This is a genomic window from Janthinobacterium sp. KBS0711 (genome assembly GCF_000988085.1).
Classification (GTDB): domain Bacteria; phylum Pseudomonadota; class Gammaproteobacteria; order Burkholderiales; family Burkholderiaceae_D; genus Janthinobacterium; species Janthinobacterium lividum_E.
In genome coordinates, this window is record NZ_LBCO01000033.1 from 157,202 (window position 1) to 214,872 (window position 57,671).

Below are 57,671 nucleotides of genomic sequence, written 5' to 3' on the forward strand. Positions count from 1 at the left end.
CGCGGGCAGCATGCTGGTGGCGCAAGCCGGTTCGACCATGAACGACATCGTCGACAGCGTGCAGCGCGTGAGCGACATCATCACGGAAATCACGGCGGCCAGCAGCGAGCAAAGCGTGGGCATCGACGAGATCAACCGCGCCATCGGCCAGATGGATGCCGTGACACAGCAAAATGCCGCCTTGGTGGAAGAGTCGGCGGCGGCCGCCGAATCGATGCAGCACCAGGCGCACAACCTGGCGCAGGTCGTCAGCGTCTTTAAATTGAACGGCCAGCTGGCGCCCAAACGCCCGGCGGCGCCGCAAACCGCCTTGCGCATCGGCACACGCTGATGGCAGCCGCGGCTGCCCCGAGCAGCCGCAACCCCTTTTATATAGTCTGGTTCCGCTTTTTTAGGATATTCACATGAATTTGTTAAGAAACGTCAGTATTGGTGTGCGCCTCGGCCTGGGTTTTGCCGTGATTTTGCTGTTTTCCATGCTCATCACGGGCATCAGCGTGTGGCGCTTGCATGACGTGGCCATGGCCACGCGCACCATGATGGAATTGCCGCTGGCGAAGGAACGCTATATTTCCGACTGGTACGCCAAGATCGACAGCGGCGTGCGCCGCACCACGGCCATCGCGCGCAGCAGCGACACGACCTTGGGCGCGTATTTTGCGGAAGAAGCCAAGCAATCGTCGGTGGTCTCGGGCGAATTGCAAAAGAAAATCGAAGCCTTGATTTCCAGCCCGGAAGAAAAGGAACTGTTCCGCCTCGTGAGCGAACAGCGCAAGGTCTACCTCGATTCGCGCGCGCAAGTGTCGAAGCTGAAGGCGGATGGGCAGGAGGCGGAAGCGGAGCAAGCTTTCAAGGGCGTCTTCGTGCCCGGCTCGACGAAATACTTGAAAGTGGTCAACGACATGCTGCAGCACCAGCGCGCCAGCATCGATAAAACCGCGCGCGAGATCGACGAGGTCGCCAAGACGAGCCGCAACCTGCTGCTGACCCTGGCCGTGCTGGCGCTGGGCTTTGGCGTGGTGTGCGCCTGGTTGTTGACGATGGGCATCGTGCGTCCCCTGCGCACGGCCGTGGACATTGCCCGCAAGGTGGCCGATGGCGACTTGACGGCGCAGATCGACGCCAGCGCCAAGGATGAAACCGGGCAATTGCTGCAAGCGTTGAAGGACATGAACACGAGCCTGCTCAACATCGTCAGCGAAGTGCGTACGGGCACGGACAGCATCGCCACCTCGTCGACGCAAATTGCCGCCGGCAACCAGGATCTGTCTTCCCGCACGGAAGAGCAGGCAGGTTCTCTGGAAGAAACGGCGTCGTCGATGGAAGAACTGACCAGCACCGTGAAACAGAATGCGGACAATGCGCGCCAGGCGAACCAGTTGGCGGCGTCGGCGGCGCAAGTGGCCGTCAAGGGTGGCGAAGTCGTGGCGCAAGTGGTGGGCACGATGGAATCGATCAACGCCTCGTCGAACAAGATCGTCGACATCATTAGTGTCATCGATGGCATCGCCTTCCAGACGAATATCCTCGCCCTGAACGCGGCCGTGGAAGCGGCGCGCGCGGGCGAGCAGGGCCGCGGCTTTGCCGTCGTGGCCTCCGAAGTGCGCAACCTGGCCCAGCGTTCCGCTTCGGCCGCGAAGGAAATCAAGACCCTGATCGGCGCGTCGGTCGAGCAAGTCAATGCGGGCAGCATGCTGGTGGCGCAAGCCGGTTCGACCATGACCGATATCGTCGACAGCGTGCAGCGCGTGAGCGACATCATCACGGAAATCACGGCGGCGAGCAGCGAGCAAAGCGTGGGCATCGACGAGATCAACCGTGCCATCGGCCAGATGGATGCCGTGACACAGCAAAATGCGGCCCTGGTGGAAGAGTCGGCGGCGGCCGCCGAATCGATGCAGCACCAGGCGCATAACCTGGCGCAAGTGGTGAGCGTATTCAAGCTGAATGGGCAGCAGGCCAGTGTCAGCGGTTTGAAGGGGGCCAAGCGCCCGGCAGCCAAGGCGCCGCAAGAGGCATTGCGGATCGGCCGCGTTGCTTAATCTTTCTCGACCCAGCCGGTAATCGCCAACTGCGACAGCCGGTCCGCCTCGCCATTCCTGTGGCGAGGAATCCAGCGCAAGCTCACGTCAGTGAATTGTTCCAGCAGGGCCACTACGGTGGCTCTTTGCGTTTCCAGTCCCTTGGCGCCCACCGGCGTCGTTCCCAGCACGTCATTGATCACCACCTGGCTGTCGCCATACAGCAGCAGTTGCACGGGCGGCGGGCGCACCTTGAGTGCCGCTTGCAGCACGGCCGTCAGGGCCGCATATTCCGCGTCGCTGCTGCTGCCATAACCGGCCGCCTCGCTCACTTCGATGCGTTCGCCATTCGGCCCCAGCAGCAGGGCGCCTATGCCCAGCTTGCCCGGGTTCGGATGGGCGGAACCGTCGAACCAGCCGCGCCAGGCCAGCGGGCCGCCGTGGTCCTGGCGGCTGAGCGCCAGCTGCGCGCGGCGCGCCTGCATCTTGGCTTCCTTGCGCAGTTTTCGCGCCGCTGCTTCTTCCGTCATGGCTTGATCAGGAAGGTGTCGATGAGGCTGGCTATCCAGCACGCCACCAGGACACCCACGGCCACCGTCATGGCGGGCCCGTCATTGGTGGACAGCGCATCGACTTTTTCCACGATCAGCTGCACGTCGAGTGGCAGGGCGCCATTGTCGATCTGTGCCATTACCTGGTCCAAACGTGCCATGATCTGGCGCAATACGATCACGAGCGCGATCAGGGCCGGCACGAGGAAGAGGCAGCCGCGCGCCTTGCGTTTCAATACAAAATGCCCGCTGCCGGGAAACACGAGACCCGACAACAGCAGGGCGAGCTTACGTTTGGAAAGGGGGGAGCCGCTCATGCGTGCCTTTGTGAGGAGAAAGAGCGGCTCATCATACTATTGCCAGCCGAATTTGCGCAGATACACGCGTTTCATGAACGTCGTCAGCACCGTGTAACAGACGAGGATGCCCAGCAGCCAGGGGAAATAGCCCAGCGGCAAGGCTTGCAGCTTGAAGTAAGTCGCCAGCGGGCCCATCGGCAGGAAGACGCCCACGGCCATGATGGCGGTGGTCGCCACCAGCAGGGGCACGGACGCGATGCTGTCGATGAAGGGCAGCTTGGGCGTGCGGATCAGGTGCACGATCAGGGTTTGCGTCAGCAGCCCCACGACGAACCAGCCGGACTGGAACAGCGTCTGCTGCTCGGGCGTATTGGCGCCGAACACATGCCACATCAGGATAAACGTGCTGATGTCGAAAATCGAGCTGATGGGGCCGAAGAACACCATGAAGCGGCCGATGTCGCGCGGGTTCCAGCTCAGCGGCTGCTGGATCAGTTCGGCGTCGACATTGTCGAACGGGATGGCGATCTGCGACACGTCGTACAGCAGGTTTTGCACCAGCAAGTGCAGCGGCAGCATGGGCAAAAACGGTAAGAAGGCGCTGGCCACCAGCACGGAAAACACATTGCCGAAGTTCGAGCTGGCCGTCATGCGGATGTATTTGAGCATGTTGCTGAAGGTGCGCCGGCCTTCCAGCACGCCTTCTTCCAGCACCATCAGGCTTTTTTCCAGCAAGATGATGTCGGCCGCTTCCTTGGCGATATCGACGGCCGAATCGACGGAAATGCCGATGTCGGCCGCGCGCAGGGCGGGCGCGTCGTTGATGCCGTCGCCCATGAAGCCGACGATATGGCCATTGCCGCGCAGGGCGCGCACGAGGCGTTCCTTGTGCAGCGGGCTGAGCTTGGCAAACACGGTATTGTCTTCGGCTGCCTTGGCCAGGGTGGCATCGTCCATGTCGTCCAGTTGCGGGCCTTGCAGCACGCCATGCACGGCCAGGCCCACTTCGCGGCAAATCTTCGCCGTCACGAGGTGGTTGTCGCCCGTCAACACTTTCACGGTGACGCCGTGTTCTGCCAGTGCGCGCAGGGCGGGCGCCGTCGATTCCTTCGGCGGATCGAGGAAGGCCACGTAGCCGATCAGGGTCAGCGCCGTTTCATCGGCCACGCCATACGCGGTTTTATGCGGCGGCACTTCCTTGACGGCCACGGCCACGACGCGCAAGCCTTCCGCGTTGAGGCCATGCGTGGTTTCCAGCACCTTTTCCAGCAGCGCAGGATCGAGCGGAATGCTGACGCCACCGAGGCGCAGATGGCTGCAGGCGGCGAGGATTTCCTCGACGGCGCCCTTGCAGATCAGTTCATGGTGATCGTTGCGTTCGGAGACGACGACAGACATGCGGCGGCGCACGAAATCGAACGGGATTTCATCGACTTTCACGTAATCGCGTGCCAGCTGCATTTCCGTCTGCAATTCCACATGGTCGAGCACGGCGCGGTCGAGCAGGTTTTTGAGGCCCGTCTGGTAGTGGCTGTTCAAATAGGCAAATTGCAACACTTCATCGGATGGCTGGCCGAAGACGTCCGTATGACGCTCAAGCACGATCTTGTCCTGCGTCAAGGTGCCTGTCTTGTCCGTGCACAGCACATCCATGGCGCCGAAGTTCTGGATCGCGTCCAGGCGTTTCACGACGACTTTCTTTTTCGACAGTTTCACGGCGCCCTTGGCCAGGGTGCTGGTGACGATCATGGGCAGCATTTCCGGCGTCAGGCCGACAGCGACAGATAGGGCAAACAGGAACGCTTCCATCCAGTCGCCCTTGGTCCAGCCATTGATGAGGAACACGAGCGGCGCCATCACGAGGGCGAAGCGGATCAAGAGCCAGCTGACGCTGTTCACGCCCGCTTCAAACGCCGTCGGCGTGCGCTCGGTGGCCGTCACTCGCGTGGCGATGGTGCCGAAATAGGTGCGGTTGCCCGTGGCCAGGACCAGCGCCGTGGCGGCGCCCGAAATCACGTTCGTGCCCATGAACAGCAAATTGGCCAGGTCCATCGGATCTTTGCCATTGCTGTCGGCCAGTTCGGCCATCTTTTCCACCGGCAAGGATTCGCCCGTCATGGCGGCCTGGCTGACGAACAGGTCCTTTGCTGAAAGCAGACGGCAATCGGCGGGGATCATGTCGCCGGCCGACAGCACGATGATGTCGCCCTGCACCAGCTGGCGGATCGGCAGTTCGATCTGCTGGCCATTGCGCAGCACGGTGGCCGTATTGCTGACCATGGCTTTCAGGCGCTCGGCGGCCCGGTTCGAGCGGCCTTCCTGCACGAAGCGCAGCAGGGTCGAGAGAATCACCATGGTGCCGATGACGATGGTCGCCTTCGGGTCTTCCGTCAGGTAGGAAACGATGGCCAGCACGGTGAGCAGCAGGTTGAACGGATTCTTGTAGCACAGCCACAGATGCTGGTACCAGGCCAGCGGCTTTTCATGCTCGACTTCGTTCGGCCCCGTTTGCGCGCCGATGACTTGCGCCTCGGCATCGCGCAAGCCTTCCAGGCGCGTGTGCAGGCGGTTCAGCGCGCTGTCGAGGTCTTCATGGGCGGCCGCCAGCAGCTGGCGCGCCAGGTGGTCGGGCACGGGACGGGCCGTGCTGTTTTCCAGCGGCATGGCACGGCGGCGGAAATGGCCGGCCGTATGGCGCTTGCGCAGGAACGATTCGAATAAGCGGGTGAAGAGATTCATGGCTCTTCCTTTCACGGCGAGGTGTTGACGGGCGGCGCAGCCGCAGGCAAGACTTGCGTGCCGCCGACGCAACATGGCGAACCATGACGCAGGCGGGCAATCCGGGTCAGTAGCCGGTCGCGATCGGAAAGAGGGAGGAGGCGCGCAGCCGGACTGGCCGCGCGAGACACCGCACCTTGCTCAGCAAGGCACGGAGGAAAGAGAGTTCCGCGTTGCTTGCTGTTTAGCTGCCGAGGCAATCACCGATACAAGATCGGCTACTGTCACTAGAACAAGTACCCACGTGGGACTCCGTAAATGAATAATGAGGGCATATTATGGATGGGCTGACCAGGTGTCAACTGAAGAAATCTTAGGTTTCCAAAGTGTAATGTTGGTGGTGGAAATGCACTCGAAATGTGTAATTGAATTTACTTGCTTAGCCATTGTCAGGGCGTAGCACTGGACTATGTCAAGGAGGCGCGCAAGTGCATGCGCGCTGTTGTTTGGGGTTTCGTTGGCTATGTCGTGCCTCGCAAACGGAGGGTATTCTCTTACTCTCGTCTAATTTTTCTCAGCCAAGTGTCCCAAGACTCCACTCGTATAGGTGGATGAGTACTTCGCTCCACATCATGGCGCTTTCTGCTTTCCTCGAGATCGTCTCGAGTTCTCCCTCCTATGACGACAAATCGTATGTTGATGTCCTTATCTGGATCAACTTCAAGCGACCCGGCAGGTCCCAGCAGAGAGTTGTGAAGTAGCTTTCCATCTTCAACACTTTGACGGGTTTGATGAGTGTGCACCCTGAATTCCTGTATGTTATCAATGATATGTCTTGACCGTTTCCTGATCTGGTCAATAGCAATGTCAATTTTGGCGGAGAATTTGTCGTAGTGCCCTTTATTTACCAAATCGAACTCTGCTCCCTTTATCTCAAACAGTGTGACGTCCATTCGAGACCGGCCTGAAAAAATGGCAAAATCAACCGCTCCCTCCGCTACTGGGAATTCGGAAAAACAAATGTACTCGTCCTTTGGTTGCGCGTAGACCTCGGCGAAGATTGAGAGGTCTTGCTTAAGGATACTTTGAAGTTCTTGTTCACCTGATCCCCGCGCCACGAGATCAACGATCATTTTTTTGCTGATCATGCGTGATTCGATGTCATTACGTCTTTTAGTGACTGCTGGCGACTCAAGCCATGGGGAATCAAGAAAAGGATCGATTTCATTTCGTAAGCGATCAATTTCATTGAGTAGGCGTGGTTCGTCTCGAGTTTTCGTATCTAGTTCTCTTTTGTCGCAGGCGATTAGAGTCTCAAGGTTGGCCCGCGTAATGGACTTCCACTTTGGGACTCCAGACTCAGTAAACGTGACTAAATCAAATTTGTCGCTCCCCAAGCTATCGGCTTCATAGTGCTCTACGAAACGGCATTGATTTGGCACAATTCCTTTTGTGACGAGTGAGCCGCATACTGTCTCGATAGCATTTGTTATTGATGCGGCGGTATTCTTATCATCAAGGTCTGTTAGCAGCGCGGACAGATTTAATTGTTCATCGACAAAAGTTCTGACGCGACAAATTCCATCTGTTCTGAGGCCAAGTTCAGTAGGGTAGCGATGAATAAAATCACTAATTTTCATAGGTAACCTCGTCCTGTCGTTAGTGTTGTCATGGTAGAGCTGCTTGCAAAGCAATATGCTTTTAGCGCTACCTGAAAAACTGGCACCCTGTCGCTATATAGCCAGCACATTAGAGCAACAAAATACCTTAGACAAGTGGAAGTCGATAGGAGTTTTCTAAATCATCGTCTATTTAATTTATTTGCACTAAATTTTCTCCGTACAACTTATATCTTGGTTTGCGCCATCGCCAGCGAATCGGACAATATTTGCCATAACGCCGCGTGACGCTGCTGCAGCGCGGCGCCGCCCGCGTAGATCAGTTCCACGTGCAGGCTGTCGACGATGCCCAGGTAGGCTTGCGCATACAGGTCGATGCGTTGCTGCGGCAGGGCGGGGGCCAGCCGGCCCAGGCTGGCCACGTAATGCTGCTGCAATTGCGCCAGCAAGGCTTCGTAGCCCGTGCCGACTTCGATGCGCAGGGTTGCAGGCGGCAAATATGCCGTGCGCAGCAAGAAGCGCAGATGGGCCGACTCCGCGTAGCGCTGCGCCATGCGGTCGCAATACAGGGCGCCGGCCAGCTGGCCGCCGGGCGCGGCCAGCGCCGCCTCGTCGGCGAAGCAGCCATCCATGAACGCTTGTTCCTCGGCCAGCGCGTCGGCAAACACGTCGAGAAACAGGGCGTCCTTGCCGGCGAAGTGCGAATACAGCGAAGCCTTGCGCATGCCCGCCTGTTCGGCGATGTCGCTGAGGGACGAAGCGTCGTAGCCGTGCTCGGAAAAGTGCACGACGGCGACGGCGCAGATGTTATCGGCCGAGGCCGAGCGTTTTTTCATCATTGGGGTGAGTGTGAGTGAGGCGTCAGTGCGCTCCCAGGCTGCTGGCATGGACCGGATGGATGCGCGCAGTGGCCAGGGTCAGCCATGATACCAGCAGGCCGGCCACGGTCAAGAACAGCAGCCAGGGCAGCGGCCCCCATTCGGACAGGCTGGCCGCCAGCGGCGTGGCCAGGGACGACAAGCTCATCTGGATGGCGCCCAGGAGGGCGGCCGTGGAGCCGAGCGCTTTGCGTTGCGAGCCCATGGTCATGGCCATCAGTGCCGCTTCCGTGATGCCCAGGCCGAACAGGGCCACGAACATGCCCGGCACGACGGCCGCGATGCCCGCTCCTGCCCAGGCACCGAGCATGGCCAGTCCCGCGCCGCCCAGCATGGCGACGCTGCCCGCCACGCTCAGGCGCGCCACGCCGTGCCTTTCCACCAGGCGGGCGCTGGCCATGGCCCCCAGCAGCACGGCCACGCCCGTCGCGCCAAAGACGAGGCCGAAACTGCCGGCGGACAGGCCGAAGTCGCGCTGGTACACGAGCGATGCGCCGCCGATATACGCGAACAGGAAAAAGAAAGTGGCGGACAGGGCCAGCGCGGGCAGCAGGAAGGCGCGGTCCAGCGCGATGCGCGCATAGGTGCGGTGCATGCCGCGTGGCGAAACGCGGCGGGCAGGCGGCAAGGTTTCCGGCAGGAACAGCGCGCTGTTGAGCAGGGTCAAGGCGCCCAGCGCGGCCAGGGCCAGCATCACGGCGCGCCAGCCGTAGTGCGCGTCGAGCAAGCCGCCCACGGCCGGCGCCAGCACGGGCGCCAGGCCAACGATGGTCATCAGGAGGGCAAACAGCTGCGCCGCTTTGACCCCGTCGGCCACGTCGCGCACCATGCTCATCACCACGACCAGGGTCAGCGCCGCACCCAGGCCCTGCAAGGTGCGCGCCAGCAGCAGGGTGCTCAACTGATCCGCCTGCGACGCCCACACGGCCGCCACGATGTAGACGGCGATGCCGGCCAGGAGCGGCCGGCGCCGGCCCAGCATGTCGGTGAGCGGCCCGCACAGCAGCTGTCCGCCACCCAGGGCCAGCAGGAAAACGGTCAGGCTCAGTTGCACATTCGGATACGAGGTGTGCAGTTCGCGCGCCATGGCCGGCATCGAGGCCAGGTACATGTCGATGCCGGCCGGGCCGAGCACGGCCACGAGGGCCAGGGAAGCCGCCAGCCCGAGACTGGCGGCGGGGATTGTGGTTTGCTGCTGCATTGCGCTTCCTTCATATCGTGAAAAAAACGGGGCATGGACGCCGCCGTGTTTTTTATTGTACACTTACTGCCTACCGGTAGGTAGCTTGTTCAATCAATAAAAAGGACGGGAACGATGAAGAAAGAAACGATGACGGGAGGGCTGGCATGACGGAAGTGGGAATTTCGCTCAGCGGCGTGGCTGTCGCGCTGCTGTTTGCCGCCTGGAGTTCGCACCGCGCCCGCTGCGAGCGGCGCGATGTCGTGTGTCTGACGGTCCTGGGCACCGTGCTGGGGCTGCCGGGCGCGGTCTTGCTGGCGTTGTAGGTCGCGTAGGTCGGATTAGGCCCGAAGGGCCGTAATCCGACAACATGGTTGGCGTATATGGTGATGTCGGATTCCGCTCCGCTAATCCGACCTACGATGAAAAAAGGCAGGCCACGTGGCCTGCCTTCCTGTCGCTGGCACGCCCGCCGAAGCGGACGCGTGGCGCTTACTCTTCTTCGTACGAACTGATCGGTGCGCAGCCGCAGAACAGGTTGCGGTCGCCGTACACGTTGTCGGCGCGGCCGACCGGCGGCCAGTATTTGCGCTGGCGCAGGGAAGCAACCGGGTAGGCAGCGATCTCACGGCTGTACTTGCGGTCCCAGCTGTCCGACATCAAGACTTGTGCCGTGTGCGGCGCGTTCCTCAAAGGGTTGTCGTCGTGGTCGAATTCACCGCTGGCGACCTTGGCGATTTCCGCGCGGATGGCGATCATGGCGTCGATGAAGCGGTCGATCTCCACTTTCGATTCGCTTTCCGTCGGCTCGATCATCAAGGTGCCCGGCACGGGGAAGCTCATGGTCGGCGCATGGAAACCGAAGTCCATCAAACGCTTGGCCACGTCTTCGTTGCTGATGCCGGTGGCGTCCGTGATCGGGCGCAGGTCCAGGATGCACTCGTGCGCGACCAGGCCGTCGTGGCCCGAATACAGCACGGGGTAGTGCGGTGCCAGGCGGCGCGCGATGTAGTTCGCCGCCAGGATTGCCGTCTCGGTGGCAGCCGTCAAGCCTTCCGCGCCCATCATGGCGATGTACATCCACGAAATCGGCAGGATGCTGGCCGAGCCGAATGGCGCGGCGCTGACGGCGCCAATGCCGGCAGCGTCGCGCTGGTAGCCCGACGAACGCTGGTTCGGCAGGAATTTCGCCAGGTGGGTGCCGACGCCGATCGGGCCGACGCCTGGTCCGCCACCGCCGTGCGGGATGCAGAAGGTCTTGTGCAGGTTCAGGTGCGATACGTCGCCGCCGAACGAGCCGGGAGCGGCCACGCCGACCAGCGCGTTCATGTTGGCGCCGTCGATGTAGACCTGGCCGCCGTGCGCGTGGATGATTTCGCACAGTTCCTGGATGCCTTCTTCAAACACGCCGTGGGTGGACGGGTAGGTGACCATTACGCAAGCCAGGTTGGCACTGTGCTTTTCCGCTTTCGCTTTCAGGTCGGCCAGATCCACGTTGCCGTTGGCGTCGCAGCTGGTGACGACGACCTGCATGCCGACCATGTTGGCCGATGCGGGGTTGGTGCCGTGCGCCGACGACGGAATCAGGCAAATGTTGCGGTGGCCTTCGCCGCGCGATTCGTGATACGCCTTGATCACCAGCAGACCCGCGTATTCTCCTTGCGAGCCGGCGTTCGGCTGCAGCGAGACGGCCGCGTAGCCGGTCAGTGCGCACAGCATCTCTTCCAGCTGCGCGATCATTTCGCGGTAGCCGACCGTTTGCGCGTCCGGTGCGAACGGGTGGATGTTCGAGAACTCGGGCCAGGTGACGGGAATCATTTCCGACGTGGCGTTCAGCTTCATCGTGCACGAACCGAGCGGGATCATGGTGCGGTCCAGCGCCAGGTCCTTGTCGGCCAGGCTGCGCAGGTAGCGCAGCATTTCGTGTTCCGAATGGTAGCTGTTGAAGACGGGGTGGGTCAGGTAGGCGCTTTCGCGCGCCAGGTTGGCCGGCAGCGCGCTGGTCACAGTTGCTTCAACGGCGTCCAGGTCCGGCGCGGCAGGCGCGTTGGCCAGGCCGTGTGCGAACACTTTCCACAGCAGCGCGATATCGTCGCGCGTGGTGGTTTCGTCGAGCGACACGCCGACGTGGGTGTTGTCGATCTTGCGCAGGTTGACGCCGTGGTGCATGGCCGTCGCGTGCAGCTGCGCCGCATCGGCCACGTTGATGGTCAGGGTGTCGAAGTAGCTCGCGTTGACGACGCCATAGCCGAGGGTCTTCAGGTTGGCGGCCAGCACGCCCGTAAAGCGGTGCACGCGCTGGGCGATCTGCAGCAGACCGGCGGGGCCGTGGTAGACGGCGTACATCGAGGCCATCACGGCCAGCAGCACTTGCGCCGTGCAGATGTTCGAGGTGGCTTTTTCGCGGCGGATATGCTGTTCGCGCGTTTGCAGGGCCAGACGATAGGCCTTGTTGCCTTGCGCATCGACGGTCACGCCCACCAGGCGGCCCGACATATTGCGCTTGAATTCATCGCGCGTGGACAGGTACCCTGCGTGCGGGCCGCCGAAACCGAGCGGCACGCCGAAGCGCTGGCTGTTGCCGACGACGACGTCGGCGCCCCATTCGCCCGGTGGCGTGAGCATGGTCAGGGCCAGCAGGTCGGCCGCGACGATGACCATGGCGCCATTCGCATGCAGTTTTTCCACGCCGGCGCGGTAGTCGCGCACGACACCGTTCACGCCAGGGTATTGCAGCAGCACGCCGAAGCAGGCGTCCAGCGACTCGATTTCAGCCGGGTCGAACGTACGCACCTCGATGCCGATCGGCTGGGCGCGCGTCTGCACCACTTCCAGGGTTTGCGGCAGCACGTCGTTGGCGACGTACAGCACGTTCGATTTCGACTTGCCCACGCGCTGGATCAGGGTCATCGCTTCGGCGGCGGCCGTGCCTTCGTCCAGCATCGAGGCGTTCGAGATGCCCATGCCGGTCAGGTCCGTGATCACTTGCTGGAAGTTCAAAATCGCTTCCAGGCGGCCTTGCGAAATCTCTGGCTGGTAAGGCGTGTACGCCGTGTACCAGGCCGGGTTTTCAAAGATGTTGCGCAGCACGACGCCAGGGGTGAACGTGTTGTAGTAGCCCTGGCCGATCAGGGATTTCAGTACCTGGTTCTTGCCGGCGATGGCTTTCAGGCGCGACAGCGCTTCCTGTTCCGGCATCGGCTGCGAGTACGCGCCCAGGGGCAGGGCGCCCTTGTTGCGGATGTTGGCAGGCACCAAGGCGTCGATCAGCGCGGCGCGCGATGGATAGCCGAGGGTCGCCAGCATGGCTTGCTGTTCGGTGGCGGAAGGGCCGATGTGGCGGGCGATGAAGGCATCGCGTGCTTCGAGTTGGGTCAGGCTGGTGCGGGTCATGATATAGAGGCCAAAAAAGACTGAAAAACCGGGATGCGGCGCGCGGGCGCGGCGCCGGGGCATAGCTACAAAATTAAATGCAAACGGGCCGCAAACGCGGCCCGTGAGTCAAACGCGATTACGCGCTGGTGGTGGCGCCATAGGCGGCAGCGTCGAGCAAGCCGTCCAGGGCCGACACGTCGGCTGGCTTGATCTTGAACAGCCAGTTGGCGTAGGCGTCGGCGTTGATCGATTCAGGCGAGTTGACGACGTCGTCGTTGATGGCCACGACTTCGCCCGACAGCGGCGCATAGATGTCGCTTGCTGCCTTGACCGATTCCACCACGGCGGCGTCGTCGCCGGCGGTGAAGGTGGCGCCGACGTCAGGCAGTTCGACGAAGACGATGTCGCCCAGTGCATCCTGCGCGTATTCGGTGATGCCGACGGTGATCGTGCCGTCGGCTTCCAGGCGTACCCATTCGTGGGAAGCGGTGTACTTCAGGTCTGCAGGAATGTTCATGTGTGGCTCCAGATGGTAAGTGTTCGTTATTGATTATGATTGTTCGGTCTTGCGGGCGGCTCTATAAATACGCTTACGCAGCCAGGATTTTACCGTTACGCACGAAAGGCAGCTTGACAACAGAAGCGGCCAATTGCTTGCCGCGGATTTCCACGTGCACAGTGTCGCCCACGTTGACGCCGTTGGGCACGCGCGCCAGGGCAATCGCTTCCTGCATGGTCGGGCTGAAGGTGCCGCTCGTGATTTCGCCCGTGGCGTCGCTGCCGGCGATGATGACTTTCTGGTGGGCGCGCAGCACGCCGCCTTTTTCACGCAGGATCAGACCGACGAATTGCGCGTTCTGGCCTTTGGCCAGCAGGGCGGCCTTGCCGATGAAGTCGCGCTCGCTGACCAGGTCGATGGTCCACGCCAGGCCCGCGTCGAGCGGGTTGACGGTTTCGTCCATGTCCTGGCCGTACAGATTCATGCCCGCTTCCAGGCGCAGGGTGTCGCGCGCACCGAGGCCGGCCGGCTTGACGCCAGCGGCGATCAATGCGTTCCACAGCGCTTCCACCTGGGTCGCGGCCACGCCGATTTCAAAACCGTCTTCGCCCGTGTAGCCGGTACGCGCCAGCATGACTTCGCCAAACGCCGTGTCCTTGACGATGACGACGTTGAATGGCTTGATGGCTTCGGACGCGGCTTGCGTTTCCGGCAGCACTTGCCATACCTTGGCGCGCGCATTCGGGCCTTGCACGGCTACCAGGGCCATGGCGTCATTGCCGTCGCGGCGCTGGGTGATCGTCAGGCCGCTGTTGGTGGCGGTGTTTTGCTGCTGCATCCAGGCCACGTCTTTTTCAGCCGTGCCCGCGTTGACGACGAGGCGGAACCAGTTTTCATTGAAGAAGTAGACGATCAGGTCATCGATGACGGTGCCCTCAGGATTCAACATGCACGAGTACAGGGCCTTGCCCGACACTTGCAGCTTGTCGACGTTATTGGCCAGCAAGCCGCGCAGGAAGGCGCGCACGTTCGGTCCTTCGATATCGACCACGCACATGTGGGACACGTCGAACATGCCGGCGTCGCCGCGCACGGCGTTGTGTTCTTCGATTTGCGAGCCGTAGTTGACAGGCATGTCCCAGCCGCCGAAATCGACCATGCGGGCGCCGAGGGCACGGTGGGCGTTGTTGAGTGGGGTCGCTTTGAGCGTCATGGATTCCTCGGGACGAAGGTAAAGGGGGAAGTTAACAGAACACACGGAGCCAAACACGGCTTTCCGGCGTGAACACTGACCCCCCTGTCCTTTGTACCTGAGAGATTACGGGGGCTTGCCCCGTGCGCCCCTTCGGTGGGCCGCCGGCAATAGCCGCGGCCGCTCTCCAGAGTTGAGCTGTAGTGTCGCCAAAGCAACAACTTCAGTCCGCCTGATCGGTCCTTTTGCCTGAGAGTTTTTGGGTAGTGCCCCTTCGGCGGCAACGCTGGGTTGCCCTCTCCCGATCAAGTGGGAGGAATATATGCCAGCAGGGTGTTTCTGTCAATCTGAAAAGACGTTGCCAAATTGCAGCAAAAGCCCCGGTTTGCGGGGCTGGGAGGGGCGCTGGCCCGGTGCAAAAGGGCGCCCGGCCGCGCGGGAATGCGCTATGATGAAATCCTGGCTTTCTTGCGGGTGCCTGCCATGAACACTACACAAAGCGAGACGCAAAACAACACCGAGCAGCACGGTTACTTTACCCTCTCGGGCGACGTCAACAGCGATATGGTGCGGCGCGTCTTCAACGCCGTGGCCGACATCACGGAAGACAAGCTCACCACTGCGCACATCTTGATACAGTCCAACGGCGGCTATGTCAGCGACGGCATCTGTCTGTACAACTTCCTCAGCAAGTTGCCGCTCGACATCATCACCTATAACGCGGGCGCTGTGGCGTCCATCGCCGTCACCCTGTTCCTGGCAGGGCGCCGCCGCCACGCCAGCGACACGGCCCGCTTCATGGTGCACAAGTCGCATGCGACAGCGTCACCCGGTTCGCGCCCCGATGCGCTCAGCATCATCGTCGAGGGCTTGCGCGCCGACGACATGCGCACGGAACGCATCCTGCGCGGCCACGTCAACCTGACGGAAGAGCAGTGGCAGGTGCACGCGTATTCCGACCTGCACCTGACGGCCGACCAGGCGCTGGACGTGGGCCTGATCGAATCGATCCGCGACTTTGCGCCGCCCAAGGGCAAGCGCCTGACGAATATCTGAGGCCCCTGCCGCGCTGGCCAAGCGAATGGTTTTGCGTAGAAATTTTGTAATGGAATGTAATTCTTCGCTGCAGCACAGCAAAAGCCGCGCGGAACAGGGCAGAGTCGTGGCATAGTGCACGCTGATCATGAAATAAGCGCATGCACGATGAATTGGTGGAATGGGATTTCTTTTGCGGCCGACATGTCCGTGATGGGGCCGGCTGGCGTGGCGATTGCCCTGTGGCTGCTCGTGTCGCGCCAGTGGCGTTTGGTGCTCAGCTGGAGCCTGTGGTACGGCGGCGGCCTGGCCCTCGTGGTGCTGTCGAAGCTGGCGTTCATGAGCTGGGGCGTGGGAAGCAGCACTCTCGACTTCACTGGTTTCAGCGGCCACGCCATGCGCGCCGGCGCCATGTTTCCCGTGCTGATGTATGTGCTGCTACAGCGGGCCGAACCGCGCTGGCGCCATGCCGGCGTGCTCGTCGGCGTAGCCTTTGCCGTGCTGGTGGCCATTTCCCGCGTGGTCGTGCATGCGCACAGCGTGTCGGAAGCCGTCAGCGGCTGCGTGCTGGGCCTGGCGCTGGCGCTGGGCTTCATGTGGAATGCCCGTGGCGCAGTCAATTTCGCCGTCAGCCATGCGCTGGCCCTGGCCAGCCTCGTGCTGATGGTGGTGCTCAGCTTCAAGGCCGAACCCATGCCGACCGAGCAGTGGCTGCAAAAACTGGCCATGGTGCTGTCCGGCCATGAGCGCGTTTTTTCTCGTGCAGACTGGAAACTGGCGCAGGATGGCCGTCCTGCCCGGTGATCTGCTGACAACTGGCGCCTGGCGCTACGGTTTTTTGGCCAGAAAAGCATCAGGAAATGGTATGATGAACCACTTTTTTGCGTTGAATGGCCAGGCAGCCATCGTGATGCTGCATCTGAACTGAATATGAACCGGGTTCACCCATAATATAACCGCCAGCATAGGCCAGGAACTCTAAAACACGTGCGTCTCTCTTCCATCAAGTTGTCGGGATTTAAGTCTTTCGTCGATCCCACCAATTTCCAGGTGCCAGGCCAGCTCGTGGGCGTGGTCGGGCCGAATGGCTGCGGCAAGTCGAACATCATCGACGCCGTGCGCTGGGTGCTGGGCGAATCGAAAGCGTCGGAATTGCGCGGCGAATCGATGCAGGACGTCATTTTCAACGGTTCCACCCACCGCAAGCCTGCCGGGCGCGCTTCCGTGGAACTGGTGTTCGACAATAACGATGGCAAGGCGTCCGGCCAGTGGGGCCAGTACGCCGAGATCGCCGTCAAGCGCACCCTGACGCGCGACGGCACGTCCACCTATTACATCAATGGCCAGCCCGTGCGCCGGCGCGACATCCAGGATATTTTCCTTGGCACGGGCCTCGGTCCGCGCGCCTACGCCATCATCGGCCAAGGCATGATTTCGCGCATCATCGAATCGCGCCCGGAAGAATTGCGCGTCTTCCTCGAGGAAGCTGCCGGCGTATCGAAATACAAGGAACGCCGCCGCGAAACGGAAAACCGCCTGCAGGATACGCGCGAGAATTTGCTGCGCGTGGAAGACATCTTGCGCGAACTCAATGCCAATTTGGAAAAGCTGGAAGCACAGGCGGCCGTGGCCACCCGTTTCCACGCCTTGCAGGCGGACCAGGAAGAAAAACAGAAACTGTTGTGGCTGTTGCGCAAGAACGAGGCGCAAAACGAGCAGACACGCTATTTCCGCGAAGTGGAACAGGCGCAGACGGACCTGGAAGAGCAGACGGCCAAGCTGCGCAATGTGGAACTGACCCTTGAGCAGATGCGCCAGGCGCACTTTGCCGTGGGCGACCGCCTGCATACGGCGCAAGGCCATCTGTACCAGACGAATGCGGAAATCGGCAGCCTGGAAGCACAGATCAAATTCGTCATCGAATCGCGCGCCCGCCTGCAGGCGCAGCTGGCCACCCTGACGGCCCAGCGCGACCAGTGGAACAGCCAGGGCGCCGAATACCAGGAGCAGATCGAAGAGGCGGAATTCCATCTCGAGGAACTGGCCGCCAAGGTGGAACAGTCGCAAATGATGGCCGAGCAGAAGGGCGAGCAATTGCCCGAGCTCGATGCCGCCTGGCGCGCCGCGCAAAACAAGAGCACGGAATCGCGGGCGCGGATCATGCAGGCCCAGCAGCAGCTGGAACTGGAATCGGCGCACCAGCGCAACGCTTCGAACATCCTGGCCAGCTTGCTCACGCGCCGCGAGCGCCTGCAGCAGGAAAAGAACAGCCTCAGCCTGCCCGACAGCAGCCACCTGGAAAACCTGAAACTGCAGCTGGAAGAAAAGCAGCAAACCCTGGAAGAGCAGGGCTTTTACCTGGAAGAAGCGCTGGAGCAGCAGCCGAAGCTGGAGCAGGAACGGGCCGAAGCCCAGGCGCAGGTGAATGCCGAGACGGCCGCCAACGCCCAGCTGGAAGCGCGTCTTTCCGCTTTGAAACAGTTGCAGGAACGCGTACAAACCCAGGGCAAGGTCCAGCCGTGGCTGAAAAAGCACGAGCTCGACACCTTGCCCCGTTTATGGCAAAAGCTGCAGATCGAAGCGGGCTGGGAAGCTGCCATGGAATCGATCCTGCGCGAGCGCACGTCGGCCTTGCAACTGTCGAACATTGACTGGGCCAAGGCCTTCTTTGCCGATGCGCCACCAGCCAAATTGGCCCTGTATGCGCCGTCGACCGTGGCGCCGCTGCCGCAACCGGAAGTGCCGGGCCTGAAGCCTTTCCTGAACTTGCTCAAACTCAATGATCCGGGCTTGCGCGGCTTGCTGCAGGATTGGCTGTACAACGCCTACGCCGTGGAAGACGCGGCCGAAGCGCTGGCCGAACGTAGTAAATTGCCGCCGGGTGGCTATTTCGTCACGCGCGCCGGCCACGTGGTCACGGCTACCAGCGTGCGCTTCTATGCGGCCGATTCGGAGCAGGAAGGCATGCTGGGCCGCCAGCAGGAAATCGAGAATATCGGCAAACAGTTGCGCGCGCAGCAATTGCTGGCCGAAGAGGCGCGCGCCCGTTCCGTGCGGGCCGACGCTGCCGTCGCTACCTTGACGCGCAACCTGTCCGACTTGCGCCTGCGCATACAGCAGCTCACTTCCTCTGTGCACACCTTGCAGCTGGACGTGGTGAAACTGTCGGAAGTGGAAGCGCGCTTCAACCAGCGCAGCACGCAGATCGGCGCCGATTTGGCGGAAATCGCCGCACAGGAAGCGGAGCAGCAGCAGATCAAGGCTGAATCGGAAGAGAAATTCGAACAGCTGGACATGGAACTGGGCAACTTGCAGGAAGCGCACGAAGACGGCCATACGGACTTCCTGCAAAAGGAACAACGCCTGGCCGAGGCGCGCGAAGCTTTGCGCGACCTGGAGCGGGCCGCCAAGGATACGGAATACGCGGAAAAAGCCCACCGCGCGAAGATCGAGGAATTGCGCCGCAACATCGCCACGGCCAGTACGCAGGCCCAGCAAGTGACGGCCAGCCTGCAGGCGGGCGAACTGGAACTGGCCAACCTGGAAAGCGGCGCGGCTGCCGACGGCTTGCAGGACTTGCTCGAGCGCCGCACGACGCAGGAGCGGGCGCTGGCGGACGCGCGCCACGAACTGGATCAGATTACGCAGCAGCTGCGCCTGTCCGAAGATGCGCGCACGCAATCGGAACGCAGCTTGCAGCCGCAGCGCGACAAGATCATGGAAATGCAGCTCAAGGAACAGGCCGCGCGCCTGAACCAGGAGCAATTTGCCCAGCAATTGCTGGAATCGGGCGCCGATGAAGCTGTCTTGAGCGAAAAGCTGCACCCGGACATGCGTCCATCGTATCTGCAGGGCGAAGTGACGCGCCTGACCAACGCCATCACGGCCCTGGGCGCCGTCAACCTGGCCGCGCTGGACGAGCTGGCGCAGGCATCCGAGCGCAAGAATTTCCTCGATGCCCAGAATGCCGACCTGACGGAAGCGATCAATACCCTGGAAGACGCGATCCACAAGATCGACAAGGAAACGCGCGACTTGCTGCAAGACACGTTCGACAAGGTCAACCATCACTTTTCCGAGCTGTTCCCCATCCTGTTCGGCGGCGGGCAGGCCAAGCTGACCATGACGGGCGACGAGATTCTCGATTCCGGTGTACAAGTCATGGCGCAGCCTCCCGGCAAGAAAAATGCCACCATCCACCTGTTATCGGGTGGAGAGAAGGCGCTGACCGCGACCGCATTGGTGTTTTCCATGTTCCGCCTGAATCCGGCGCCGTTCTGCCTGCTCGACGAAGTCGATGCACCGCTGGACGATTCGAACACGGAACGCTTCTGCCGCATGGTCAAGCGCATGTCCGACCAGACCCAATTCCTTTTCATTTCGCATAACAAGATTGCGATGGAAATGGCCCATCAATTGATCGGTGTGACGATGCAGGAGCAGGGCGTATCGCGCATCGTGGCGGTGGACATGGAGTCCGCCGCAAATTTTGCAACCGAGGCACAAGCAGCATGACAGACCTTCAAATTACCTTGTTCGGCGCCGGCGGCGTCTTTATCGTCGGCGTTTTCTCGTACAACAAATGGCAGGAATACAAGGCCAAGAAAAGCGTGGAACGGGCTTTTTCCACAGACCATGACGACGTGCTGATGCGCGAGGGCGATGCACCTGCGGTGGAAGCCCAGGAACCCGTCTTGCGCCAGGAACCGCGCTTTGATGCCGCACCCGCCGCCAAGGCCGAACCATCGTTCGGCGCGCCGCCAGCGGCGCCCGTGCCCGACGCGCCCGTGCATGCGGAACCATCGTTAGGTGGTGCCGGCATGGAAGCGCCTGCCGCCGCCCCTGTCGCGCCGGTGCAGCCGGAAGTCAGTGCCGCCAGCGAGCAGGCGACCAGCCTGGTCGACCCGCTCATCGATTGCCTGCTGCCTCTGTCGCTGGACGCGCCCGTGCGCGGCGACAAGATCCTGCCCGTGCTGCAAACCCTGCGCCTGGTGGGCAACAAGCCCGTCCACTTCATCGGCTTGCACGTGAATGGCGACTGGGAACCGATCACGCATGGCGGTGTCTACACCAAGATGCAGGGCGGCGTGCAGCTGGCCAGCCGCAGCACGGCCTTGAATGAACTCGAATACTCGGAACTGGTCACGCGCCTGCGCGGTGTGGCTGACGAAATCGGCGCCGAGCCGGAAGTGCCCGACATGATGGAAGTGATGGCCGAAGCGCGTAATCTGCACCGTTTCGTTGCCGGCCACGATGCCCAGCTGGGCGTGAACCTGCACACGAATGGCGCGCCATGGGCCATTTCCACCTTGCTGTTCGCGCTGGAAAAGCAGGGCTTTGACGTGCGTCCGGATGGCCGCTTCGTCATGCCCGACGGCGAGGGCGGCTATCTGTTCTCGCTGTCGACGAACGTCACGCTGGCCGAGGAAACGACACCCCGTTTGACCTTGCTGCTGGACGTGCCCTGCGTGGCGCCCGCGCGCGACGGTTTCGGCGCCATGGTCGCTTGCGCCAAGGCACTGGTGGGGCGCCTCGATGCGACCATCGTCGACGATTACAACCAGGCCCTGTCCGATGCGGCGCTGGCCGAGATCGCCGGCCAAGTGCAAGAGTTTTACCAGGAAATGGACGCGGCCGACATTCCGGCCGGTTCTACCCGCGCCCTGCGTTTATTTAGCTGAAGAATCCCGCAACAATGACTGATCCGATCAACCAGGACGCCGCCCAGCGCGTCCTGGATCTCACCGCCGAACTTAATCGGCACCTGCACGCCTACCACGTGCTCGACAACCCCACGATCCCCGACGCCGAGTACGACAAGCTGTTTGTCGAACTGCAGGTGCTGGAAGCGACCCATCCCGACTTGCGCACGCCCGATTCGCCCACCTTGCGCGTGGGCGCGGCGCCCTTGCCGCAATTCGAGCAAGTCACGCATACGGTGCCGATGTTGTCGCTGAATAATGGTTTCTCCGACGACGATATCGTCAATTTCGACCGCCGCGTGCGCGAAGGCCTGGGCCTCGATGCGCAGGACGTCGCGTACGCGGCCGAAGTGAAATTCGACGGCCTGGCCATCAACCTGCGCTATGAAAACGGCCTGTTCGTGCAGGCGGCCACGCGCGGCGACGGCGCCACGGGCGAGGACGTGACGGCGAATATCCGCACCATTTCCGGCATCCCTTTGCGCCTGCATGGCGACAAGATTCCGGCGCTGCTCGACGTGCGCGGCGAAGTGATGATGTTCAAGGGCGATTTTGCCCGCCTGAACGAACGCCAGCGCGAAGCGGGGCAGAAGGAATTCGCCAACCCGCGCAATGCGGCGGCCGGCAGCTTGCGCCAGCTCGATTCGCGCATCACGGCGCAGCGCAAGCTGCGTTTCTATGCCTACGGCATCGGCGCCCTGGATGGCGCCGCCATGCCGGCCTCGCACTCGGCCTTGCTGGACTGGTACGAAACCTTGGGCATCCCCGTGTCCAAAGAGCGCAAGGTGGTGCTGGGCGCGCAGGGCTTGCTGGCCTACTATGCCGATATCGGCGCGCGCCGCCCCGCCTTGCCGTATGAAATCGACGGCGTCGTCTACAAGGTGAACGCGACGGAAGACCAGCAGGAGCTGGGTTTTGTGTCGCGCGCGCCGCGTTTTGCTCTTGCACATAAATTTCCAGCCGAAGAGGCGCTGACGCAGGTGCTGGGCATCGATATCCAGGTGGGCCGCACGGGCGCCATGACGCCCGTGGCGCGCCTGGCGCCCGTGTCCGTGGGTGGCGTGACGGTGACCAACGCCACCTTGCACAATGAAGACGAAGTGCTGCGCAAGGATGTGCGCGTGGGCGATACCGTCGTCGTGCGCCGCGCCGGCGACGTGATTCCCGAAGTGCTGAGCGTGGTGCTGGAAAAACGCTTGGCGCCGGCGCCGCTGCCGTTCAAGATGCTCGAAGCGTGTCCCGTGTGCGGTTCGCACGTGGTGCGTGAAGAGGGCGAGGCGATTGCCCGCTGCTCGGGCGGCCTGTTCTGTTCGGCGCAGCGCAAGGAAGCGTTTCGCCACTTCGCGGGCCGCCGGATGATGGATATTGAAGGCCTGGGGGAACGTTATATCGATACCCTGGTCGAACTGGAATACGTGCACGGCTTGGCCGACCTGTACAGCCTGACCCTCGATAAACTGCTGGAAATGAAGCTGCGCGCCGACGAGCGCGACGGTTCGACGCCAGAAACCGTGCAACAAGGCAAGATTCCCACCAAGTGGGCGGAAAACCTGCTGGCAGGTATCGAGGCGAGCAAGCGCCCACCGCTTGAGCGTTTCCTGTTCGCGCTGGGCATCCGCCACGTGGGCGAATCGACGGCCAAGACCCTGGCCGAGTGGCTGGGCAGCCTGGCGTATGTGCGGAAAGCGCCAGCGGCCTTGCTGCGCGTGCTGCCCGACATCGGCGGCACGGTGGCGGAATCGATTGCCGATTTCTTTGCCGAAGAAAAGAACCAGCAGGCGCTGCAGGCATTGCTGGACGCTGGCGTGACGCCACAGGGTGAACATGCGCCCAGCGCCAAGCTGCGCACGCAGCTCGAGGAAACCAAATTGTTGGCGGCCATCGGCATTCCGAAGCTGACGGAGCCGCGCAGCAAGCAATTGGTGGAGCGGGGCGTGACCCTGGCCAGCCTGGCCGCGCAAGGCGCCAGTTTCCACGCGGGTTTGCCGGCCGCCGTGGCCGAGTCGCTGGCGCAATGGCTGGCCGATGAAAACCATGTCAAGCTGCTGGTTCAACTGGACGCCCTGAGAAATGAATTACTGTCACAATTGCCTGAAATGCCAGCCGCTGGCGGCAAGCTGGACGGCAAGACCTTTGTCCTGACGGGTACTTTGCCCAACATGAGCCGTGACGAAGCCGCGGAGCTGATCGAGGCGGCCGGCGGCAAGGTCAGCGGTTCCGTGTCGAAGAAAACAAATTATGTCGTGGCCGGCGCCGACGCTGGCAGCAAACTGGCCAAGGCCCAGGAACTGGGTGTGACTTTGCTTGACGAGGCTGGTCTGCTAGTATTGCTGGCTCAGCAATAAGTTGATCGATTAATCCGATCCATTTGCACCTGAATAATATCGAATCTCAACATTTTACTTGCAGAAGATCTATGAAAAAAATTAGAAAAGCAGTCTTTCCCGTCGCCGGCCTGGGCAGCCGTTTCTTGCCTGCGACCAAGGCGCAACCGAAGGAAATGTTGCCCATCGTTGACAAGCCATTGATCCAATACGCGGTGGAAGAAGCCGTGGCGGCAGGTATTACGGAAATGATCTTCATCACGGGCCGCAACAAGCGCGCCATCGAAGACCATTTCGATACCGCCTATGAGCTCGAGTCGGAACTGGAAGCGGCCGGCAAGCGCCAGTTGCTCGAGATGGTGCAAAACGTCATTCCCAAGCACATCAATTGCATTTACATACGCCAGTCGGCGCCGCTGGGCCTGGGGCATGCCGTGCTGTGCGCCCGTCCCGTGATCGGCGACGAGCCGTTTGCCGTCTTGCTGGCCGACGACTTCATGGACGTGGAAGAGGGTGTGCGCCCCGTGCTGGCGCAGATGACCGATGTCTTCCAGTATGAAAATTGCTCGCTGCTGGCGGTGCAGGACGTACCGCGCGCGGAAACCAAGCAGTACGGTATCGTATCGGCAAAGAATTATCAGCCCGACCTGGAACTGGTCTCGGCCATCGTGGAAAAGCCTGCGCCCGAAGAAGCGCCATCGACCTTGGCCGTGGTGGGCCGCTATGTGCTGACCAGCCGTGTCTTTAATCACCTGGAAAATATCGGCACGGGCGCCGGTGGCGAAATCCAGTTGACGGACGGCATCGCCGCCCTGATGCGCGAAGAGCGCGTGCTGGCTTACCGCTATCAGGGGCAGCGTTATGATTGCGGCTCCAAGTTGGGCTATCTGAAGGCCACGACGGCAATGGGCATGAAACATCCGGAAACGGGTGCGGCCTTCCGCACCTATCTGCAAGAACTGCAATCGGCAGTAGAAGAAAAATGACAGTACGCGAGATTCTGAAGATGGGTGATCCGCGCCTGTTGCGGATGGCCGAGCCCGTGCGTGAGTTCGATACGCCCGAACTGCACGCCTTGATCGCCGACATGTTCGACACCATGCACGCGGCCAACGGCGCGGGTCTGGCGGCGCCGCAGATCGGCGTCAACCTGCAACTGGTGATCTACGGCTTCAAGCAGAATCTGCGTTATCCCGACGCGCCGCAAGTGCCGGAAACCGTCTTGATCAATCCGGTGCTGACGCCTTTGTCGGAGCGCAAGGAAGAGGGTTTTGAGGGTTGCCTGTCCGTGCCCGGCTTGCGCGGCAGCGTGCCGCGCTGGAGCGAGCTGCACTACGAAGGCGTGGACCAGTTCGGCCAGCCCATCAGCCGCGACTGCGACGGCTTCCATGCCCGCGTGGTGCAGCATGAAGTGGATCACCTGCACGGCATTCTGTATCCGATGCGTATCGTCGACTTTACGCAGTTCGGTTATACCGAGGTCATGTTTCCGGACCTGGATCCGAACGACGACGATTGATCGGCGCCTGAGAAAACGCCCATGGCGGCGTTGCATTGCCTCGCCGTACTATTCGTACTGTCTTCGGCAATGCGCCTTGCCCTGAGCGTTTTTCAGGCGCCTCGTGGCTGTCACTATCAAATAAAAAATGGCCGCGCAGCGATCAGCTGGGCGGCCATTTTTATATGCGAAGCAAACCTAGCGCACCTTGCGGCTGCTGCCCAGGTTATCGAGCAAGGTTTTTAGTTCATCCTGCATGGCGTCCGTCAGATTCAGGAAGCGGCAGCCGATCTGCACCTGTTCGCCCAGCAGGAAGGAGCGGAAGGTGCGCGACAGGCGGATTTCCAGGTCGGCGATCATGACCTTGTTCGGTCCCAGTTCCAGGCGCACGCGCGACAGCTTGCGGCCCACGTACAGGCCGACCGTATCGCGCGGATGGGCGCGCATGCCGATGCCGCCGGCCGAGAAATCATACAGCTGCAATTCATACGGACGACCTTCGAGCACGAAGGCGGCCAGGTAGTACACGCCCAGCGGGGTTTCCAGGCGCGTCGATTCGCGCCGTTCCAGCACCAGGCAATGACTGGGGAAGTTCGTCAGGTAGACGTTCGGACGGTCGGGATACGCTTGCCATTCGCCATTGATGGTGAATTGCAGTTTGGCGCTTTGCACCCATGATACGAACGTGGCGCCACCAGGCGGCAGGGTCGCGCCTTCATTGAGTTCCAGCACGAATTGCGGCAAGTCATCGTCGACGGACAGGATGCGCCCCAGGATGACGTCTTCTCCGCCCGTCGGGTAGATGGAAATGGCGTCGCCGTTGTCAGCCAGGCTGCACAGGGTTTCGCCGATATCCCACGGATCGCTCATGTGGTGCGGCTTGGTGCCGGGTGCCATCGGCTCGGCCACGTCGGCCAGGCTGGGCGCGCCCTTGCGCAGGGGATTGGGGATGGGATCGTTCACGACAGCGTATCTCTTTTGTTCTAATGGGAATAGTGTATAGGTTTAAAGCAATATTTACTAATTAAATCACAATAATTGTTTTTATATCACTATATTCCTGTTGCTTATGTGGCCTGGCCTGACAGGCCACCTTGACGTCGCCGCTTAAAACTGTTCGTCTGCGCTCAAGTAACGCCATTGGCCCGTCGGCAAATCGCCCAGCTTGACCTTGCCGATGCGCACGCGTTTCAAGCCCAGCACTTTCAGGCCGACGGCTTCGCACATGCGGCGGATCTGGCGTTTCTTACCTTCGCGCAGGGTAAAGCTCAGCTGGTCTTCGTTTTGCCAGCGCACCTTGGCCGGCAGCAACGGCTTGCCGTCGAGCCACAGGCCGTGGTTGAGCTTTTTCAGCTCGCTGTCGGGCAGGGTGCCGCCCTTGGTGTAGCTCACGCGCACCAGGTATTCCTTGTCGATATCGGTATCGTGGCCGATCAGCTGCTTGGCCACGCGCCCGTCCTGGGTCAGGACCAGCAAGCCGACGGAGTCGATGTCCAGGCGGCCGGCGGCGACCAGGCTGCGCAGCTGGGTCGGGTGGAACTGTTCCGGGCTGCGGTCTTCCGCCCAGCGGTTTTCCGCCTTGATCAGGGCCACGGCGGGCGTGTAGCCGTCTTCGGCCTGGCCGCTGACGTAGCCGACCGGTTTGTTGATCAGCACGGTAACGCGCTTCGATTGCTCGGCCGCCGCCTGGCGTTCCACGGTGACTCTTTGGCTCGGGTAGACCTTGCTGCCCAACTCGGACACCACCTTGCCATCCACGCGGACCCAGCCGCGGGCGATCCATTCATCGGCTTCGCGGCGCGAGCACAGGCCCAGTTCGGACATGCGTTTGGACAAGCGTAATAATTCTTCGGTCATGTTGTTTCAGTTTCAGTAAGGGTAGGCGTTGCACAGGAGGTCATCACACCTTCAGCGCATCGAGTAAATCGGTTTCCAGCAATATCTGGTTGCGGGCATTGTTGAGCGCGGGACCGTCGATGAGGAAAACGTCTTCGACCCGCTCGCCCAGGGTCATGATCTTGGCCGTGTGCAAGTTGATGCGGTACTTGGTCAGCACGTTGGCGATCGCATACAGCAGGCCCGTGCGGTCGTTGGCCGCCACCGACAGCAGGTAATACTGGCCCCGTTCGTCAGGCCGCAAGTCGACCGTCGGCTGGAAGGGGAAGGTGCGCGACAGGCGCGACAGCCGTCCCTTGCCCGGCGGCGGCAGCGGCGTCTGCGACTGCAGCAGCTCGCCCAGTTCATGCTCGATCAGGCTGATGATGTCGCGGTAGCTCTTGGCGAAGTTCTGCTCGGTGACTAGGAAGGTGTCGAGCGCATAGCCGTTTTTCGTCGTGTGGATCTTCGCGTCGAGGATGCTGAAATTCTTGCGGTCGAAATAGCTGCAGATGCGCGCGAACAGGTCGGGCTGGTCGGGAATGTACACGGCCACCTGCAAGCCTTCGCCGATGGGCGCCAGCCGGCATTTTACCACCGGCAACTTGCTGTCGAGCTTGTCATAAAGCGAACGCGTCTGCCAGGCGATGTCGGACGCGTCGTGGCGCAGGAAGTACGCGACGTCCAGCTGTTGCCACAGTTTCAGGTGGGCGTCCGGCGGCAAGCCGTACAGGCGTAGGGTGGCCAGCGCTTCCTGCTGGCGGTTTTTCAGCTCGCGGTCGGCCGTGTGCGGCTCGCCGCCCAGCACGCGCAGGGTGATCTTGTACAAGTCTTCCAGCAGCTTGCCCTTCCAGGCATTCCACACTTTCGGGCTGGTGCCGCGGATGTCGGCCACCGTCAGCAGGTACAAGCCCGTCAGATGGCGCTCGTCCTTGACCACCTTCGCAAACGCCTGGACGACGTCAGGGTCGGACAGATCCTGCTTTTGCGCCACTTGCGACATGGTCAGATGATTTTCCACAAGGAATGCCACCAGTTCCGTGTCTTCTTGCGACAGGCCGTGGTCCTGGCAGAACTGGGTGGCGTCGGCCACGCCCAGCTTCGAGTGGTCGCCGCCGCGGCCCTTGGCGATGTCGTGGAACAGGGCCGCCACGTACAGCAACCACGACTGCGAGAAATCAGCCATCAGCTGGCTGCAGAACGGGTATTCATGCGCGTGTTCGCTCATCGTGAAGCGGCGCATGTTGCGCACCACCATCAAAATGTGCTGGTCGACCGTGTACACGTGGAACAGGTCGTGCTGCATCTGGCCCACGATGCGGCGGAAATTCGGCAGGTAGCGCCCCAGGATGCTCATCTCGTTCATGCGCCGCAGCGCGTGGATGATGCCGACCGGCGCCTGCATGATGCGCAGGAAGAGGGCGCGGTTGACGGGGTCCTGGCGGAAGGCGGAGTCGATCTTGAAGCGCGCATGCCACAGGGCCCGCGTGGCGCGCGACGTCATGCCCTTCAGGGCCGGGCGCTCCGTCATCAGGACAAAGATTTCCAGCATGGCCGACGGGTATTGCTCGAACGTGTCGTCGGCGCTGATGTCGATCAGGCTGTTGACTTCATTGAAGCGCTCGTTGATGGGCACGGCCATGTCGTCTTGCGGAAACAGCCGTGCCTCGATGTTTTGCAGCAAAATCGTGTTGAGCTGGGTCACCGTCTTGGCGGCCCAGTAGTAGCGCTGCATGAGGAATTCGCTGGCGCGGCGCATGTGCGGCCCGCTGCCCGTCGCTTGCAGGCCCAGCGATTCGGCGATCGCCGTCTGCACGTCGAACACGAGGCGGTCTTCGCGCCGGCCCGCGTGCAGGTGCAGGCGCACGCGGATATCCTTGAAGGCGCGCTCCTTTTCCATCAGCTGGCGCGCTTCCGTCAAGGTGATCAGGCCGCCCGTGGCCAGGGTGCGCCACGAGTTGGCCAGGCCGGCCGCCTTGGCCACCCACAGGATGACCTGCAGGTCGCGCAGGCCGCCCGGGCTTTCCTTGCAATTCGGTTCCAGGCTGAAGGCCGTGTCTTCGTATTTGGCATGGCGCTGGCGCATTTCCGCCGTTTTTGCCTGGAAGAAGGCCTGCGGGTCCATGGCCGCGTCATAGCGCTGCTGCAATTGCGCGAACAGGTCCGCGTTGCCGCACACGAGGCGCGCTTCGAGCAAGCTCGTTTGCACGGTGATGTCGGCTTTCGATTCGACCATGCATTCATCGACCGTGCGAATGCTGTGGCCGATTTCCAGGCCCAGGTCCCACAGCAGTTGCACCAGTTCCTCGAGCTTTTCCTGCGTGGCGGCGTCCGGCGCCTGTTGCAGCAGGATCAGCAGGTCGACGTCGGAATACGGAAACAGTTCGCCGCGGCCATAGCCGCCCACGCCCACCAGAGCCGTGCCTGGCGGCAAGCCCGCTTCCTGCCAGGCGCGCGCCAGCACGCCATCGACGCTGTGGCGCAGGCTGCGCAGCAGTTTTTCAGGCTTGCCGTCGGCCTGGAAGGCCGCAATGACGACCTGGCGGTCGGCTTTCAGTTGCTGTTTCAGCTGTTCCCGAACTTGCTTTTTCATCTGGGCCCTGGGTGGCGGTGGGTCGGGTGGGGTCTGGCAGTATGGATCAGGCTTTGCTGGTGATAAAGGCCGGTGGTGGCGGCATGCCGGGCGAAACGGTCAGCACTTCATAGCCCGTTTCCGTGACCAGCACCGTGTGCTCCCATTGCGCCGACAGGCTGCGGTCCTTGGTTTTGATGGTCCAGCCATCGTTCATTTCGCGGATTTCGCGGCGGCCCGAGTTGATCATCGGTTCCACGGTAAAAATCATGCCCGCTTCCAGGCGTTCCAGGGTGCCTGGTTTGCCGTAATGTAATACCTGCGGTTCTTCATGGAAGACCTTGCCGATGCCGTGGCCGCAGAATTCGCGCACCACGCTGTAGCCTGCCTTCTCGGCGTGCTGCTGGATGGCGTGGCCGATATCGCCCAGGTGGGCGCCCGGCTTGATCTGGTCTATGCCCAGCCACATGCATTCATAGGTGATTTCCGACAGGCGCTTGGCCAGGATGGTCGGCGTGCCGACGAGGAACATACGGCTGTTGTCGCCGTGGTAGCCGTCCTTGATGACGGTGATGTCGAGGTTGACGGAGTCGCCGCTTTTCAGGACCTTGTCGCCAGGAATGCCATGGCAGATGACGTCGTTGACGGAGGTGCAGATGGCTTTCGGGTAAGGCGTGTAGCCGGGCGGGCAGTAGTTCAGCGGGGCAGGGATGGCGCCCTGCACGTTGACCATGTATTCATGGCACAGGCGGTCCAGCTCGCCCGTCGTGACGCCGACCTTGACGAAGGGAGTGATATAGTCGAGTACTTCGGCGCCGAGCTTGCCGGCAACGCGCATGCCTTCGATGTCGGCGGCGGTATTGATACGGATGGTGGACATGGTGTGATTCGCAATCTGCAAGAATTCAGGTGAAAAGCACAGACGATTCCTGTTATATGGGAAAAAGTCTGCAAATATGTCGAAATTATAAACGAGGCGCCCTGAATCCGCCGCCTCCTTCCTATGGCCGCAAGGGGATTTGTGGGGAGAAAACGGATGAAAAGGCCACGCGGCCACACCTTGCACCACCGTGGTGCGCTGGGTGTTTCCGCAGGGCGCGCGATTTGCAGCGTGGACTTGATGCGGCAGGCATTTCAGTGTAGAATCCCGGGTTGCTTGAATTCTCTTTTAGGCAATGCAGTAAAACAGTGTCTTTAATTTATATAAACACGCGAATCCGGTCGACAAGGGTGCCTGTATGGTGACTGATCGGATTCCAGACCCAACCCTGGAGTTAATAATGTCCGTAACAATGCGCGAAATGCTGGAAGCCGGTGTCCACTTTGGTCACCAAACCCGTTTTTGGAATCCAAAAATGGCACCGTTCATCTTCGGCCATCGCAACAAGATCCACATCATCAACCTGGAAAAAACCATGGCGATGTACCAGGATGCAATGAAGCACGTGCGTCAACTGGCTGCAAACCGTGGCACCATCCTGATGGTTGGCACCAAGCGTCAAGCTCGCGAAATCATCGCTGCTGAAGCACAACGCGCTGGCGTGCCTTTCGTTGATCAGCGTTGGTTGGGCGGCATGCTGACCAACTTCAAAACGATCAAAACCTCGATCAAGCGTCTGAAAGACATGGAAGTGATGATCGAAGACGGTTCGATCGAGAAGCTGTCGAAAAAAGAAGCGCTGATGTTCTCCCGCGAAATGATCAAGCTGCAAAAATCGATCGGCGGCATCAAGGACATGGGCGGCATTCCTGACGCAATCTTCGTCGTCGACGTCGGCTACCACAAAGGTGCGATCACCGAAGCAGCTAAACTGGGTATCCCGGTCATCGGCGTTGTCGATACCAACCACTCCCCAGAAGGCGTGAACTTCGTGATCCCAGGTAACGATGACTCCTCGAAAGCCATCATGTTGTACGCTCGCGGTGTTGCTGATGCAATCATCGAAGGCCGTGCAGCTGCCGGTAACGAAGTTGTTGAAATGGTTAAAGCAGCCGCTGGCGACGAATTCGTCGAAGTTAACGAACAGGCTTAATGGCCAGGCTATCGCAAGATAGCCGTTTGTAAGCACAGCAGTAAGGGAAAAGGGGTGGCAGCAGCTCCCCCTTTTTTTTAACAAAAAAACGATAGTGACCGCTGGCGAGGCATGCATGCCCGGCCGCGACTATCGACTCACCGAATCAGGAGAAACACATGGCAGCGATTACAGCAGCGATGGTAGGCGAATTGCGCGGCAAAACCGACGCACCAATGATGGAATGCAAAAAAGCACTGACCGAAGCCGAAGGCGACATGGCGCGTGCGGAAGAGATCCTGCGCGTCAAACTGGGCGGCAAGGCATCGAAAGCATCGGCACGCATCACCGCTGAAGGCGTCGTGGCAACTTACATCGCCAACGGCGTAGGCGCCCTGGTCGAAGTGAACTCGGAAACCGACTTCGTTGCGAAAAACGACGATTTCCTGGCGCTGGCCAACAACGCTGCCCGTCTGGTAGCGGAACACAACCCGGCTGACGTCGCTGCCCTGCTGGCCCTGCCACTCGACGGCAAGACCCTGGAAGACGTGCGCGCTGCCCTGATCGGCAAAATCGGCGAAAACATGACCATCCGCCGCTTCCAGCGTTTCGAAACCAGCGCCAAGCTGGCTTCGTACCTGCACGGTTCGCGCATTGGCGTGATCGTCGAATTCGACGGCGCCGATGAGCAAGTGGGCAAAGACGTGGCAATGCACATCGCTGCCATGAAGCCAGTGTCGCTGTCGTCGAACGAAGTTCCAGCGGAACTGATCGAAAAAGAGCGTTCGGTTGCACAACTGAAAGCCGAAGAAGACGCAGCCAAAGCGGCCGCCGAAGGCAAGCCAGCGCAATCGCCGGAAATCCTGGCCAAGCGCCTGGAAGGTTCCGTACAGAAGTTCCTGAAAGAAGTGTCCCTGCTGAACCAGGCTTTCGTGAAAAACGACAAGCTGTCGGTTGAGCAAATGCTGAAGGCGGCTAACACCAGCGTCAAAGGTTTCGCCATGTACGTAGTGGGCGAGGGCATCGAGAAGAAGCAAGACGACTTCGCAGCAGAAGTCGCAGCACAGATGGCTGCCTCCCAGGGAGCGTAAGTAAAGCGGGCCGAGAGGCCCGTTTTTTTGGCCCGCCCGCACCTGTCGTGCCGGGCGGCGGCATGGGCAGCACCGCGCGCCTATCCGGCGCTGCAAGGCGCTGCGCCATGTCATACTCGAATAACCTCATTTATGGAGCCCCAGCTCATGTCAAAACCAGCCTACAAGCGCGTCCTCCTCAAGTTGTCCGGCGAAGCCCTGATGGGCGATGATCCCTACGGCATCAATCGCGCCACGATCGAGCGCATGGTGGCCGATGTGGCCGAGGTGGCGAAGTTGGGTGTGGAACTGGCAATCGTGATTGGCGGCGGCAATATCTTCCGCGGCGTCGCGCCTGGCGCGCAAGGCATGGACCGTGCCACCGCCGACTACATGGGCATGCTCGCTACCGTGATGAACGCACTGGCACTGGCCGATGCCATGCGCCACGTCGGCATTACTGCGCGCGTCATGTCGGCCATCGGCATCGAACAAGTGGTCGAGCCGTACGTCCGTCCGAAAGCCCTGCAATACCTGGAAGAAGGTAAAGTGGTCGTCTTCGCCGCCGGTACCGGCAATCCGTTCTTCACCACCGACACGGCAGCCGCCCTGCGCGGTTCCGAGATCAGCGCCGAGATCGTCCTGAAGGCCACCAAGGTCGACGGCGTCTACACGGCCGATCCGAAGAAGGATCCGAATGCCACCCTGTTCCACACGATTACGTTCGACGACGCCATCGCCAAGCACCTGCAAGTGATGGACGCCACCGCATTCGCCCTGTGCCGCGACCAGAAACTGCCAATCAAAGTGTTTTCGATCACCAAGCCAGGCGCGCTGATGCGCGTCATCATGGGCGAAGATGAAGGCACGCTGGTTCACGTCTAAATTAGTATTGGTAGTCATTTCAAGATTTATTATCATTAACAGCGCCTGACAAAACCGTCGCGAGCGGAAGGGAGAGGTGGCCGAGAAGCGCAACCGTACCGAGGTACGGTGAGCATCGCAGGCCGCCTATGCCGACGCGCAGCAGGTTTTGACAGGCGTCACTACAGGAGTACAGTAATGTCCTTAGCTGACGTTAAAAAGAACACCCAGGAACGCATGACGAAGTCGCTGGAAACACTGAAGGCCGATCTGGCCAAAGTGCGTACCGGCCGCGCCCATACGGGTATCCTGGACCACGTGATGGTCGATTACTACGGTTCGCCGACGGCGCTGACCCAGGTCGCCAACGTGACCCTGATCGACGCGCGCACCATCGGTGTGCAGCCATACGAAAAAAAGATGGCCACCACCGTCGAAAAAGCCATCCGCGACGCCGACCTGGGCCTGAATCCATCGGCACAGGGCGACATGATCCGTGTGCCGACGCCGCCGCTGACGGAAGAGCGCCGCAAGGAAATGGTCAAGCTGGTCAAGAGCGAAGCGGAAGACGCGAAGATTGCCGTGCGTAACATTCGCCGCGATGCGAACGAGTCGCTGAAGAAACTGGTCAAGGAAAAAGCCTGCTCCGAGGACGATGAGCGCCGCTCGTCGGAAGAAGTGCAGAAGCTGACGGACAAGTTTATTGCCGACATCGACAAGATGGTTGTCGACAAAGAAAAAGAAGTGCTGACGGTCTAGTTTTCAGTCCTTTTGACGCTGCCCGGGAAAGCATGGCTTTTCCGGGCAGTGCTATTTGGAGCATAATAGTTATCTTTTATTTTTGGTATTCGTGTTTTCATGATCTATTCGAGTTCGACAACGGCAGTACCTGAGGTGGGCACGGTGCCGCGCCATGTGGCAATCATTATGGATGGCAATGGCCGCTGGGCAACCAAGCGCTTTCTGCCGCGCGTGGCTGGTCACGTCAAGGGCGCCGATACCGTGCGCCGTGTCGTCGAGACCTGCCTCGAGCGCGGTGTCGAATACCTGACCTTGTTTGCCTTCAGTTCGGAAAACTGGCGCCGCCCGGAAGAAGAGGTGTCGCTGCTGATGCGCCTGTTCGTCACGATGCTGGAACGCGAAGTGGTCAAGATGCATGCCAGCGACATCCGCCTGAAGGTGGTGGGCGACCTGTCGCGCTTCAATGGCGAGCTGCAGACCCTGATCGCCAATGCGGAGCGCAAGACGGCGAACAACACGCGCCTGACGGTGTCCATCTGCGCCAACTATGGCGGCCGCTGGGACATCATGCAGGCAGTCAACAAAATGACGGCCGAGGCTGCCGCCAATGGCCAGCCTGCCGGGCACGCTTACACGGAAGAGCAACTGGCGCCGCACCTGGCCATGGCGTACGCGCCCGAGCCCGACCTGTTCATCCGCACGGGCGGCGAGCAGCGCATTTCCAATTTCCTCCTGTGGCAACTGGCGTACACTGAGTTGTTTTTCACCGAGACTTTCTGGCCCGACTTCAATGACGAGTGCCTCGACGCGGCAATCGCGTCTTACCAGCAGCGCGAACGGCGCTTTGGCCGTACCAGCGCGCAATTAACTGAAAAGACAAACTGATGCTGAAAACACGGATAATCACCGCCCTGGTCCTTCTGGCGGTCTTGCTGCCGGTTCTGTATCTGAATTATTTCCCCGCCTTCGCCGTGATCGCCACGGCGTTCTTCGGCGCCGCCGTCTGGGAAAGCTTCCGCATCTTCAAAAATCGCCATGCGCTCGTGATTGCCGCCGTCTGGACTGCCGCCTTCGCGTATACATTCTTTGTCGGTAACGGCATGGCGCAGCTCAATTTCTGGTTCGCCCTGTGCGTGGCCATCTGGCTGATCCGCTTCGTGCCCTCGCTGGCAACGGGCTTGCCGCCCACCGAAGGCTTGGGCAATACCTTGCTCAGCCTCGTGTACCCGGTGACCATCGTCGGCTGTTTTGTTGCCATCATCGCCTTGTTCCTGCATAGCCCCTTGTACTTGCTGTCCGTCATGGCCCTCGTGTGGATCGCCGATATCGGCGCCTATTTCTCGGGCAAGGCTTTCGGCAAGCGCAAGCTGGCGCCAAGCATTTCCCCAGGTAAATCCTGGGAAGGCGCCATTGGCGGCGGCATCGCCGTGCTCGTCATCGCCGCCATCACCATCGTGGCCGCGCCATCGCTGCCGGTGCTGCAAGACACCTTCGCCGTGCAGCTGCAATTGCGCCGCGGCTGGCTCGTGGCCTTGCTGGTGCTGCTGCTGGTCGTCGCCGCCAGCATCGTCGGCGACCTGTTCGAATCCCAATTGAAGCGCCGCGCCGGCATCAAGGACAGCAGCAATCTGCTGCCTGGCCATGGCGGCGTACTCGACCGTATCGACGCGTTGATCCCGGTCCTGCCATTTGCCGCCCTCGTGGCCAGCTGGCTTTAAGGAAACTCATGCAATACATCACCATCCTTGGCGCGACCGGCTCGATCGGCGTGTCCACCCTGGACGTGCTCGCGCGTCATCCCGAGCAATACAGCGTGTATGCGCTGAGCGCGCACAGCCGCGTAGCCGAACTGGCCGCCCAGTGCCTGCAGTTCCGTCCCCAGCGCGCCGTCGTCGGCACGGCGGACGCCGCCCTTGAACTGACGCGCTTGCTGCGCGGACAGGGCGTCGATACGCAAGTCGAGCACGGCGTGGACGCCCTGTGCGCCATCGCCAGCGCGCCGCAAGTGACGGGCGTGATGGCGGCCATCGTCGGCGCGGCCGGCCTGGCGCCCACCCTGGCGGCGGCGCGTGCCGGCAAGAAGGTATTGCTGGCCAATAAGGAAGCGCTGGTCATGTCCGGCCAGTTGTTCATCGATGCCGTGCATGACAACGGCGCCGTGCTGCTGCCGATCGACAGCGAACACAACGCCATCTTCCAATGCATGCCGCACGCCCATGGCCGCGCGCCTGGCGCTGCTGGCGTGGCAAAGATCGTGCTGACCGCGTCAGGCGGCCCCTTCCTCACGCGCGATGTCGAGACGCTCGACACGGTCACGCCGGACCAGGCGTGCAAGCATCCGACCTGGGCCATGGGACGCAAGATTTCAGTCGATTCGGCCACCATGATGAACAAGGGTCTGGAAGTGATCGAGGCGCACTGGCTGTTCGGCGCGCCGGCCGACCAGATCGAAGTGCTGATCCACCCGCAAAGCGTGATCCATTCGATGGTCTCGTACATCGACGGTTCCGTGCTGGCCCAGCTGGGCAATCCGGATATGCGCACGCCGATCGCCCATGCGCTGGCGTATCCGCAGCGCATCGCTTCGGGCGTGGCGCAGCTGGATCTGGCCCAAGTGGCCACCCTGCAGTTCGAACGTCCCGATTTCCGCCGTTTCCCCTGCCTGGCGCTGGCGTTTGACGCCTTGCGCGCGGGCGGCACGGCGCCGGCTTTGCTCAACGCGGCCAATGAAGTGGCCGTGCAAGCGTTCCTTGACGAACGGATCGGCTTCCGCCAGATCGACCGGGTTATCGCGCACGTGATCGACACGGTGCCGCACGGCGCCGCTTCGAGCATCGAGGCCGTGCTGGAGCAGGACCGCGTGGCCAGAGCGGCCGCGCAAGCGTATATCGCCCAAAGGCTGGCTGCATGACGCTCATCACCACCTTGCTGGCCTTTATCGTCGCGCTCGGTTCACTGATTACCTTGCACGAGCTGGGCCACTATCTGGTGGCGCGCTGGTGCGGCGTGAAGGTGCTGCGTTTCTCGATCGGCATGGGAAAAGTGGTGTATTCGCGCAAGTTTGGCAAGGATCAGACGGAATGGGCGATTTCCGCACTGCCGCTGGGCGGCTATGTCAGCATGCTCGACAGCCGTGCGCAAGACCTCAGCGACTTGCCGGAAAGCGAATTGCGCCGCGAATTCACGCGCCAGAGCGTGTGGCGCCGCATCGCTATCGTGGCCGCCGGCCCGCTGGCCAATTTTCTCGTCGCCATCGTGCTGTACGCGGGCCTGTTCATGCATGGCATCGAAGAGCCCTCGAGTAAACTCGGCCCCGTGGCCGAGCAGACGCCGGCATACACGGCCGGCTTGCGCAGCGGCGATACGGTGGAAACCGTCAATGGCAAGCCCGTGGCCAGCTGGTCCGAGCTGCGCTGGGAACTGATCCAGGCCACCCTCGACAAGCAGCCGGCGCGCATCGAAGTGCGCCGTCCCGACCGTGGCCAGCAGGAAGCGACCTTGCCGACGGCCAGCCTGACGGAGGCGGACCTGGAAGGCGACGTGCTGGGCAAGCTGGGCCTGACACTGGCCCGTTCCGCGCCCACCCTGATGGAAATCATGCCCGATGGCGCCGCCGCGCGCGCCGGCCTGCAGAAAAACGACCAGATTCTCGCCATCGACGAACAGCCCGTGCACGACGTGGCGGCCGTCATCGCCACCCTGAGCCAGGCGCCGGGCCGGACCTTGCAATTGCAACTCTTGCGCCAGGGCCAGGACCTGACCTTGCCCATTACGCCGGACGCCATGCCGGGCGCCGGGGCGGAGGGAGCTGTAACAGTTGGTAAGATACAGGCGAAGCTGGGACAGGTGCCGGATATGATCACCGTGGCATCGGGACCGTTCTCTGCTGTGGGCAAGGCGTCCGCCAAGGTCTGGGATACCAGTGTCATGAGCCTGAAAATGCTGGGTAAAATGATCACCGGCCAGGTGTCGCTGAAGAATGTGACGGGGCCCATTACCATTGCCGATTACGCGGGCCAGACGGCGCGCATCGGCCTGGTAAGCTACCTGAGCTTCATTGCCTTCATCAGTATCAGTCTGGGCGTGATGAATTTGCTACCCATTCCTGTTCTGGATGGCGGGCATTTGCTGTATTATTCGCTGGAAGTTTTGACCGGACGCCCCTTGCCGGAGCGCGTAGGCGAGATTGCCCAGCGCCTGGGGATCGGTTTGTTGCTGACCTTGATGGTGCTTGCCGTCTTTAATGACGTGTTGCGATTGCTGAATTAGGGCGGTGGTTGATGCCATTGCGTGAGTCGCACAAGCAATCTTTTGTGTATGTTGTCCATTGATTTACCCATTGAATAACCCCAATGAAATTACATTCTGCTCGTTTTGCCTTGCCTTCCTTTCGCCGCAGCCTGATCGGCGCCGCCGTCATGGCCATTTGTTCCGGCCACGCGCTGGCCGTCCAGCCATTTACTGTCAAGGACATCCGGGTCGAAGGGATCCAGCGTACTGAAGCGGGCACCGTGTTTGCCTACCTGCCGGTGCGGGTCGGCGAAACGTTCTCCGACGAGAAGAGCGTTGCCGCCATCAAGGCCCTGTATGCGACGGGCATGTTCAAGGATGTGCGCCTGGAAGCCGATGGCGACGTGCTGGTGGTGCTGGTCGAGGAACGTCCGGCCATCGCGACCGTGGAATTCACGGGCACCAAGGAATTTGAAAAGGACGTGCTGGTCAAGGCGCTGAAGGAAATCGGCGTCGGCGAAGCCAAGATTTTCGACAAGGCGTCCGTCGACCGCGCGGAACAGGAACTCAAGCGCCAGTACCTGTCGCATGGCCTGTACGGCGTGAAGATCACCACCACCGTCACGCCGATCGAGCGCAACCGCGTCAACGTGGTGTTCGCCGTCGACGAGGGCGACGTGGCCCGCATCAAGCAGATCAACATCGTCGGCAACAAGGCTTTCACGGACAAGGAACTGCGCGATCAGCTGGCCCTGAACACGGGCGGCTGGTTCAGCTGGTACACCAAGGCCGACCAGTATTCGAAGACCAAGCTGACGGGCGACATCGAGTCGCTCAAGTCCTACTACCTGGACCGCGGCTATATCGAGATGCAGGTCGACTCGACGCAAGTGTCGATCACGCCCGATAAAAAAGATATCTACCTGACGATCAACATCACCGAAGGTGAAAAGTACAAGATCGCCGGCACCAAGTTCGAAGGCGAGATGTTCGGCCGCGAAGAAGAGCTCAAAGCGCTGAACCTGATGCGCGAAGGCGAAATCTACTCGGGCGCGCGCCTGACGGCGACGAACAAGCGTATCCAGGATCGCCTGGCCACGTTCGGCTATGCGTTTGCCAACGTCAACGCCAATCCGGAAATCAACCGCGAAAAGCATGAAGTCGGTTTCACCTTCTTCATCGATCCGGGCAAGCGCGTGTACGTGCGCCACATGAATATCGCCGGCAACACCACTACGCGCGATGAAGTCATTCGCCGCGAATTCCGCCAGTTCGAATCGTCCTGGTACGACAGCAACAAGATCAAGCTGTCGCGCGACCGTGTCGACCGCCTTGGTTACTTCAAGGACGTGACCATCGACACGCCGGAAGCGCAGGGCACGACCGACCAGGTTGACGTCAACGTCACGGTGGTGGAAAAACCAACCGGTAACTTCCTGATCGGCGGCGCTTTCTCGCAATCGGAGAAGTTCACCCTGTCGGCATCGATTTCGCAAGCCAACTTCGCCGGTAGCGGCAACACGGTCGGCATCGAACTCAATACCAGCCATTACAGCCGCACCATCGCGTTTTCGCAGACCAATCCGTACTACACGGACGATGGCATTTCGCGCAGCTTTGAAGTCTACCTGCGTACGACGGAACCGCCGGCGCTGAACATCGGCAGCTACAAGATCAAGCAGACCGGTGGCCGCGTCAGTTTCGGCGTGCCGTTCTCGGAAGTCGACACCGTCTTCTTCGGCATCGGCGCCGAGCGTTCGCGCATCGAAACCGACATCACCAGCCCGATCCGCTTCAAGCAGTACGTGATCGACAATGGCGGCCCGTCCGACGGTATCGGTTCGGCCACGACGAATTCCATCCCGCTGACGGCGGCATGGCAGCGCGACAGCCGCGACAGCGCCCTGACGCCATCGATCGGCCGCTACCAGCGCGTCAACCTGGAGGCTGACCTGATCGGCGACCAGAAATACTTCCGTGCCATTTATGAGCACCAGTATTTCCGTCCGCTGTTCAGCAAGGTCACCCTGGCGCTGAAGGGCGAGATCGACTACGGCCACGGCATCGGCAAGCACGTGTATCCGGTCTTCAAGAACTTCTACGGCGGCGGTATCGGTTCGGTGCGCGGCTACCTGAGTTCTTCTCTGGGCGCGGTCGAACCGAGCACCAACGATGCACTGGGCGGCGCTTCGCGCCTGATCGGTAACGCGGAACTGCAGATGCCATTCCCCGGTTCGGGCAATGACCGCAGCTTGCGCTGGTTCGGTTTCCTTGACGGCGGCCAGGTCTACCAGGAAGGCGAAAAAATGCGGATTTCGCAATTGCGCTATTCTGCTGGCTTGGGCATCAGCTGGATTTCGCCGGTGGGCCCGCTCAAGCTGAGCTACGCCAAGCCGCTGAACGCCAAGCCGACGGACCGCCTGGAGCGCTTCCAGTTCCAGATGGGCACCGGTTTCTAACCGGCCATCTGAACCGGGGCGACAGCTTTTACCTTTTGACCATGGAGTATCATGAACACCGCATCCGCTACCCTGCCCAAGACCCTTGCCGTGATCGCATTGTGCTGGAGTTCGCTGTTGCCGGTGCAGGCGCAGGCTCAGGAGTCGAAGATCGCCTGGATCAGCAGCGAACGTATTTATAACGAATCGAGGCTGGCCAAGCTGGCCAGCGCCAAGCTGGCCGAAGAGTTCCGCTCGCGCGAAAAAGCCGTGCAGGAACTGGCGGCCCGCTTCAAGGTGGCCAATGAAGCCCTGGAAAAGGACATGCCGACCCTGAGCGAGGCGGAGCGTGCCAAGCGCCAGCGCGAGTTTTTCGAGCTGGACAAGGAATTGCAGCGCCGCCAGCGCGAGTTCCGCGAAGACCTGAGCCAGCGCACGAACGAAGAGCGCAGCGCCATCGCGGAAAAAGCCAACACCATCATCCAGCAGATGGCGCATATCGAAGGATATGACATCGTGCTGCAGGAAGCCCTGTGGGCCAGCCCGCGCATCGACATTACCGACAAGGTTCTGAAGGCGCTGGACAAGTAATCGAAACGGTTTCAAGCCTGGCAGTGCCGTAGCGAGCGGATGTGAGTTGTGGTTGAGAAGCGGAGCTGTGCTGGAGCACAGTGAGCATCGGAGACCGCAAATCGCGCCGCGCAGTAGGCATAGTCAGGCGTTTTTATAAGGGTATATCGATGGGCACTCGACTAGGTGAATTGGTCGAACGCTTCGGCGGACAGTTGGCGGGCGATCCGAACCTGGAAGTTTCAGGTATCGCACCGCTGGCCGACGCCGGCGCTTCGCACATCAGCTTTCTCAGCAATAGCAAATTTCGCGCACAGGCGGCCCAGAGCGGTGCTTGCGCGCTGATACTCACGCCGGCCGACGACGCGCTGATCGGCGCCGACTACGCCGGCGCGCGCATCGTCACCCCGAATCCCTATGTGTATTTCGCGCGCGCGGCGCAGTATTTTGCCGCCCTGGCCGAGATCAAGGCGCCCGTGGGCATCCACGCCAGCGCCACCGTCGATGATGGCGCGCAGGTCGACGCCACTGCCTCGGTCGGGCCGCGCGCCGTGATCGAAGCGGGTGCCGTGATCGGCGCCGGCTGCGTCATCGGCGCCGGCTGCGTGATTGGCCGCGACGCCGTCATCGGCGCCGGTACCCAGCTGTTCGCCAACGTGACCTTCCACGCGCGCTGCGTGATCGGCCAGCGCGGCATCATCCATTCGGGCGCCGTGATCGGCACTGACGGCTTCGGTTTCGCCAACGAAGGCGGCGTGTATATCAAGATTCCGCAGACGGGCAGGGTGGTGATCGGTGACGATGTCGATATCGGCGCCAACACCACCATCGACCGCGGCGCACTGGCCGACACCATCATCGAAGATGGCGTCAAGCTCGATAACCAGATCCAGATCGGCCACAACTGCCATATCGGCGCACACACGGCCATGGCCGGCTGCGTTGGCGTGGCCGGCAGCGCCATCATCGGCAAATACTGCACCTTTGGCGGCGCCGCCATGGTGCTGGGCCACCTGACCATCGCCGACCGCGTCCACGTGGGCTCGGGCAGCATGGTCTCGCGTTCGATCGCGGAGCCGGGCCAGTACACGGGCTTCTATCCGCTGGCCAAGAACGCCGACTGGGAAAAGAGCGCCGCCATCGTGCGCAACCTGTCAAGCATGCGCGAGAAAATCCGCGCGCTTGAAAAAACAATTAAAACACTGACCACGCAAGACGAAAAATGACTACTGAAAAAAAGACCCTCGACATCCTCGCCATCAAATCGCTGCTGCCGCACCGCTACCCGCTGTTGCTGGTCGACCGCGTGCTGGACTGGGAAGCGAACAAAACCATCACCGCCATCAAGAACGTGACGGTCAACGAAGAGTTCTTCCAGGGCCATTTCCCGCACAAGCCGGTCATGCCTGGCGTGCTGATGATCGAAGCGCTGGCGCAGACGGCGGCCCTGCTGTCGTTCCTGTCTATGGGCGTGAAACCGGACGAGAACTCGGTCGTGTACTTTGTGGGCATCGACAACGCGCGCTTCAAGCGTCCTGTCGAACCGGGCGACCAGCTGAAGATGGATGTGGAAATCCTGCGCGTCTCGCGCGGCATCTGGAAATACAAGGCCGTCGGTACGGTCGACGGCAAGCTGGCGGTGGAAGGTGAACTGATGTGCACCATCCGCAGCGCGCAGGATGCCAGCCAGTCTGCGAGCCAGCCAGCGGGGCAGTAACATGGCGGCCATCCACTCCACGGCAGTCATTGATCCGAAGGCCGAGCTCGACAGCTCTGTCGAGGTGGGTCCGTACACCATCATCGGTCCGCACGTGCGCATCGGTGCCGGCACCAGGGTTGGCCCGCACGTGGTCATCGACGGCCACACGACGATCGGCAGCGACAACCACCTGTTCCAGTTTTCTTCCATCGGCGCGCAGCCGCAGGATAAAAAATGGGCGGGCGAGGCGACGCGCCTGGAAATCGGCGACCGCAACACGATCCGCGAATTTTGCACCTTCAACACGGGCACCGTGCAGGGTGGCGGCGTCACGCGCCTGGGCAATGACAACTGGATCTCGGCGTATGTGCACCTGGCGCACGACTGCCTGGTGGGCAACAACACGATCTTTTCGAACAATGCCCAGCTGGCGGGCCACGTGGAAATCGGAGACTGGGTCATCATGAGCGGCTTCGCCAATGTGCACCAGTTCTGCAAGATCGGCGCGCATGCCTTCGTCGGCATGAGCACCAGCCTGACGCAGGACGTGCCGCCATTCGTGCTCCTGAACGGCAACCCGGCACAAGCCCACGGCGTCAATATCGAAGGCTTGAAACGCCGCGGCTTTACGCGCGAGCAGATCAACGGCATCCGCGCCGCGTATAAACTCATCTACCGCGCGGGACTGACCCTGGAAGAATCCAAGGCTGCCCTGTTCGAAGAAGAAGCGGCATCGTCGCCCGAGGTGGCGGAACACATTCGCGCCATGCGCGAATTCCTTGGCGTGGCGTCGCGTGGCATCGTCCGCTGACCAGTCCAGCGGCCTGCCGGTCGCCAATGTCGCCATCGTCGCCGGCGAGGTGTCGGGCGACCTGCTGGCCAGCCGGCTGCTGTCCGGCCTCGTGCCGCAGCTGCCCGGCGCGCGCTTCCATGGCATCGGTGGCGAGCACATGGCCAAGCAGGGTTTTGTGTCCGACTGGCCGCTCGACAAGCTGACCGTGCGCGGCCTGTTCGAGATCATTCCCCGCTACCGCGAGATCAAGGGCATCCAGAACGCGCTGCGCGACCAGCTGCTGGCCGAGCGTCCCGCCGTCTTCATCGGCGCCGACTATCCGGGTTTTAACCTGGGACTGGAACAGCAGCTCAAGGAAGGCGGCATCCCCACCGTGCACTACATCGGGCCGCAGATCTGGGCCTGGCGCGGCGGCCGCATCAAGAAAATCATCAAGGCCGTCTCGCACATGCTGGTGATCTTCCCGTTCGAGGAAGAGATCTACCGCAAGGCAGGCGTGCCCGTTACCTATGTCGGCCATCCGCTGGCTGAAATGATCCCCCTGCAGCCCGACGAGGCGGCCGCGCGGCGCACCCTGGGCTTGCCGGACGACGCGAATGTCGTGACGCTGATGCCGGGCAGCCGCATGGGCGAACTCAAATACAATACGGTGGCCTTTGTCGGCGCGTGCAAGTTGCTGCTGGCGCGCGACCGCTCCTTGCGTTTCGTCGCGCCCATGGCCGGCGAAAAACAGCGCCAGTACTTCTTGCAGCTGATTGCGGAAGCGCGCCTGCAGGACGTCGAGATACTGCTGACCGACGGTGGCTCGCATACGGCCATTTGCGCCGCCGATGCGGTGCTGGTGGCCTCTGGCACGGCGTCGCTGGAAGTGGCGCTGTACAAGAAGCCCATGGTCATTGCCTACAAGATGATGCGCGCCTCGTGGGAAATCATGCGCCACATGGGCTACCAGCCGTGGATTGGTTTACCTAACATTCTGGCGCGCGACTACCTGGTGCCCGAGCTGCTGCAAAACGCGGCCAGCCCCGAAGCGCTGGCCGAGGCCATGTGGCAGCAGCTGAGCGACGTTCCCGGGCGTTTGCGCCTGGTGCAGCGCTTCACGGATATGCACCACAGCCTGCTGCGCGACAGCGCGCAGGAAAGCGCGAATGCCGTCATGCAGGTCATTGCCGCCAACCGCAAGTAAGCACCGTTTCAATCGCAGTTCCTACCAAAGATTCAACGTGAAAAATATCTATCCCGGCCTGTTTGACGACTTGCCATTCTCGCTCGATGAAATCATCTGCGGCGTCGACGAGGCAGGCCGCGGTCCGCTGGCCGGCCCCGTGTTCGCCGCCGCCGTGATCCTCGACCCGCAGCAGCCCATCGACGGCTTGCGCGATTCGAAAAAACTCAGCGAAGCGAAACGTGATTTGCTGGCGCCGCAGATCAAGGCCAAGGCCCTGGCCTGGGCCATCGCCGAAGCGTCGGAAGAAGAGATCGACCGCCTGAACATCCTGCAGGCGTCGATGCTGGCCATGCGCCGCGCCGTCGAGGCCCTGGCCACCGTGCCGACCCTGGCCCTGATCGACGGCAACCGCTGTCCCGTGATGCCGATACGCGGCATGGCCATCGTCGGTGGCGACGACAAGGTCGATTCGATTTCCGCCGCCTCGATCCTGGCCAAGACGGCGCGCGATGCGGCCCTCGTGCACCTGCATGCGGCCTATCCCGAATACTGCTTCGACCAGCACAAGGGTTACGGCACCAAGCTGCACTTGGAGCGCCTGCACCTGCACGGCGCCTCGCCCGTGCACCGCCGCTCGTTCGCCCCCGTGCGCAACGTGATCGCGCTGTTTGGCGGACAAGAGGTGGCGGCATGAAGACGATTACCTCGCGCGACAACGCGCAATACAAGGATTTGCTGAAACTGGCGGGCAGTTCGCAGGCGCGCCGCAAGTCGGGTCGTACCTTGCTCGACGGCGTGCACCTGTGCCAGTCGTATCTGCAGCTGCGCGGCATGCCGGAGCAGTGCATCGTCAGCGAAAGCGCTTTGCGGAACCAGGAAGTGGCGGACATCGTCGGCCAGCTGGAAAGCCAGCGCGCGCACGTACTGGGCTTGCCCGACGCGCTGTACAACGCGGTAAGCCAGGTCGAACACGGCGTGGGTGTGATGTTCCTCATCGAGACGCCGGAACGGGCCGTCACGCAACCCCTGAGCGTATCGGCCGTGCTGCTCGATAACCTGCAAGACCCGGGCAACGTGGGGTCGATTTTGCGCAGCGCGGCGGCCGCCGGCATCACGCAGGTGTACTGCAGCGCCGGCACGGCCTTCTGCTGGTCGCCGAAGGTGCTGCGCGCGGCGATGGGCGCACACTTCGTGCTCGACATCTTTGAAAACGTCGATCTGGCGGCGCTCGTTGCCGGCGCCAAGGTGGCCACCCTGGCCACCAGCGGCTACGCCACGAAGCAGCTGTACGACGTCGACCTGCGCCAGCCCGTCGCCTGGCTGTTCGGCCATGAAGGGCAGGGCGTCGCCGACGACCTGCTGGCTATGGCCACGCACCAGGTGGTCATTCCCCACCTGGGCCAAATCGAATCGCTGAACGTGGCCGCCTGCGCCGCCGTCTGCTTCTTCGAGCAGCTGCGCCAGGGCCAGTCCTGAACAGGATAGCCATGTCTTTTCCTCCGCTTGCCGATGGCGCCGCACGTGACGAAGCCTGGTGGCGCCAGGTCGCCGCGTTTTATCCCGCGCCGCCGGACGCCATCGTCAATCTCGAGCATGGCTATTTCGGCGCCATGGCCAGCCCTGTGCACGCGGCGTTCGAACAGGCCGTGCGCTACACCAATGAGCAACTGAGTCCCTTCGTGCGCGGCGAATTCACGCGTACGCACGTGGATATCCTGCGCCAGCGCGTCGCCGCGCTGATTCACGCGCAGCCGCACGAAATCCTGCTGACCCGCAGCGGCACCGAATCCATGCAGGTGCTGATCACGCAATACCACGGCCTGGCGTCCGGCGATACGGTGCTGTGGAGTAATCTCGATTATCCGGCCATGCGCACGGCCATGCGCTGGCTGGCGCAGCGCCGTGGCGTCACCAGTACGCAAGTTCAATTGAGCCTGCCCATCAGCGATGACGAGATCATCGCCCGTTACGCGCAAGCCATGCGCCTAGCCGTCAAGCCCAAGTTGCTGCTGCTGTCGCAGGTGACGCCGGCCAACGGCCAGCAACTGCCGCTGCAGGACATCATGGCGCTGGCGCGCGAACACGGCATCGACGTGCTGCTCGACAGCGCCCATGCGCTGGGGCAGGTCGACGTGGACGTGCATGCCATGGGCGTCGATTTCGCCGGTTTCAATCTGCATAAATGGCTGGGGGCGCCGGCGGGCCTCGGTGCCGTGTATATCCGCGCATCGCAGCTGCACAAGATCGAGCCGCACTACGGCGACGACGATTATCCACTGGATGATATCCGCAGCCGCCTGCACATGGGCATGCCGCCGATCGGCGCCATCCTGGCTGCGCCTGCCGCATTGGACTTCCATGCGCGCCTGGGCGGCACGCCGGCCAAGAACGAACGCCTGGCCTGGCTGCGCAATTACTGGGTCAGCCGCGCCGCGCAACTGCCCGGCGTGCGCATGTTGTCGCCGCTCGATGCCAGGCGCGGCACGGCGCTGGTCGCCTTCGCCGTCGACGGCATGAGCGCGCGCGAGTTGCAGCAAGCCTTGCTGCAGCGCTTTGGCGTCTTTACCGTGCAGCGCAATATCGGCGATGCCGATGTCGTGCGCGCCACGGTGGCCATCACCACCACCACCGGTGAACTGGACCGGCTGGTGGCCGCGCTGACGGTGCTCTCCAGCGAGGCGACCACCTGACAAAATCGACGCGCAGCAGGTTTGGTCAGGTGTTCTCAGTACTCGCGGCGGTTTGGCTTGATCTCTTGCAAGATTGTCGTGGAGATCTCCTCGATCGACTTGGTGGTCGACGACAGCCAGCGTATTCCCTCGCGTTTCATCATTTTTTCCGCCTCGTTGACCTCGTAACGGCAATTTTCGATGGCCGCATACTTGCTTCCAGCGCGTCTTTCGTTGCGTATTTCCGACAAACGTTCGGGCGTAATGCTCAATCCGAAAATTTTATTCTTAAATTCCAGCAAGGCCGATGGCAGCTTGTCGCGCTCGAAATCGTCGGGAATCAGCGGATAATTGGCTGCCTTGATGCCGTATTGCATGGCCAGATACAGGCTGGTCGGGGTCTTGCCAGAGCGCGAAACACCCACCAGAATGACATCGGCCGAGGACAGGTTTTTGTGCGACTGGCCATCGTCATGCGCCAGCGAATAGTTGATCGCCTCGATGCGGTTCTTGTATTCCTCGCTGTCGACGATGTTGTGCGAGCGCCCGATGGTATGGGTCGACATCACGCCCAGCTCCTGCTCCAGCGGGGCGACAAAGGTCTGGATCAGGTCCATGTGCATGCCGCTGGACTTGCGGATCACGGCCGACAGGTCGTTCTTTACCAGGGTGGAGAAAATGATCGGGCGCTGGCCGTCGGTGGCAAACGCTTCGTTGATCTTGCGCGCCGCCTCGTAGGCCTTGTCCATGGTGTCGATGAAGGGCAGGCGGATCTGGCGGAAGCGCAGATCGAACTGCGTCAGCACCGAGTGGCCGAACGTCTCGGCGGTGATGCCGGTGCCGTCGGAAACGAAGAAGACGGTGCGGGCCGCGGAGGGCAGAGGAGGGCGTGGTTCTTGTGTCATGGGTTTTCGGATCAAGATTGTGCGTCGTCAATTTGCGCCGCACAAGGTAAAATGGCTGCAACGGTATGATTGTGCTGCACGACGCCAAGAATAACAAGAAGACTGTCTGTGCGCCGCGCGTAAAGATTTCTATCATCAGTAAGGGTGTCATTATGACCAACGCAGTATCGCAACAGCAGGAAGACAAGGACGCGGTGTATGTTGCCTCGTTCGAGCATTTGCGCATGACGGATGTCGAATCCGTCGGCGGCAAGAACGCCTCCCTGGGCGAAATGATCAGCCAACTGGCGGAAGCCGGCGTGCGCGTGCCCGGTGGCTTTGCCACCACGGCGCAGGCATTCCGCGATTTCCTGTCGTATAGCGCCAATGGCGGCTTGCCGCTGGCCGAACGCATCGCCCAGCGCCTCGAAGGGCTGGACATCGATGACGTGCGCTCGCTGGCGCAAGCCGGTGCCGAGATCCGTCAATGGATCGTGGAAACGCCATTCCAGCCACGCCTGGCCGCCGAAATCGACCAGTTCTACGCCAAGCTGGTAGCCGATTCCGACACGGAAATGTCGTTTGCCGTGCGTTCCTCCGCCACGGCGGAAGACTTGCCGGACGCTTCTTTTGCTGGTCAACAAGAAACCTTCCTGAACGTGGTCGGCATCGACAACGTGCTCGACGCCATGAAACAGGTGTTCGCATCGTTGTACAACGACCGTGCCATCTCCTACCGCGTACATAAAGGCTTTACGCACGCCGAGGTGGCCCTGTCGGCCGGCGTGCAGCGCATGGTGCGTTCCGACCTGGGCGCGGCCGGCGTGATGTTTACCATCGATACCGAGTCGGGTTTCAAGGACGTGGTCTTCGTCACCTCCAGCTATGGCCTGGGCGAAACCGTGGTGCAGGGCGCCGTCAATCCCGACGAATTCTATGTGCACAAGCCGATGCTGGAAAAAGGCAAGTCGCCTGTCATCCGCCGCAATATCGGCTCGAAGCTGCTGAAGATGGAATTCACGAACGAAGCGAAAGCTGGCCGTTCCGTGAAAACCGTCGACGTGCCCGTCGAAATGCGCAACCGCTACTCGCTGAACGACAGCGAAGTGGTGGAACTGGCCAAATACGCCGTCATCATCGAGAACCACTACGGCCGTCCGATGGACATCGAGTGGGGCAAGGATGGCCGCGACGGCAAGCTGTACATCCTGCAGGCGCGTCCTGAAACCGTCAAGTCGCAGCAAAAGGCGACCGACGTGCAGGAACGCTTCAAGCTGAAAAGCACGGGCACCGTGCTGACGTCGGGCCGCGCCATTGGTCAGAAGATCGGCGCCGGCCCCGTGCGCGTGATTCACGACCCGGCCGACATGGAGCGTGTGCAGCCAGGCGACGTGCTCGTTGCCGACATGACGGACCCGAACTGGGAACCGGTCATGAAGCGCGCCTCGGCCATCGTCACCAACCGTGGCGGCCGTACTTGCCACGCTGCAATTATCGCCCGTGAACTGGGCGTGCCGGCCGTCGTCGGCTGCGGCGACGCGACCGACGTGCTGAAAGACGGCACGTTCGTCACCGTGGTGTGCTCCGAAGGCGACGAAGGCAAGATCTACGACGGCTTGCTGGAAACGGAAGTGTCGGAAGTGTCGCGCGGCGAATTGCCGAAGCTCGACACCAAGATCATGCTCAACGTGGGTAATCCGCAGCTGGCGTTCGACTTCCAGTCCGTGCCGAATGCGGGCGTGGGCCTGGCGCGTCTGGAATTCATCATCAATAACAATATTGGTGTGCATCCACGCGCGATCCTGGAATACCCGAACATCGACGCCGACCTGAAAAAGGCTGTGGAATCGGTGGCGCGCGGCCACGCTTCGCCGAAGGCGTTCTACATCGACAAGCTGGCCGAAGGCATCGCCACCATCGCCGCCGCGTTCTGGCCGAAGAAAGTCATCGTGCGCCTGTCCGACTTCAAGTCGAACGAGTACAAGAAGCTGATCGGCGGTTCGCGCTACGAGCCGGACGAGGAAAACCCGATGCTGGGCTTCCGCGGCGCGGCGCGCTACCTGTCGGCCGACTTCTCCGAAGCGTTCAACATGGAATGCGAAGCGATGAAGCGCGTGCGCAATGACATGGGCCTGACGAACGTGGAAATCATGGTGCCATTCGTGCGTACCTTGGGCCAGGCCGAGAAAGTCATCGACCTGCTGGCAAAAAATGGCCTGAAGCGCGGCGAAAACGATTTGCGCGTCATCATGATGTGCGAAGTGCCGTCGAATGCCATCCTGGCCGACCAGTTCCTCGACCATTTCGACGGCTTCTCGATCGGTTCGAACGACCTGACCCAGCTGACCCTGGGCCTGGACCGCGATTCCGGCATGGAATTGCTGGCCGCCGACTTCGACGAACGCGATCCTGCCGTGAAAGCCCTGCTGGCCCTGGCCATCAAGGCTTGCCTGGCACGCGGCAAGTACATCGGCATTTGCGGCCAGGGTCCTTCCGACCATCCGGACTTCGCCGTCTGGCTGATGGAGCAGGGCATCGAATCGATGTCCCTGAATCCCGACTCGGTGATCGACACCTGGCAAAAGCTGGCTGCGCTGAAAGCGTAAGCATCTTTATCGCCGTCTGAAAACCCGCTGCCGCTCACCCGGCAGCGGGTTTTTTTATGCCCGCCATGCGGCGCACGGCAGCATTCGATGGGCTTGCGCCAGATCAGCTAAAATGATTCCACCAATACATTGAAACAGGAGTTCACATGGCAAGCAAGAAACCGAGCAAAGTTGCAAAGATCGACATCGGCATTTCCGAGGCGGACCGCGCGAAGATTGCGGAAGGCCTGTCCGGCCTGCTGGCCGACAGCTACACCTTGTACCTGATGACCCATAATTTTCACTGGAACGTCAAGGGACCGATGTTCAATACGCTGCACCTGATGTTCATGACGCAATACACGGAACAGTGGGCCGCGCTGGACCTGATCGCCGAGCGCATCCGCGCCCTCGGCTATCCGGCGCCGGGCACCTACAAGGAATTCGTCAAGCTGGCTTCGATCAAGGAAATCGACGGCGTGCCGCCGGCGCTGGAGATGGTCAGCCATCTGGTATCTGCACAGGAAGCGACCGCGCGCACGGCGCGCCGCCTGTTCCCGTTGCTGGAAAAAGCCAATGACCAGCCGACGGCCGACCTGATCACGCAGCGCCTGGATTTGCATGAGAAGACGGCGTGGATGCTGCGCAGCCTGCTCGAGGAATAAACACGGCGCTATTTCTTTCCTGGCTATTGACGCCATCCGGAATTGCGTTAGACTGCTTGTATATAGGTGTTTGGCAAGAATAATATCAGGCAGTACAGCGCATTAAACCCCGTCGCTTATATAGGCTGCGGGGTTTTTTATTTTCGGATTCACAAGGATGGAGGCATCATGGCTGAATGGGTAGGCTGGTTTGTCGCGGCTGGCGCGGTATTGATCCTGGAGCTGTTTACAGGCACGTTTTATTTGCTGATGATCGCCATCGGCGTCAGTGCCGGAGGATTGGTGGCGCTGGCGGGCGGAAATGGCGGCTGGCAGGCCCTGACGGCTGCCATTGTCGGCGTGGCGGCTACCCTGTTATTGCGGCGCAGCCGTTTTGGCAAGGCGGCGCGGCGCGATGCGGCCCAGGATCCGAATGTGAATCTCGATATCGGCCAAAGCGTGGCAGTCGCGCACTGGGTCGATGGTGCGGCGCGTGTCATGTATCGCGGCGCCTTGTGGGATGTGGAACTGATTCCCGGCAGCGATACGCAGGCCGGTCATTACACCATACGCGCCGTGCGCGGCAGCCGTTTGATTGTTGGATAACCTGGAGAATAGATTATGGAAGTAAGCATCGGAAGCATGTCGCTGATCTTGTTATTGCTGGCATTGGTATTTGTCTTCAAGACGGTCAATGTCGTGCCGCAACAGCATGCCTGGGTGGTGGAACGCCTGGGCAAGTTCCATGCGGTGTTGGGCCCTGGCCTGAATATTGTCGTGCCTTTTGTTGACCGTATCGCCTACAAGCATGTGCTCAAGGAAATTCCACTCGATGTGCCGCCGCAGGTGTGCATTACGCGCGACAATACGCAATTGCAGGTCGATGGCATTCTGTATTTCCAGATTACCGATGCCATGCGTGCTTCGTATGGCTCGTCGAATTACATTGCCGCCATTACGCAATTGGCGCAAACGACCTTGCGCTCGGTGATCGGTAAAATGGAACTCGACAAGACATTTGAAGAACGCGACCATATCAATACGGCCATCGTGAATGCCATCGATGAATCGGCGGCGAATTGGGGCGTGAAGGTATTGCGCTATGAAATCAAGGATTTGACGCCGCCCAAGGAGATCTTGCATGCGATGCAGGCGCAGATTACGGCCGAGCGTGAAAAGCGCGCGCTGATTGCCGCTTCGGAAGGGCGCAAGCAGGAGCAGATCAATATCGCCAGCGGCGAGCGCGAAGCGAATATTGCCCGCTCCGAAGGCGAGAAGCAGGCATCGATCAACCGCGCCGAAGGCCAGGCCACAGCCATCGTCGCGCTGGCGCAGGCCAGTGCCGAGGCGCTGCGCCAAGTGGGCGCCGCCATTCGCGAGCCGGGCGGCGAAGATGCCGTCAACCTGAAAGTAGCCGAGCAGTATGTGGGCGCCTTCGCGCAATTGGCGAAAACGAATAACTCGATTATCGTGCCGGCCAATCTTGGTGATATGAGCGGTTTGATCGCCACGGCGATGCAGGTGGTGAAAACCCAGAAGCCGAAAGGCGGCGTGGCGATTCCCTGATTAGCGCTGGCTGGGTGAATAGCAAGTCCGTAGCAAGTTTGTCGTCAATACTGCCCGCTGTATAGCGGGCAGTTTGCATTTGTACCGTCTTGATTATCTGCAGGCAGCAGCGGGGAGTAACTGCGCGTGAATGCTTAATGTTGAAAAATATATTCCTCATGCTATGCTGTGCGCACTTTCGAGATTATGTGCGGTCGTGGTGCTGATTTTTTAATTGGCGTAAAATCTGCCGCATGTGGGTGGTGGTGATTGCTCCGATGCGCGGGCGGCGTTTGGAGGCGATGCCCGATGCACGACAGTATTGGTTCCATGTATATTTTTTTAATTGCAATTTTGAATTACTATAAATTGCAATGGCAGTACTGCAGAATAAACATGGTCGATGGCGCTGTATGCAAACGCCGCCGTGCAAAGCAGGGGTACTTGCGCAGATGGTCCATGTACGATGTCCGCCTCCTTGATTGAAGACGCGCATCGCTTGAAAGCCGGGGAAGTAGGATTTTTGGTAAAAGAATTGTAAAAAACAATCAAATCTTCAGAAAAATCACCTCAGTCGCGTTACAATTGGATAGAATTTAACTGTTCAGTTATATTTTTCAACTCACACAAGGAAATATCATGGATCTGTCCAGCTTATCCCTGTCCGAACTGCGCACCTTGCAGGACGATATCAAGAAGCAAATGAAGAAACGCGAACAGGACGATCTGTCCAAAGCGCGCGAACAAATCCTGGCGATCGCCCAGAGCGTTGGTGTTTCCGTCAAAGATCTGGTTGGTACGGGTATCCGCGCTAAAACCGGCACGGTGGCAGTACGCTATCGCAATCCGGATGATGCGACGCAGCAATGGACTGGCCGTGGCCGTCAACCGAAATGGGTCAAGGAGTGGACCGATTCGGGCAAGTCGCGCGATCTGCTGAAGGTGTAATGTAGTAATACGCCATTCATTCGGATGCTTGTCCTGTGGAGTAGTGCAGGGGTAATACCAGGCAGCATGCAAGCATCCGGAACTTTCCTGATTTATCGTCTTTGGCCAGACAGGCAAAGCTGATTTCCATTGATTATCTCCCCGGTATTTTCGCCAATACCAGTCTTATTTCCGCCGTATCTCTTCCTTTTCCTGTTTTTATCCCGTGGGCTGTGCATTTCCGCTTGTCGCAGGCAATCGGCAAAATAAAACCCGGCATATAGCCGGGTTTGTCGGTGTGGCCGCAGCATGCTGCGCGCAGTGCCGGATCAGCGGCGGTGCGATTTCATTGCCGCCTGCACTTCGCGCGCGCCATCGCGGTCGCGTTCCGCAGCCCGCTTGTCGTGCTGCTTCTTGCCTTTGGCTAGACCGATTTCGCATTTCACGCGGCCGCCCTTGTAGTGCAGGTTGAGCGGCACGAGGGTGTAGCCGGAGCGTTCCACCTTGCCGATCAGTTTATCCATTTCCGTGCGGTGCAGCAGCAGCTTGCGCGTGCGCACGGCTTCCGGATGGATATGGGTGGAGGCGGTCGGCAGGGCGCTGATATGCGCGCCGAACAGGAAGAGTTCATCGCCGCGGACGACGACGTAGGCTTCCTTGATTTGTACGCGGGCGTCGCGGATGGCTTTGACTTCCCAGCCTTCCAGCACGATGCCGGCTTCGTAGCGATCCTCGATAAAGTAGTCGTGGAAGGCTTTTCTGTTGTCTGCTATGGTCATGAGATGGTAAATGTGCGCGGGTCGGTTAAACTACTGTCTCGCGCAAGCGCGATAAAATCAAATGTATCCAACATCATAGCAAATGGTTCTTCAATGGCAGTAGTACATAAATCAGTTTTTCTCGGCTATAGCGCCGAACAAATGTTCGCGCTGGTGGCGGCGGTGGAGGATTATCCCAAATTCCTGCCCTGGTGCGGTGCGGTCGAGATACGCGAGCGGGACGAGAACACGGTTGTCGCCAGCGTGGGCATACATTACCACGGCGTGCGCCAAAGCTTCACCACGTCCAACGAGAACGTGCCGCCGACTTCCATCAAGATGAAGCTGGTGGACGGTCCTTTCAAGACCCTCGATGGCGTGTGGACCTTCAAGGCCTTGCGCGAAGACGCCTGCAAGATCGAACTGGACCTGCACTACGAGTTTTCCAGCCGCGTACTGGAACAGATCATCGGCCCCGTCTTCGGCATGATTGCCAACAGCATGGTCGATTCCTTCTGCAAGCGTGCGGAGACCGTGTATGGCTGAGGCCAGCACGCATGGTATCACCGTGCAAGTCTGCCACGCCTTGCCCGATAGCAGCTTCCTGCGCGCCTTGACAGTGTCAGTGGGCACCACCATCGAGCAGGCGGTGGCGCACAGCGGCTTGCTGCAGGAAATCCCCGGCATCGACCTGGCCGTCAATATGGTCGGCATCTATGGCAAAAAGAAGCCGCTCGATACGGTCTTGCGCGAACATGACCGGGTGGAAGTGTACCGTCCCTTGCAGGCGGACCCGAAGGAGGCGCGCCGGCGCCGGGCTGGCGGCAAGCCCGCCAAGGGCTGAACGGGCTGGGGCTTCACCTTGAGGCCGCTGCCTGGCGCGCGCCATTTTTTGCTATTTTCAAATATCTTTTCTATGCTGCAAGGACGGAGGGCGCTTTTTTCTGTATAATCTGCTTTTGCGCCAATAGGAAATGCTATGCGTCTACTTCAAAAAGCACTCACATTCGATGACGTGCTGCTCGTCCCAGCCTACTCCAACGTTCTGCCCGCCGATACGTCCCTCAAAACTCGCCTGACCCGCAATATCACCCTGAATATTCCCTTGCTGTCCGCAGCCATGGATACGGTGACGGAAGCCCGTCTGGCGATCGCGATGGCCCAGGAAGGCGGCATCGGCATCATCCACAAGAATTTGAATCCGAAGGACCAGGCACGTGAAGTGGCCCGCGTAAAGCGTTTCGAAGCAGGTGTGCTGCGTGATCCGATCACGATTCCGCCGGAAATGAAAATCCGCGACGTGATTGCACTGACGGAACAATACGGCATCAGCGGCTTCCCGGTTGTCAAAGGCAAGGAAGTCGTCGGCATCATCACCAACCGCGATTTGCGCTTTGAGCAGGAACTCGACGCGGAAGCTTCCGCCAAGATGACCCCGCGGGAAAAGCTGGTGGTCGTCAATGAAGACGCCGATACGGCCGAAGCCAAGCGCCTGATGAACAAGCACCGTCTCGAGCGCGTGCTGGTCGTCAACGACGCGTTTGAGCTGCGCGGCCTGATCACCGTCAAGGATATCCAGAAATCGACTTCCCACCCGTTCGCGTCGAAAGACAGCCAGGGCAAACTGCTGGTCGGCGCTGCCGTCGGCGTAGGCGCCAAGGATGAAGAGCGCATCGACCTGCTGGTCGCTGCCGGCGTCGACGTGCTGGTGGTCGACACGGCCCACGGCCACTCGCAAGGCATCCTCGACCGCGTGCGCTGGATCAAGACCAAGTATCCGCAAGTCGAAGTGATTGGCGGCAACATCGCTACCGCCGCTGCCGCCAAGGCGCTGGTGGAATACGGCGCCGATGCGGTCAAGGTCGGCATCGGTCCTGGCTCGATCTGCACCACGCGTATCGTCGCCGGCGTGGGCGTGCCGCAAATCACGGCCATCTCGAATGTTGCCGAGGCACTGGAAGGCACGGGCGTGCCATGTATCGCCGACGGCGGTATCCGCTTCTCTGGCGATATCTCGAAAGCGCTGGCCGCTGGCGCCTCGACCGTCATGATGGGCTCCATGTTTGCCGGTACGGAAGAAGCGCCGGGCGAAGTGATCCTGTACCAGGGCCGCAGCTACAAATCGTACCGCGGCATGGGTTCGCTGGGCGCGATGTCCGATGGTTCGGCTGACCGTTATTTCCAGGACGCCACCATGAAGGCCGACAAGTTCGTGCCGGAAGGTATCGAAGGCCGCGTGGCCTACAAGGGCAGCGTGCTGGCGATCATCTTCCAGCTGGTGGGCGGCGTGCGTCAATCGATGGGTTACTGCGGTTGCGCCACCATCGACGAACTGCGCGAGAAAGCGGAATTCGTGGAAATCACCTCGGCCGGCATGCGCGAGTCGCATGTCCATGATGTGCAGATTACCAAGGAAGCGCCGAATTACCGTTCCGAGTAAATAGCGACACACCAGACCGGCGCCCAGTGCGCCGGTTTTGTAATGACCTCAGATAAAGTCCCCATCATGCATTCTAAAATCCTCATTCTCGATTTCGGTTCCCAAGTCACCCAGTTGATCGCCCGCCGCGTGCGCGATTCCGGCGTGTTTTCCGAAGTCTTCCCGTATGACGTCAGCGACGAATTCGTGCGCAACTATGGCGCCGCTGGCGTGATCCTGTCGGGCAGCCACAATTCCACCCTGGACGGCGACTCGCCGCGCGCGCCGCAAGCCGTGTTCGAGCTGGGCGTGCCCGT

At 60.9% G+C, this 57,671-nt stretch carries 52 protein-coding genes and 2 riboswitches (1 of these 54 cut by a window edge); of the genes, 37 read left to right on the plus strand and 15 right to left on the minus strand.

Going from position 1 to position 57,671, the window contains the following annotated elements:
- Together VM94_RS19395 and VM94_RS19400 are read left to right on the plus strand one after the other, a co-directional pair.
- Positions 1-331: methyl-accepting chemotaxis protein (locus tag VM94_RS19395; protein ID WP_235432961.1), on the plus strand; the 331-nt coding region annotated here is incomplete at its 5' end.
- Between the two features lie 73 nt (positions 332-404).
- A complete protein-coding gene (locus tag VM94_RS19400) occupies positions 405-2,042 on the plus strand; it encodes a methyl-accepting chemotaxis protein (protein WP_046684950.1) in 1,638 nt (545 codons plus the stop codon).
- On the opposite strand, the gene VM94_RS19405 is transcribed toward VM94_RS19400, so the two are convergent.
- The 6 genes from VM94_RS19405 to VM94_RS19430 form a co-directional block, all read right to left on the minus strand.
- On the minus strand, positions 2,039-2,551 hold the full coding sequence (locus VM94_RS19405) for a ribonuclease HI family protein (RefSeq protein WP_052755838.1): 513 nt from the start codon (positions 2,549-2,551) through the stop codon (positions 2,039-2,041). The genes VM94_RS19400 and VM94_RS19405 overlap by 4 nt on opposite strands.
- Entirely contained in the window at positions 2,548-2,889 is a 342-nt protein-coding gene (locus VM94_RS19410) for a hypothetical protein (protein WP_046684951.1), read from the minus strand. Before VM94_RS19410 ends, VM94_RS19405 begins: the two co-directional genes overlap by 4 nt.
- 36 nt (positions 2,890-2,925) lie before the next feature.
- Complete coding sequence (gene mgtA, locus VM94_RS19415) at positions 2,926-5,610, minus strand: magnesium-translocating P-type ATPase (RefSeq protein WP_046684952.1); 2,685 nt, start codon at positions 5,608-5,610, stop codon at positions 2,926-2,928.
- A gap of 533 nt (positions 5,611-6,143) precedes the next feature.
- The gene (locus VM94_RS27850; protein WP_035818124.1) at positions 6,144-7,229 is read right to left on the minus strand and encodes a Shedu immune nuclease family protein; all 1,086 of its coding nucleotides are present in this window, start codon (positions 7,227-7,229) and stop codon (positions 6,144-6,146) included.
- A 206-nt stretch (positions 7,230-7,435) separates the two neighbouring features.
- Entirely contained in the window at positions 7,436-8,047 is a 612-nt protein-coding gene (locus VM94_RS19425) for a TetR/AcrR family transcriptional regulator (protein ID WP_082127803.1), read from the minus strand.
- 22 nt (positions 8,048-8,069) lie between these two features.
- Positions 8,070-9,287: a Bcr/CflA family efflux MFS transporter gene (locus tag VM94_RS19430; protein ID WP_046684953.1), complete on the minus strand. Its 1,218-nt coding sequence runs from the start codon at positions 9,285-9,287 to the stop codon at positions 8,070-8,072.
- Positions 9,288-9,433: 146 nt separating this feature from the next.
- On the opposite strand from VM94_RS19430, the gene VM94_RS28575 reads away from it, so the two are divergent.
- Positions 9,434-9,592, plus strand: a complete 159-nt coding sequence (locus tag VM94_RS28575; protein WP_160309306.1) for a hypothetical protein — start codon at positions 9,434-9,436, stop codon at positions 9,590-9,592.
- A 166-nt stretch (positions 9,593-9,758) separates the two neighbouring features.
- Here VM94_RS28575 and gcvP read toward each other — a convergent pair whose 3' ends face one another.
- The 3 genes from gcvP to gcvT all read right to left on the minus strand — a co-directional run bounded on the left by gcvP (position 9,759) and on the right by gcvT (position 14,353).
- Positions 9,759-12,659, minus strand: a complete 2,901-nt coding sequence (gene gcvP / locus VM94_RS19435) for an aminomethyl-transferring glycine dehydrogenase (protein ID WP_046685527.1) — start codon at positions 12,657-12,659, stop codon at positions 9,759-9,761.
- A gap of 118 nt (positions 12,660-12,777) precedes the next feature.
- Positions 12,778-13,158 (minus strand): glycine cleavage system protein GcvH, encoded by a 381-nt coding sequence (gene gcvH, locus VM94_RS19440; protein WP_046684954.1) that lies wholly within the window; start codon positions 13,156-13,158, stop codon positions 12,778-12,780.
- A 73-nt stretch (positions 13,159-13,231) separates the two neighbouring features.
- Complete coding sequence (gene gcvT, locus VM94_RS19445) at positions 13,232-14,353, minus strand: glycine cleavage system aminomethyltransferase GcvT (RefSeq protein ID WP_046684955.1); 1,122 nt, start codon at positions 14,351-14,353, stop codon at positions 13,232-13,234.
- Positions 14,354-14,427: 74 nt separating this feature from the next.
- A riboswitch (glycine riboswitch) is annotated at positions 14,428-14,533 on the minus strand.
- A gap of 26 nt (positions 14,534-14,559) precedes the next feature.
- Positions 14,560-14,646: riboswitch (glycine riboswitch) on the minus strand.
- A 169-nt stretch (positions 14,647-14,815) separates the two neighbouring features.
- Between gcvT and VM94_RS19450 the strand changes: the two genes are divergently transcribed.
- The 8 genes from VM94_RS19450 to def all read left to right on the plus strand — a co-directional run bounded on the left by VM94_RS19450 (position 14,816) and on the right by def (position 24,912).
- Positions 14,816-15,388: an ATP-dependent Clp protease proteolytic subunit gene (locus VM94_RS19450; RefSeq protein ID WP_046685528.1), complete on the plus strand. Its 573-nt coding sequence runs from the start codon at positions 14,816-14,818 to the stop codon at positions 15,386-15,388.
- Positions 15,389-15,535: 147 nt separating this feature from the next.
- Entirely contained in the window at positions 15,536-16,171 is a 636-nt protein-coding gene (locus tag VM94_RS19455; protein ID WP_235432962.1) for a phosphatase PAP2 family protein, read from the plus strand.
- Positions 16,152-16,295 carry a hypothetical protein gene (locus VM94_RS28580; protein WP_160309307.1) on the plus strand — a complete coding sequence of 48 codons (144 nt, stop codon included), beginning with the start codon at positions 16,152-16,154 and terminating at the stop codon, positions 16,293-16,295. The genes VM94_RS19455 and VM94_RS28580 overlap by 20 nt, the downstream gene beginning before the upstream one ends.
- 59 nt (positions 16,296-16,354) lie before the next feature.
- Entirely contained in the window at positions 16,355-19,882 is a 3,528-nt protein-coding gene (gene smc, locus VM94_RS19460; RefSeq protein WP_082127805.1) for a chromosome segregation protein SMC, read from the plus strand.
- The gene (locus VM94_RS19465) at positions 19,879-21,048 is read left to right on the plus strand and encodes a cell division protein ZipA C-terminal FtsZ-binding domain-containing protein (protein ID WP_046684957.1); all 1,170 of its coding nucleotides are present in this window, start codon (positions 19,879-19,881) and stop codon (positions 21,046-21,048) included. Before smc ends, VM94_RS19465 begins: the two co-directional genes overlap by 4 nt.
- 14 nt (positions 21,049-21,062) lie before the next feature.
- Entirely contained in the window at positions 21,063-23,414 is a 2,352-nt protein-coding gene (gene ligA / locus VM94_RS19470) for an NAD-dependent DNA ligase LigA (protein WP_046684958.1), read from the plus strand.
- A 71-nt stretch (positions 23,415-23,485) separates the two neighbouring features.
- Positions 23,486-24,379, plus strand: a complete 894-nt coding sequence (gene galU / locus VM94_RS19475) for a UTP--glucose-1-phosphate uridylyltransferase GalU (RefSeq protein ID WP_046684959.1) — start codon at positions 23,486-23,488, stop codon at positions 24,377-24,379.
- Positions 24,376-24,912 (plus strand): peptide deformylase, encoded by a 537-nt coding sequence (gene def, locus VM94_RS19480; RefSeq protein WP_034752265.1) that lies wholly within the window; start codon positions 24,376-24,378, stop codon positions 24,910-24,912. Before galU ends, def begins: the two co-directional genes overlap by 4 nt.
- A gap of 177 nt (positions 24,913-25,089) precedes the next feature.
- On the opposite strand, the gene VM94_RS19485 is transcribed toward def, so the two are convergent.
- From VM94_RS19485 to map, 4 genes are all read right to left on the minus strand, one after another.
- Positions 25,090-25,854: a flagellar brake protein gene (locus VM94_RS19485; RefSeq protein WP_082127806.1), complete on the minus strand. Its 765-nt coding sequence runs from the start codon at positions 25,852-25,854 to the stop codon at positions 25,090-25,092.
- A 144-nt stretch (positions 25,855-25,998) separates the two neighbouring features.
- The gene (locus VM94_RS19490) at positions 25,999-26,748 is read right to left on the minus strand and encodes a pseudouridine synthase (RefSeq protein ID WP_034752263.1); all 750 of its coding nucleotides are present in this window, start codon (positions 26,746-26,748) and stop codon (positions 25,999-26,001) included.
- 43 nt (positions 26,749-26,791) lie between these two features.
- Entirely contained in the window at positions 26,792-29,359 is a 2,568-nt protein-coding gene (locus VM94_RS19495; RefSeq protein ID WP_046684960.1) for a [protein-PII] uridylyltransferase, read from the minus strand.
- A gap of 46 nt (positions 29,360-29,405) precedes the next feature.
- Complete coding sequence (gene map / locus VM94_RS19500; protein ID WP_046685531.1) at positions 29,406-30,218, minus strand: type I methionyl aminopeptidase; 813 nt, start codon at positions 30,216-30,218, stop codon at positions 29,406-29,408.
- Positions 30,219-30,618: 400 nt separating this feature from the next.
- Between map and rpsB the strand changes: the two genes are divergently transcribed.
- From rpsB to VM94_RS19585, 17 genes are all read left to right on the plus strand, one after another.
- Positions 30,619-31,371: a 30S ribosomal protein S2 gene (rpsB, locus tag VM94_RS19505; protein WP_010397614.1), complete on the plus strand. Its 753-nt coding sequence runs from the start codon at positions 30,619-30,621 to the stop codon at positions 31,369-31,371.
- Between the two features lie 158 nt (positions 31,372-31,529).
- Entirely contained in the window at positions 31,530-32,441 is a 912-nt protein-coding gene (gene tsf / locus VM94_RS19510) for a translation elongation factor Ts (RefSeq protein ID WP_034752260.1), read from the plus strand.
- Positions 32,442-32,588: 147 nt separating this feature from the next.
- Entirely contained in the window at positions 32,589-33,305 is a 717-nt protein-coding gene (gene pyrH / locus VM94_RS19515) for a UMP kinase (protein ID WP_034752258.1), read from the plus strand.
- Between the two features lie 177 nt (positions 33,306-33,482).
- Entirely contained in the window at positions 33,483-34,043 is a 561-nt protein-coding gene (gene frr / locus VM94_RS19520; protein WP_046684961.1) for a ribosome recycling factor, read from the plus strand.
- A gap of 99 nt (positions 34,044-34,142) precedes the next feature.
- Entirely contained in the window at positions 34,143-34,910 is a 768-nt protein-coding gene (uppS, locus tag VM94_RS19525) for a polyprenyl diphosphate synthase (RefSeq protein ID WP_046684962.1), read from the plus strand.
- On the plus strand, positions 34,910-35,743 hold the full coding sequence (locus VM94_RS19530; protein ID WP_046684963.1) for a phosphatidate cytidylyltransferase: 834 nt from the start codon (positions 34,910-34,912) through the stop codon (positions 35,741-35,743). The genes uppS and VM94_RS19530 overlap by 1 nt, the downstream gene beginning before the upstream one ends.
- Positions 35,744-35,751: 8 nt before the next feature.
- Positions 35,752-36,936 (plus strand): 1-deoxy-D-xylulose-5-phosphate reductoisomerase, encoded by a 1,185-nt coding sequence (gene ispC / locus VM94_RS19535; protein WP_046684964.1) that lies wholly within the window; start codon positions 35,752-35,754, stop codon positions 36,934-36,936.
- The gene (gene rseP / locus VM94_RS19540; RefSeq protein WP_046684965.1) at positions 36,933-38,294 is read left to right on the plus strand and encodes an RIP metalloprotease RseP; all 1,362 of its coding nucleotides are present in this window, start codon (positions 36,933-36,935) and stop codon (positions 38,292-38,294) included. Before ispC ends, rseP begins: the two co-directional genes overlap by 4 nt.
- Positions 38,295-38,377: 83 nt before the next feature.
- Entirely contained in the window at positions 38,378-40,714 is a 2,337-nt protein-coding gene (gene bamA / locus VM94_RS19545) for an outer membrane protein assembly factor BamA (RefSeq protein WP_046684966.1), read from the plus strand.
- Between the two features lie 51 nt (positions 40,715-40,765).
- Positions 40,766-41,284, plus strand: a complete 519-nt coding sequence (locus tag VM94_RS19550; RefSeq protein WP_046684967.1) for an OmpH family outer membrane protein — start codon at positions 40,766-40,768, stop codon at positions 41,282-41,284.
- A gap of 149 nt (positions 41,285-41,433) precedes the next feature.
- Positions 41,434-42,489, plus strand: a complete 1,056-nt coding sequence (gene lpxD / locus VM94_RS19555) for a UDP-3-O-(3-hydroxymyristoyl)glucosamine N-acyltransferase (protein ID WP_046684968.1) — start codon at positions 41,434-41,436, stop codon at positions 42,487-42,489.
- Positions 42,486-42,980, plus strand: a complete 495-nt coding sequence (gene fabZ / locus VM94_RS19560) for a 3-hydroxyacyl-ACP dehydratase FabZ (protein WP_046684969.1) — start codon at positions 42,486-42,488, stop codon at positions 42,978-42,980. Before lpxD ends, fabZ begins: the two co-directional genes overlap by 4 nt.
- Position 42,981: 1 nt before the next feature.
- The gene (gene lpxA, locus VM94_RS19565) at positions 42,982-43,773 is read left to right on the plus strand and encodes an acyl-ACP--UDP-N-acetylglucosamine O-acyltransferase (protein WP_046684970.1); all 792 of its coding nucleotides are present in this window, start codon (positions 42,982-42,984) and stop codon (positions 43,771-43,773) included.
- Entirely contained in the window at positions 43,757-44,941 is a 1,185-nt protein-coding gene (gene lpxB / locus VM94_RS19570) for a lipid-A-disaccharide synthase (protein WP_046685532.1), read from the plus strand. The genes lpxA and lpxB overlap by 17 nt, the downstream gene beginning before the upstream one ends.
- A gap of 37 nt (positions 44,942-44,978) precedes the next feature.
- Positions 44,979-45,617 (plus strand): ribonuclease HII, encoded by a 639-nt coding sequence (gene rnhB, locus VM94_RS19575; protein ID WP_046684971.1) that lies wholly within the window; start codon positions 44,979-44,981, stop codon positions 45,615-45,617.
- Entirely contained in the window at positions 45,614-46,399 is a 786-nt protein-coding gene (locus VM94_RS19580) for a TrmH family RNA methyltransferase (RefSeq protein WP_046684972.1), read from the plus strand. The genes rnhB and VM94_RS19580 overlap by 4 nt, the downstream gene beginning before the upstream one ends.
- An 11-nt stretch (positions 46,400-46,410) precedes the next feature.
- A complete protein-coding gene (locus VM94_RS19585) occupies positions 46,411-47,613 on the plus strand; it encodes an aminotransferase class V-fold PLP-dependent enzyme (protein ID WP_052755839.1) in 1,203 nt (400 codons plus the stop codon).
- Between the two features lie 35 nt (positions 47,614-47,648).
- Here the strand turns inward: VM94_RS19585 and ppsR are convergent, their stop codons facing one another.
- Positions 47,649-48,497: a posphoenolpyruvate synthetase regulatory kinase/phosphorylase PpsR gene (ppsR, locus tag VM94_RS19590; protein ID WP_035818186.1), complete on the minus strand. Its 849-nt coding sequence runs from the start codon at positions 48,495-48,497 to the stop codon at positions 47,649-47,651.
- Positions 48,498-48,649: 152 nt separating this feature from the next.
- Here ppsR and ppsA point away from each other — a divergent pair, with 152 nt between their 5' ends.
- From ppsA to VM94_RS19615, 5 genes are all read left to right on the plus strand, one after another.
- Positions 48,650-51,082, plus strand: coding sequence for a phosphoenolpyruvate synthase (ppsA, locus tag VM94_RS19595; RefSeq protein WP_046685533.1), 2,433 nt, complete (start codon positions 48,650-48,652; stop codon positions 51,080-51,082).
- A 146-nt stretch (positions 51,083-51,228) separates the two neighbouring features.
- Positions 51,229-51,726 carry a Dps family protein gene (locus VM94_RS19600; protein ID WP_046684974.1) on the plus strand — a complete coding sequence of 166 codons (498 nt, stop codon included), beginning with the start codon at positions 51,229-51,231 and terminating at the stop codon, positions 51,724-51,726.
- A gap of 168 nt (positions 51,727-51,894) precedes the next feature.
- The gene (locus VM94_RS19605) at positions 51,895-52,311 is read left to right on the plus strand and encodes an NfeD family protein (RefSeq protein ID WP_046684975.1); all 417 of its coding nucleotides are present in this window, start codon (positions 51,895-51,897) and stop codon (positions 52,309-52,311) included.
- Between the two features lie 15 nt (positions 52,312-52,326).
- A complete protein-coding gene (locus VM94_RS19610) occupies positions 52,327-53,271 on the plus strand; it encodes an SPFH domain-containing protein (protein ID WP_046684976.1) in 945 nt (314 codons plus the stop codon).
- A gap of 618 nt (positions 53,272-53,889) precedes the next feature.
- A complete protein-coding gene (locus tag VM94_RS19615) occupies positions 53,890-54,198 on the plus strand; it encodes an H-NS histone family protein (protein ID WP_010397665.1) in 309 nt (102 codons plus the stop codon).
- A 308-nt stretch (positions 54,199-54,506) separates the two neighbouring features.
- Here VM94_RS19615 and smpB read toward each other — a convergent pair whose 3' ends face one another.
- On the minus strand, positions 54,507-54,956 hold the full coding sequence (smpB, locus tag VM94_RS19620) for an SsrA-binding protein SmpB (protein ID WP_034752217.1): 450 nt from the start codon (positions 54,954-54,956) through the stop codon (positions 54,507-54,509).
- A 93-nt stretch (positions 54,957-55,049) separates the two neighbouring features.
- Here smpB and VM94_RS19625 point away from each other — a divergent pair, with 93 nt between their 5' ends.
- From VM94_RS19625 to guaA, 4 genes are all read left to right on the plus strand, one after another.
- A complete protein-coding gene (locus VM94_RS19625; RefSeq protein WP_046684977.1) occupies positions 55,050-55,481 on the plus strand; it encodes a type II toxin-antitoxin system RatA family toxin in 432 nt (143 codons plus the stop codon).
- Entirely contained in the window at positions 55,474-55,779 is a 306-nt protein-coding gene (locus tag VM94_RS19630; protein WP_046684978.1) for an RnfH family protein, read from the plus strand. The genes VM94_RS19625 and VM94_RS19630 overlap by 8 nt, the downstream gene beginning before the upstream one ends.
- Positions 55,780-55,914: 135 nt before the next feature.
- Entirely contained in the window at positions 55,915-57,375 is a 1,461-nt protein-coding gene (gene guaB / locus VM94_RS19635) for an IMP dehydrogenase (protein WP_035818200.1), read from the plus strand.
- A gap of 66 nt (positions 57,376-57,441) precedes the next feature.
- Positions 57,442-57,671 carry the 5' end (the start) of a glutamine-hydrolyzing GMP synthase gene (gene guaA / locus VM94_RS19640; RefSeq protein WP_035818203.1) on the plus strand. 1,381 nt of this gene lie beyond the right edge of the window, so the window shows 230 of its 1,611 coding nt (coding positions 1-230); the start codon lies at positions 57,442-57,444; its stop codon lies beyond the right edge, outside the window.

Excerpts from the sequence above, each read along its gene's own strand:
- VM94_RS19610 (WP_046684976.1), top strand. The coding sequence starts at position 52,327 with ATGGAAGTAAGCATCGGAAGCATGTCGCTGATCTTGTTATTGCTGGCA.
- VM94_RS19455 (WP_235432962.1), top strand. The coding sequence starts at position 15,536 with ATGAATTGGTGGAATGGGATTTCTTTTGCGGCCGACATGTCCGTGATG.
- gcvP (WP_046685527.1), bottom strand. The coding sequence starts at position 12,659 with ATGACCCGCACCAGCCTGACCCAACTCGAAGCACGCGATGCCTTCATC.
- VM94_RS19625 (WP_046684977.1), top strand. The coding sequence starts at position 55,050 with ATGGCAGTAGTACATAAATCAGTTTTTCTCGGCTATAGCGCCGAACAA.
- guaB (WP_035818200.1), top strand. The coding sequence starts at position 55,915 with ATGCGTCTACTTCAAAAAGCACTCACATTCGATGACGTGCTGCTCGTC.
- VM94_RS19550 (WP_046684967.1), top strand. The coding sequence starts at position 40,766 with ATGAACACCGCATCCGCTACCCTGCCCAAGACCCTTGCCGTGATCGCA.
- rpsB (WP_010397614.1), top strand. The coding sequence starts at position 30,619 with ATGTCCGTAACAATGCGCGAAATGCTGGAAGCCGGTGTCCACTTTGGT.
- VM94_RS19495 (WP_046684960.1), bottom strand. The coding sequence starts at position 29,359 with ATGAAAAAGCAAGTTCGGGAACAGCTGAAACAGCAACTGAAAGCCGAC.
- frr (WP_046684961.1), top strand. The coding sequence starts at position 33,483 with ATGTCCTTAGCTGACGTTAAAAAGAACACCCAGGAACGCATGACGAAG.
- ligA (WP_046684958.1), top strand. The coding sequence starts at position 21,063 with ATGACTGATCCGATCAACCAGGACGCCGCCCAGCGCGTCCTGGATCTC.
- bamA (WP_046684966.1), top strand. The coding sequence starts at position 38,378 with ATGAAATTACATTCTGCTCGTTTTGCCTTGCCTTCCTTTCGCCGCAGC.
- mgtA (WP_046684952.1), bottom strand. The coding sequence starts at position 5,610 with ATGAATCTCTTCACCCGCTTATTCGAATCGTTCCTGCGCAAGCGCCAT.
- ppsR (WP_035818186.1), bottom strand. The coding sequence starts at position 48,497 with ATGACACAAGAACCACGCCCTCCTCTGCCCTCCGCGGCCCGCACCGTC.
- VM94_RS19425 (WP_082127803.1), bottom strand. The coding sequence starts at position 8,047 with ATGATGAAAAAACGCTCGGCCTCGGCCGATAACATCTGCGCCGTCGCC.
- VM94_RS19410 (WP_046684951.1), bottom strand. The coding sequence starts at position 2,889 with ATGAGCGGCTCCCCCCTTTCCAAACGTAAGCTCGCCCTGCTGTTGTCG.
- VM94_RS19600 (WP_046684974.1), top strand. The coding sequence starts at position 51,229 with ATGGCAAGCAAGAAACCGAGCAAAGTTGCAAAGATCGACATCGGCATT.
- lpxA (WP_046684970.1), top strand. The coding sequence starts at position 42,982 with ATGGCGGCCATCCACTCCACGGCAGTCATTGATCCGAAGGCCGAGCTC.
- ppsA (WP_046685533.1), top strand. The coding sequence starts at position 48,650 with ATGACCAACGCAGTATCGCAACAGCAGGAAGACAAGGACGCGGTGTAT.
- gcvH (WP_046684954.1), bottom strand. The coding sequence starts at position 13,158 with ATGAACATTCCTGCAGACCTGAAGTACACCGCTTCCCACGAATGGGTA.
- tsf (WP_034752260.1), top strand. The coding sequence starts at position 31,530 with ATGGCAGCGATTACAGCAGCGATGGTAGGCGAATTGCGCGGCAAAACC.
- VM94_RS19405 (WP_052755838.1), bottom strand. The coding sequence starts at position 2,551 with ATGACGGAAGAAGCAGCGGCGCGAAAACTGCGCAAGGAAGCCAAGATG.
- def (WP_034752265.1), top strand. The coding sequence starts at position 24,376 with ATGACAGTACGCGAGATTCTGAAGATGGGTGATCCGCGCCTGTTGCGG.
- pyrH (WP_034752258.1), top strand. The coding sequence starts at position 32,589 with ATGTCAAAACCAGCCTACAAGCGCGTCCTCCTCAAGTTGTCCGGCGAA.
- VM94_RS28575 (WP_160309306.1), top strand. The coding sequence starts at position 9,434 with ATGACGGAAGTGGGAATTTCGCTCAGCGGCGTGGCTGTCGCGCTGCTG.
- gcvT (WP_046684955.1), bottom strand. The coding sequence starts at position 14,353 with ATGACGCTCAAAGCGACCCCACTCAACAACGCCCACCGTGCCCTCGGC.
- fabZ (WP_046684969.1), top strand. The coding sequence starts at position 42,486 with ATGACTACTGAAAAAAAGACCCTCGACATCCTCGCCATCAAATCGCTG.
- ispC (WP_046684964.1), top strand. The coding sequence starts at position 35,752 with ATGCAATACATCACCATCCTTGGCGCGACCGGCTCGATCGGCGTGTCC.
- smpB (WP_034752217.1), bottom strand. The coding sequence starts at position 54,956 with ATGACCATAGCAGACAACAGAAAAGCCTTCCACGACTACTTTATCGAG.
- VM94_RS19530 (WP_046684963.1), top strand. The coding sequence starts at position 34,910 with ATGCTGAAAACACGGATAATCACCGCCCTGGTCCTTCTGGCGGTCTTG.
- VM94_RS19400 (WP_046684950.1), top strand. The coding sequence starts at position 405 with ATGAATTTGTTAAGAAACGTCAGTATTGGTGTGCGCCTCGGCCTGGGT.
- VM94_RS19580 (WP_046684972.1), top strand. The coding sequence starts at position 45,614 with ATGAAGACGATTACCTCGCGCGACAACGCGCAATACAAGGATTTGCTG.
- VM94_RS28580 (WP_160309307.1), top strand. The coding sequence starts at position 16,152 with ATGGCCGTCCTGCCCGGTGATCTGCTGACAACTGGCGCCTGGCGCTAC.
- VM94_RS19430 (WP_046684953.1), bottom strand. The coding sequence starts at position 9,287 with ATGCAGCAGCAAACCACAATCCCCGCCGCCAGTCTCGGGCTGGCGGCT.
- uppS (WP_046684962.1), top strand. The coding sequence starts at position 34,143 with ATGATCTATTCGAGTTCGACAACGGCAGTACCTGAGGTGGGCACGGTG.
- map (WP_046685531.1), bottom strand. The coding sequence starts at position 30,218 with ATGTCCACCATCCGTATCAATACCGCCGCCGACATCGAAGGCATGCGC.
- lpxD (WP_046684968.1), top strand. The coding sequence starts at position 41,434 with ATGGGCACTCGACTAGGTGAATTGGTCGAACGCTTCGGCGGACAGTTG.
- rseP (WP_046684965.1), top strand. The coding sequence starts at position 36,933 with ATGACGCTCATCACCACCTTGCTGGCCTTTATCGTCGCGCTCGGTTCA.
- VM94_RS27850 (WP_035818124.1), bottom strand. The coding sequence starts at position 7,229 with ATGAAAATTAGTGATTTTATTCATCGCTACCCTACTGAACTTGGCCTC.
- VM94_RS19585 (WP_052755839.1), top strand. The coding sequence starts at position 46,411 with ATGTCTTTTCCTCCGCTTGCCGATGGCGCCGCACGTGACGAAGCCTGG.
- galU (WP_046684959.1), top strand. The coding sequence starts at position 23,486 with ATGAAAAAAATTAGAAAAGCAGTCTTTCCCGTCGCCGGCCTGGGCAGC.
- VM94_RS19630 (WP_046684978.1), top strand. The coding sequence starts at position 55,474 with ATGGCTGAGGCCAGCACGCATGGTATCACCGTGCAAGTCTGCCACGCC.
- VM94_RS19605 (WP_046684975.1), top strand. The coding sequence starts at position 51,895 with ATGGCTGAATGGGTAGGCTGGTTTGTCGCGGCTGGCGCGGTATTGATC.
- VM94_RS19465 (WP_046684957.1), top strand. The coding sequence starts at position 19,879 with ATGACAGACCTTCAAATTACCTTGTTCGGCGCCGGCGGCGTCTTTATC.
- VM94_RS19615 (WP_010397665.1), top strand. The coding sequence starts at position 53,890 with ATGGATCTGTCCAGCTTATCCCTGTCCGAACTGCGCACCTTGCAGGAC.
- VM94_RS19490 (WP_034752263.1), bottom strand. The coding sequence starts at position 26,748 with ATGACCGAAGAATTATTACGCTTGTCCAAACGCATGTCCGAACTGGGC.
- VM94_RS19450 (WP_046685528.1), top strand. The coding sequence starts at position 14,816 with ATGAACACTACACAAAGCGAGACGCAAAACAACACCGAGCAGCACGGT.